The organism is Planococcus sp. TJ-307 (assembly GCF_058268435.1).
On record NZ_JBZDOJ010000010.1, the window covers coordinates 1 to 51,023 of the forward strand.

The window sequence follows — 51,023 nt, forward strand, 5'->3', positions numbered from 1 at the left end:
TGCATGTATTAGGCACGCCGCCAGCGTTCGTCCTGAGCCAGGATCAAACTCTCCATTATAGAGTAGTATTGATTGCTCAAATACTTGCTGGCGTTTCGCGGTCCGAAGACGCGCGATTCGCTCGTTGATCTGCATACGCTGATCAGTAAGTTTTGCGCGGGCCGTTTTGCGCGGCCGTTGCGTTTTGTTGACGTTTTGCTGTTCAGTTTTCAAGGTTCAAGTTGTTTGCCGCGCTCATTTGGCGACTTTTCAATATTACCAGCTTCCTTTTGAGAAGTCAATAATTATTTTACTTTGTTATTCTTCGCATCTTTTATTATGAAAAACGCGACAAGAAATAGTATAGCATCTTCTTAAAACAGATACAAGCTCTTTTATAAAGAAAACCGATTTAAAGAAAAAAATCTCTTTAAATCGGCATTTTCTGAAGATACCTTATTCTTTTGGACGCATTTGCGGGAACAACAGTACATCTCTAATAGAGGAAGAATTTGTTAACAACATAATTAACCGGTCAATTCCGATTCCCAGTCCACCTGTTGGCGGCAATCCATATTCCAAAGCTTCTATGAAGTCCTCGTCCATTTCATGGGCCTCGTCATTTCCTTCGTCCTTCTCTACCAGCTGCGCTTCAAAACGCTCACGCTGATCAATGGGGTCGTTTAACTCCGTAAATGCGTTGGCGTGCTCACGACGAACGATAAACAGTTCAAAGCGATCAGTAAATCGCTCATCTTCAGGGTTCTTTTTCGCTAATGGCGAAATTTCAACTGGATGTCCGAAAACAAACGTCGGTTGAACTAACTGCTCTTCCACTATCTGTTCGAAGAACTCATTTAAAATATGTCCTGCTTCCATAGTAGGTTTTACATCAATATTATGTTCTTTCGCTAAAGCATGGGCTTCTTCTTTGGACATTTGCTTCCAGAAATCCACACCCGTGTATTCTTTTACCGCATCAGCCATATGCAGACGTTTCCAACCTACAGCTAAATCAATTTCATCTTCGCCGTACTGTACGGTAGTCGTCCCAAGAACTTCTTGCGCTACGTGCGCTACTAAGTTTTCAGTAAGTGCCATGATGTCGTTGTAATCTGCGTAAGCTTCATACAGTTCCAACATAGTAAACTCAGGGTTATGGCGCGTTGAGATTCCTTCGTTGCGGAAAACGCGGCCGATTTCATAGACCTTCTCCAAACCGCCGACAATCAGGCGTTTCAAATGAAGTTCAATGGCGATGCGGATATACAGTTCCATATCCAGTGCATTATGGTGCGTGATAAACGGTTTTGCGGCGGCTCCTCCTGCAATTGAATGGAGCATTGGCGTTTCGACTTCTAAAAATCCTGCGTTATCCAAGTAACGGCGCATCGACTGGATGATGCGGCTGCGCAGAATAAATGTCTCTTTGCTGGTGTCGCTTGTCAACAAGTCCAAGTACCGTTGACGGTAGCGCTGTTCTACATCTTTTAAACCATGAAATTTTTCAGGCAAGGGACGCAATGCTTTTGTCAGGAATTCTACTTCTTTCGCCTTAACTGATAGTTCTCCTACATTCGTTTTAAAGACAGTTCCTTTAATTCCGAGAATATCTCCCAAGTCGACTGTGTTATAAAATTCATAGGCTTCTTCGCCAATTGCATCTTTGCGTACATAAATCTGAATCTGTCCTTTAAGGTCCTGAATATGGGCAAAACCTGCTTTCCCTTTTCCACGCTTCGTCATAACCCGCCCTGCAATAACAACTTCATGCGGAGTTTCTTCAAGTTCTTCTTTAGAAAGCTCACCGTATTGCTCAATAATTTCTTGCGAAAGGTGAGTTCGTTCAAAGCGGCCGCCGAACGGGTCCATTCCATTGTCACGGAACGCCTGCATTTTTTCGCGTCTCACCAATAATTGGTCATTTAATTCTTCTGACATGTCCTACACTCCTTTATCTATATAAAGCCAATCTCATTCACGTATTTCTCTATTGTACACAATTTCTTACTACACTACATAAAAAAGCAGCCACAAATTTGTGACGGCTCTGCGTTCTATGCATCGACCAGCCATTTTCAACCAGTCAATCATGTGGGGCACTGGCATTTCACTTACCGTAAATCTTTTATATGTAAGGTTTTACCGCTACTGTACATGTTGCACAAACTCATTTACGCTGCGATACGATCGCCACAAGCGCACGCCATCTGTTTCCAAAGCACCGATGACTTTTAGATTCGGATTTATTTCCAGCAACGGAACCAAGACAAAAGCTCGCTCGTGCATCCTCGGATGTGGAATGATCAGCCTCTCTGTTTCCAACTCCTCTTGATTGTATAATAAAATATCAAGATCAATTGTCCGCGGTCCCCACCTGACGAGACGCTTGCGGTTTAAATTTTGTTCGACTTCCTGACAAACATCAAGCAGCGCCAATGCTTCAAGTTCCGTTTCAAGTTGGACGACCATATTCAAAAAAGGCTCCTGATCTGTAAATCCTACAGGGTCTGTTTCATAGAGAGAAGATATGCCGATAACCGTGATGGCGGGATGGTCTGCCAGCTGTGAGACAGCCTGCCGCAGCATGTCGAAACGGTCTCCCATATTGGAGCCAAGCGATAAATAGCTTTGGTTCATGCGAATGTTCCTCGCGTCAGTTCAATGGCCACGGATTTATAATGACCAGGGATCGGCGGATCTGGTTTGATTAGCTGTACACGGATGCCTTGCACCAATGGGAACTCAGCCAGAATTCGACCGGCCACGCTTTCCGCCACAGCTTCCACCAGTTTTTTCGGTTCTCCCTCGACGATTGACCGGCAGGCTTCGTAAACTTCTCCGTAGTGCACCGTATGCTCTAAGGCATCTGTCTTTCCAGCCTGCTGCAGGTCCACTGCTAATGAAACCGTTAGCCGAAATCGCTGGCCCAATTTTGTTTCTTCAGGAAATACACCGTGGTAGCCATAAAACTCCATATCGTTCACATGAATAAAATCCATTACTTCTCCTCCTTGTATGGGCGCTTGCCTGTCATTGCATCCATCATTCGGACTACGCGCACCGTTTCTTTTACATCATGGACCCGCACAACGTGACAGCCTTGGTTGATGCCGTAGCAAACTGTTGCGAGCGAGCCTTCCAAGCGTTCATCGACAGGAACATCCAAAATCTTTCCGATAAACGATTTTCTTGACGTGCCAAGAAGAACCGGATAGCCCCATTCTGTCATCCGTCCGATCAATTGCATCGCTTCGAGATTTTGAGCCACAGATTTAGCAAATCCGACACCCGGATCCAGCCAAATATTTTCTTTGCATACACCAGCAGCCAAGGAAATCTGGATGCTTTCAGCAAGGTCCTGCAACAGGTCTTCCTGAAAATCCGAGTATGACGCTTCGCTGCGGTTGTGCATCAAGATAATGGGCACACCCCATTTGGCTGCTACGCCCGCAATTGCCGGATCGTATTTAGCTCCCCAAATGTCGTTGATCATATGCGCCCCTGCTGCAAGTGCTGCATCAGCTACACGCGATTTGTACGTATCAATGGAAATCACCACGTCAAACTGCTGCCGCAACGCTTCAATTACCGGAACAACTCGCGCTATTTCTTCATCATCAGAAATCTGTATATAACCTGGGCGTGTGGATTCTCCACCCACGTCGATAATATCCACGCCATCCGCAATCATCCGCCGCGCATGGATCAACGCCTGCTCCACCCCGTTGTATTTGCCCCCATCGGAAAAAGAATCCGGCGTGACGTTCAATATGCCCATAACGAGCGTTTTATCTTTTAGATTAATTTTCATCAAGCTTCACCGTCCACATCTTATATAGGTATCTATCCCTGAGGAATAAAAGCGCGCCTTCATCTTACCGCAATTAACCAGTTTTGTTCCACAAAAAAAGGGCAGCCAGGAGGCATACCCTTTTAATCATTTAGTTAGATTCCTCAAATTGATAAAGCGGTGTACTCAAGTAGCGTTCTCCGTTGGACGGAATAATCGCCAATACTTTTTTGCCTTTGCCCAAGCGTTTGGCAACTTGAAGAGCGGCATAAATCGCAGCCCCTGAAGATACGCCTCCAAGAATGCCTTCTTCACGCGCAGCTTGGCGTGCGGTCGCATAAGATTGCTCATTGCTAACTTGGATAATCTCATTGTAAATCTCTGTGTTCAATACAGCAGGGACGAATCCTGCTCCAATTCCTTGGATTTTATGCGGGCCTGGCTTGCCTCCCGATAGTACAGGAGAATCTGTAGGCTCTACAGCTACGATCTGAATATCCGGATATTTTTCTTTCAACACTTGGCCAGCACCCGTGATGGTTCCGCCTGTACCAATTCCTGAAATAAATGCGTCCAACTGATCGCCCATTGTTTCCACAATTTCCGGACCCGTCGTTAAGCGATGCACTTCCGGGTTCGCTTCGTTGTTGAACTGCTGAGGCATGAACCAGCCTTTTTCAGCCGCTTCTTTTTCCGCAGTTTTGATGGCGCCATTAGGTCCGTTCATCCCATCTGCACCAGGCGTCAAAATCAATTCTGCCCCGTATGCACGCAATAAATTGCGGCGTTCCATGCTCATCGTTTCCGGCATAACCAATACCGATTTATAGCCTTTAGCTGCTGCAATCATCGCTAAACCGATTCCCGTGTTGCCGCTTGTCGGTTCAATGATCGTGTCGCCTTCTTTTAGGTCTCCGGACTTTTCAGCCGCTTCGATCATGGCCAGCGCAATGCGGTCTTTCACACTGCTGCCAGGATTAAAGTATTCTAGTTTCAAATAAACTTCCGCATCTTCAGGACCTGTCAATCGATTTAATTTCACAATTGGGGTTTGCCCAATCAATTCGGTAATTGAATTTCCTACACGTGCCATTTTTCAACACTCCTAATCCCTAGTGATTTTGTCGACTTTAATAAAGCTAATGGTATCAATAATCCGGATCGTTTGTCAAATAGTATGAATTTATAAAAAATAGACGTTTCGCTGCCGAAACGTCCAGTAAAACTTATTCTCCATAAAACCATTCGGCATCGAATTCCTGCCAAAATGCTTCCGGGGTCACCGATTGCGGCAGTTGCTCCAACGCCAGCTCACGGTTGATATGGCCTGCTACATCCTCAAATGAAAACGTCTGGCCTTCCACCTTTTCAGTCACAGAGATGATGGCAGTTCGACCGTCTTCAAGCGCCAGCGGAGTTGACCAGCCGCCAACTTCAACTTCTGCCACAGTCGTGGAGATATTTTCATCTACGCCCGGGTCGCCACTCGAGATATACCCAATGTCCCCACCGAGATTGCCTGTCGCACTGTCGATTGAACGTTCACGGGCAGTCGCTTCGAATGAAGAGCCTTTTTCCAGTTCAGCAATGGTTTCTTCAGCTTCCGCGACCGAGTTCAGCACAATCATGCGTGTCCGGTAGGAGTCTTTCACATCATAAAGTGATTGATTGTCATCATAGTAGGCCTGAATTTCACTGTCTTCGATAACAATATCTTTAGTCAGCACTTTTTCAAGAATCAGTTGGGCTTCTACTTTTTCACGTTGGCGTGTTTCATCTGCCGCATATAAAGCCGTTTCCGTACTATCTTGCGAAGACCGCAACAACGCTAATTCCAAGTCAATTTCATTTTCCGTTACTTCAATTCCATAATCGCTTGCTGCTGTCGCCATCACTTTTTCATTGACCAGTTCGAGCAATGCTTCGCGGCCATGCTGTTCTTCCATAGAAACTAGCCATTCTTCACGCGTGATGTCTTCGCCGCTGACAGAAGCCACTGTTTCCGCATTCCCTGCGTCATTTGGAATCAACCACGCAATAAACCATAGCAAGTTAGCTAATAGCAAAATTCCGATAATCAATAATACCGGTTTGGTTTTTAAATGTCGTTTCGGCTTGCCTGTCCCTGCCGGTGGCACAGGTCGCCGGTTATTATGACTGGAGTTCATTGATAAACGATTCGAGTTCCTCTTTAGAATACTGATACGTTTCCAGGCAGAAATGGCATTGTGCTTCTGCCATGCCGTCTTCGTCGATCATGTCTTGAATTTCTTTTTTTCCAAGCCCCAGAATTGCTGTAGCAAACCGATCTTTGGAACAGTTACAGTCGAAATTTACCGGCATTTTATCAAGAATTTGGACATTTCCTTCTCCAAGTACCGCTTCAAGAATTTCTTCAGGCGACAGTCCCCGCTGAATCATTTTGGAGACAGGTTCGATGTTGGACAGGCGCTCTTCAATTTTTGTAATGGTTTCATCGTCTGTATTTGGCATCAATTGCACGATAAAACCACCAGCTGCCAGCACCGAATTGTCCGTGTCAACTAAGACACCCAATCCGACAGAAGAAGGCACTTGTTCAGATGCAGCAAAATAATAAGTAAAATCTTCAGCAATCTCTCCGGATACGATCGGTGTTTGGCCTGTGAAGTTATCACGCATGCCCAAGTCTTTAACGACCGACATCATACCGTCCGTACCAACCGCACGGCTGACATCCAATTTTCCTTGTTTGTTCAAATCAAAATGGGTTTGAGGGTTCGAGGCATATCCGCGGACGCCGCCTTTTCCATTGCTGTCCACCAGCAAAGCACCAACCGGTCCGCCGCCTTCAAACTTAATCGTCACTTTATCGTCGCCTTTCAGCATCGCGCCAAGCATGACGCCGCCAGTCATGGCACGCCCCAAAGCTGCCGTTGCTGTTGGCCACATCATGTGGCGACGCTGTGCTTCTCCAACTGTTTTCGTACTGTCTACTGCAAATGCACGGACACTCCCGTTAAATCCGAGGCCGCGAACTAAATAATCTGACACAAGTATCGTTCCTTTCTTTACGCTTGGTTGCGTTTATATATTAAATACAAGCCCTTTAAAGTCAAAAAAGGATCTACGTAATCAATAACCGTTGATTCGTCAGCAATGATCGAAGCCATGCCACCGGTCGCAATGACTGTTGGCGTTTTCTTGCTCTGTTTTTTCATGCGCGCTACAATTCCTTCAGCCTGGCCCACATAGCCGTAGACGATGCCTGCCTGCATTGCAGATATGGTATTTTTTCCGACAACCTGATCAGGCGTAGCAATCTCTATTCGCGGCAACTTAGAAGCTCGCGCATAAAGTGCTTCTGTAGAAATGTTGATGCCCGGAGCAATAGCCCCGCCCATATATTGCTGTTTTTCATCAATATAACAGAACGTGTTGGCCGTGCCGAAGTCTACAATGATTAGCGGACTGCCGTATTCATGTATGGCTGCAACTGCATTGACAATACGGTCGGCGCCAACTTCCCTTGGATTGTCGTACTTGATATTGAGCCCAGTTTTAACACCAGGTCCGACAATCATCGGTTTTACCTGAAAATATTTTTGGCACATCCGCTCCAGGGCAGACATGATCGGCGGCACAACCGAAGACATAATAACACCGTTGATAGATGAAAAGCTTAAGTCGGCATCGTTTAAAAATGCCTTAATCTGCATCCCATACTCATCTTCTGTTTTATAGCGAAGAGTCTCCATACGCCAATGATGCAATAACTGGTCCTGATCATAGACACCCAGGACGATATTTGTGTTTCCAGCATCCAATACTAAAATCATGATTTGCCCTCACTTATTGACGAATTTCCACCACATCATACCATAATTTCAAGAAAGCAAAAAGCTGATCGCCTCTTCCCTTCAAAGGGAACGGGCAACCAGCTCATCATTTTGCTTATTTGCGTCTTTCTTGAATCGGATCACTCACTGGAGCCGACTCGCCGCCTTCTTCTGGCAGGTCTCCTGCTGAAGGGTCAGCTGGTGCACCTACTGCGTCTGCAGCGTCACCGTCTTTTTTCAAATCAGGCGTGTTGTCATCTCCAAAGTCGCCGTTCAATGTTTCGTATGAACGTTCAGGGAGCGTTCCATGATCTTTCAAGTGAAGGATCTGGGCAGCATCCAATGTTTCAACTTCAAGCAATGTATTTGCAATTAATTTCAGGAGGTCCTGGTTTTCAGTCAGAATCTCTTTTGTGCGAATATACTGCTCTTTGATGATGCGTTGGACTTCCTGATCAATTTCAAATGCGATTGCATCCGAATAGTTTTGTTCTGAGTTAAAGTCACGTCCTAAGAAAACGTTCCCGCCTTGCGCTGTACCGAATTGAACCGGACCAATCTTATCACTCATGCCATATTCCGTTACCATGCTGCGGGCAATTGCCGTCGCACGTTGGAAATCGTTATGGGCGCCGGTCGATACTTCACCGAATGAAAGGTCTTCAGCTACACGGCCTCCGAGTAATCCCGCAATTTTATCAAGCAATTCCGGTTTCGTCATAAAGTAGCGATCTTCTCTTGGCAGCATGACAGCATAGCCGCCAGCTTGGCCACGAGGAACAATGGTTACTTTATGAACGATATCTGCGTCATCCAATATTAAGCCGATCACAGTATGCCCGGATTCGTGGAATGCCACGATATTGCGTTCTTTTTTCGAGATAACACGGTTTTTCTTAGCAGGACCTGCAATAACACGGTCTGATGCTTCATCAAGATCGGACATATCGATTTTGAGCTTACTGCGACGAGCTGCCACAAGTGCCGCTTCGTTCAATAAATTCTCTAAATCGGCACCTGAGAATCCAGGTGTGCGCTGAGCGATCGCTTTTAAATCAACATTTTCATCAAGCGGTTTGTTGCGTGCATGTACTTTAAGCACTTCTTCACGGCCCTTAACATCTGGACGACCTACAGTAATCTGACGGTCAAAACGTCCTGGACGAAGCAAAGCCGGATCCAAAATATCTGGACGGTTTGTTGCTGCAATAATAATAACGCCTTCGTTTGCACCAAAGCCATCCATCTCAACCAATAGTTGGTTCAATGTCTGCTCACGCTCATCGTGTCCACCGCCAAGACCAGCGCCACGCTGGCGACCGACTGCGTCAATTTCATCGATGAAAATGATACAAGGTGCATTTTTCTTAGCGTTTTCAAACAAATCACGAACTCGAGAAGCCCCGACACCCACAAACATTTCTACGAAATCAGAACCACTGATTGAGAAGAAAGGAACGCCTGCTTCTCCGGCCACGGCACGTGCCAACAAGGTTTTACCGGTACCCGGAGGTCCAACAAGCAAAATCCCTTTTGGAATGCGTGCGCCAATGTCTGCAAATCTACGCGGATCTTTCAGGAAATCAACAACTTCTACAAGTTCCTGTTTCTCTTCATCTGCTCCAGCTACATCATTAAAGCGAACTTTTTGTTTCTGATCATCATACAACTTCGCTTTGCTTTTACCAAAGTTCATCACACGGCCGCCTCCGCCGCCTTGTGACTGATTAAGCAAGAAGAAGAAAAGGATGAAGATGATGATAAACGGAATGATGCCTGTGAAAAATGAAACCCAACCACTTGTTTGTGGGGCTTTCAAGAATTCAACCTGCACATCCTGCGAGCTGGCGACTTCATCAATTTGAGTCGTCAATGCTTCGTTTTCAAGCGGAATATTCGTTACAAATGACTGGCCTTCTTCATAGCCTTCCATTACGCCTGTAACTTCATAAACCATTGCTTCTGGCTGAATGGTTACTTCCGTAATTTCCCCATTTTCCAGTGCTTCTAAAAATTCGTTATATCCTATATTTTCAGTCGGCTGGTTGCTATTGTTAAAAGTGCCCAGAATCCCGATAATAACTAGGAAAATCAGTAAATAAAATATGGTGTATCGAAATATCCGATTCATCCCGCGCCTCCTCATAAAGTTTCCCTAAAACTATACTAAATACTACCATAGGAACATTTAAGCATACAACGAAAAGGCCTTATTCCCGCTGATAAATCCATAGACTGTGAACGATCGTTGTCTATTCTTCTTCTCCGCTGTAAACTGAAGGCTTCAGAATCCCAATGTACGGCAAATTCCGGTATCTTTCTGCGTAATCCAACCCGTAGCCCACCACAAATGCATCCGGTACGATAAAGCCGACATAGTCAGCTTTCAAGTCGACTTTGCGTCCTGTCGGCTTGTCCAGCAATGTAACGATCTTGATCGACTTGGCTTTCCGGTACTTGAACAGGTCCACCAAATAGCTGAGCGTCAATCCGCTGTCGATGATGTCTTCGATAATCAGAAGGTCGCGTCCTTCAACACTAGCGTTTAAATCTTTGATGATTTTAACTTCTCCTGAAGAAACGGTAGCATTGCCATAGCTTGAAACGTCCATGAAATCCATTTCGACAAAGCCGTCAATGCGTTTCATCAAATCTCCCATAAATGGCATTGCGCCTTTTAATACACCGATAGCCAGTGGATACTTGTCTTTGTAATCCTCTGTCAACGTTGCCCCTAATTCACGTGCTTTTTCCTGGAGCAGTTCTTCACTGATCAATACTTCTTTAATATCGTTCTGTAACATGGTGGACCTCCTAATAATCCTGGTTTTACACTCTATAAACATTGTTCAATTAGTACCCAATTGTCTCCGTCGCGTTTGTGTCGACTGACCATAACAGATGGGCGTAAGCCTGGCACCAATAAAAGTTCGTTTTTGCCAGTTGCAATGACAGGCCAACTTGCTCTCTGAGGCACAGGGATTTTTTCATCAATCATTAAACGCGCCAATTTCTTTGGCTGATCCATTCCGGCAAGCTGAATCCGGTCACCTGGTTTTCTGCTTCTCAAAAAAAACTGCGAATCTTCCGGCGCACAAAAATACCAAGTTGCAGCATCTTCGGTTTTTTTCCATTCCTCGGAAGGCATGACTTTGTAACGGCAGCCATGGTAAAGCGTCGTCCATTCAGTTGTAATCGAGACGAATGCAGCAGGGGTGGGTTCGAGCGATTGGCGGGTCAGAAAGACCGTGTCGTATTGGCGGGTCGCTACATAATTTTTCGGCAAATGTAAGAAAACAGTGCCAGAAGAACTTTGCATCATTTCCTGCATTTGTTCAGCCAGCTGTCTTGTTACGGGAACTTGCTTCGGATTATATAGATAGTTTAATAGTAGTAGAACCATTCTTTTTTGTAAAGCGCGCGCCTCGAGTCTGAAACTTTTGGCAGACAAAACAATCGCATCTGCTTTTGTCCGAATCAATTGCTGCAATTTTTCCTCAGCCAATTCCCTCAAAAATTGCTGATCCTGCTGCATATCTTCAGCCAGTTCAACAAAATTTTGGGAAGCTTGGTTATTTTCTTCTTTCAACAGCGGCAAAACTCGCTGCCGCAGCCGATTTCGTGCATAAGCCGATTCCGCGTTGCTGGAGTCTTCCCGGTACGGAATTCCGTGCGCTTTGGCATATGCTGCAATCTGTTCTTTATCCACCGCCAATTGAGGACGGATCAAGCGACCGGTTCCAAACAAACGGCTGGTTGGCATTCCAAAATCACCATCCTGTAGGCTCCCTCTTAACCCTGACATAAGGACAGTCTCAAGCTGATCGTCTGCATGATGGGCCGTTGCCAGTTTGGCGGCACCGGTTTTTTCCATGATTTCCTGGAAGAAAGCGTAACGTTCAGATCGGCACAACTGCTGCTTGTTGCCTCCTCTTTCTTTCCAAATATCCGGGATTGGAATAGCTCGGCTAAAGCAATCCACTCCCCATTCCTTAGCTATTGCTTCCGTAAATTTTCTGTCTTGTTTGGATTCCTCGCCTCTCAGCATATGGTCAACATGGACGGCTGCAATGGAAATGCCAAACTCGTCTTTATTGGCATTCAAGAAATGAAGCAATACCATCGAATCGATTCCTCCCGAACAGCCAACCAGTACAAGGTCTCCGGAATCAAGCAAGCGATGCTTGCGGATATGCTCCGTCATCAGCTCCTGAAAGCTTTTCATTTTTTTCACCTCGCTCGCCTTTATCTTTAAGATAGTCCAGAAGAATAAGATAAAATTATTTTAAAATGGCAATTGACAGCTGGATCTTTCAATAGTATGCTATTAAATGTTCGTTTAAACAAGGCGGCGTAGCTCAGCTGGCTAGAGCGTACGGTTCATACCCGTGAGGTCGGGGGTTCGATCCCCTCTGCCGCCATTATTCTTCAACTGAAAACTTTACCCTTAAGCAGCGTCCGAATCGGACGTTGCTTTTTTTGCGTCAAATTTCCCAGGCAAATCCACTAAATGCGATTAAAAAAAACGCTTCCCATGTGAGAAGCGTTTCTACTATTGATTTCCAACTGTGTTGAAGCATTTCCCTATACTATTAAAACAGCTAGCAAGTTAGCCTCTTTTTGCTCCTCGGCCGCCGCGTTTCGATTCCGTAGCGCGTTTCAAGGTCGTCATGTTTTCTTCGCTGTCCTTCAAGAACTTCGCCATTTTTGTTTCGAAGTTTTCTTTTGGAGCGCGTTCAAACGAACGATTGCTTGGACGTGGGCGTTGTGGTCGTTCTGTGCCGCCGGGTGGCTGTGGCTTCGCTTTACGAATGGACAGACCAATTTTGCCGTCTGCTTCTACATTCATGACTTTAACTTCTACCATTTCGCCAACTTTTAAATGATCGTTAATATCTTTCACATAGTTGTCGGCGACTTCACTTATATGCACGAGGCCTGTTGCACCAGTTGGAAGCTGAACAAATGCTCCAAAGTTTGTAATACCTGTGACTTTACCTTCTAACTTGCTGCCTACTTCAATCGACATAAAAAAAATGCTCCTCCTTAAAAATTAAGATGACTCCAAAATACTGGGCCACACTGTCATTTTGCGGGACTTATCCCACTTTTTATTATAACCATCAAAAAAAGAGTGTCAACTGACTACTCTTCTTCTGTAGGATTTTCTTCATCAGTTGGTGTTGTAAAAATAATCTCTCCTTCATCTGAAAGAAAGTAATCTTTGCGCGCCAATTTAGCCAAATATTCTTCATCATTTAATAATAGAATTTGTTCTTCCAACTGGTTCTGCTCTTTTTCAACTTCTTCAAGCATCAGCAATGTTTCTTCACGAAGCTGTTCTTTTTCAGAAATCGTCTGCGATTGGGCATAAATCGTAGACCCGACCCAAATTGTCGCCACTAAAACCATTAAACCAAATACGCTCAGCCTTCTCAATAATCGTACCCGGTGAGCTTTTTTGCGCTGCCCTTCCATTTCAACCGAACGGACATAGTCATTGCGAATTGAGGTGACTTCGCGCTTTTCCGTCTGGTTGTCTCTCTTCAAACTCATGACCCGCTCCCCTTCCATACTAACTTTGTCATTATTATACATGAAAAGCCTTGATATTATAAGCTTTTTGAATAATTCCCGCTATTTTCACTCTATTTCTTAAAAAATCCAACTCGAACTTTTACTTTTAATTAATAAAAATACTATTGACTTAATTTTTATACAGTTTTATAATACTAATCATTATCTTTTTATGAACGTTTATAGGGTTTCATCGGATTTTAATTTATTCTAAACTTATAAATATACAAAATTATTGAATAAAATTGGAGTGAAGCAAATGACAGGTTTATTGACGTTATCAGATGGAAAAGCATTCAAAGGGCAATGGCATGGCGAGGTTTCTGCTATTCAAGGAGAAATCGTCTTTTTCACGGGAATGACCGGCTATGAAGAAGTTTTGACTGATCCTTCTTATAAAGGTCAGATTATCGTCTTTTCTTACCCTTTGATCGGGCAATACGGAATCCAGTCGCTTTATGCACAATCCGACCAAATCCAGACTGCTGGCATCATTGTTGCCGGATTGTATGAAGGTCCTCTCGGCAAGGATGCCATTTCGCTCGCTGACTTTGCCGCCAGCCACAAGATTCCCATTTTGAGCGGAGTCGACACACGTTCTGTCATTCAAAATGTTCGTGAATCGGGAACAATGCAATCGCAGCTTGTCCATGCATCCTTGCCAGAACTGCCTTGGAAACCGGTGCAAACCGATTTCTTCCCGGTCATCACAACTCTTCAAGAAATCCAAGCTTTCGGTTCCGGCTCGACTCACATTGGATTGATTGATTTCCATTATAAATCTTCTATTTTAAAAGAACTGCTCGAATTGGACTGCAAGGTCAGCATCATTCCTTATGCAACTCCAACAGAAAAGCTCGACTCACTCGGACTGGACGGCCTGCTTTTTTCAAATGGCCCAGGAGATCCGGCAGCCCTTCAGCATTTACTTCCCACATACCGCGACTGGGCTGAACGCTATCCAAGTTTCGGCATTTGCCTCGGCCACCAAGTCCTCGCTTCGGCATTTGGCGCTAAAACGGCCAAGCTTGCATACGGCCATCGCGGCGCCAATCATCCGGTGATGAACCTGCGGACCAAGCGGGTCAGCATGAGTTCTCAAAATCACAGCTATGTGGTGGAAAGCGCCAGTTTGCAAGGCACGCCGTTTTCCGTACTATACGAAAACGTCAACGATGGCAGCATTGAAGGCCTTGTCCACAATACCTTGCCCGTGACCACAGTCCAATTCCATCCGGAAGCGGCGCCCGGCCCAGCCGATCACCTTGAACTGTTCCATCAATTTTTAGGGGCCGCACAACAGAAAGAGAGAGTGAAAATGCATGCCTAAGCAAGAAGCCATAAAAAAAGTACTGGTCATTGGCTCGGGAGCCATTGTCATTGGGCAAGCAGCAGAATTTGATTATTCAGGCACTCAGGCATGTATGGCGCTAAAAGAAGAAGGGATTCATGTTGTGCTGATCAATAATAATCCGGCAACCATCATGACCGATAAATCCGTTTCTGACCGAGTCTATTTTGAACCGCTGACTTTGGACAGTGTTACGGCCATCATAAAAAAAGAACGTCCGGATGGCCTGCTTGCAACAGTCGGCGGACAAACCGGCTTAAATCTGGCGATGGCTTTATTCGATTCGGGCATCCTGACACAATATGGTGTTACGCTGCTTGGCACCGACATGAAAGCCATCAAGCAAGCGGAAGACCGCGAACAATTCCGTTCGCTAATGAACCAATTGAGCGAACCTGTTCCAGACAGTGATATTATTTATTCCGTCGAAGACGCCCTAAACTTTGCTGCTTCAGCCGGCTACCCGCTCATCGTGCGTCCGGCTTACACACTGGGTGGCTTTGGCGGCGGAATTGCCGAAAATGAAGAGACCTACATCAAACTGGTCAGTCAAGGATTAAGCGCCAGCCCGATTAAGCAATGTCTGGTCGAAATCAGCATTGCCGGCTACAAGGAAATCGAATATGAAGTTATGCGCGATGCTGACGGAACCTGCATCACCGTTTGCAACATGGAAAACCTGGACCCGGTCGGCGTGCATACGGGCGACTCGATCGTTGTGGCACCCAGCCAGACATTGAACGATAAAGATTTCCATATGCTGCGCAGCTCTTCTATCCACATCATTGAAGCGCTCGGCATTATTGGTGCCTGCAACGTTCAGTTCGCCCTGCACCCGGAAACGTCCGCTTATTATTTGATTGAAGTCAATCCGCGCGTCAGCCGTTCTTCGGCACTCGCTTCCAAAGCAACAGGCTATCCGATTGCCAAGATCGCTGCAAAGCTGGCGATTGGCTACACATTGGCGGAATTAAAAAATCCAGTGACCGGCACCACGTTTGCCAGCTTTGAACCCGCACTGGATTACGTAGCCGTCAAAATTCCGCGCTGGCCATTCGACCAGTTCCCGCAGGCTGAGCGCAAACTTGGCACACAAATGAAAGCAACTGGCGAAGTCATGGCTATCGAACGCCGCATGGAAGCCGCGCTGCAAAAAGCGATACGTTCACTTGAATTGCCGATTGATGGATTTCGCCTGGCACCACTTTCCCACTTTTCGACAGAAGATTTATGCACGCTGGCAACTGAAGCCGATGACCGCAGACTGTTTGTGCTTTTTGAACTGTTGATTCGCGGCAAAAGCATTGAATTTTTGCACAGCATCACGGCCATTACTCCTTATTTTCTTTCGGTGATGGCCAATATCGTTACCGAATGGAAAGAGCTTCAGCAACTGGACTGGAACAGCATGACCCGCACCCGCCTGCTGCAAGCCAAAACACTTGGCTTCAGCGATCAGCAATTGGCGGACCTTTGGAATGTCACCTGTCCTGAGATTTGGGGACAGCGACGCATCTGGCAAGTAACGCCTGCTTACCGCATGATTGATACATGTGCTGCCGAGTTCCGGTCAGACACCAATTATTTTTATTCCACATGGCAAGGTTTTTCCGATGTCAGCCGTTCTCACCATAAGAAAAAAGTCGCGGTTGTGGGGTCTGGACCGATTCGAATTGGACAGGGCATCGAATTCGATTATTGCTGCGTCCACAGTGTACTGGCCGCCCAAAAGCTGGGCTATGAAGCGATTATGATCAACAACAATCCGGAAACGGTCAGCACCGATTACGAAGTCGCAGATGCTTTGTATTTTGAACCGATGACGCCGGAAGACATTCTCAATGTCCTGGATTTTGAAGGCATTAATCAGGTCATTCTCCAGTTTGGCGGGCAAACTTCGCTGAATGTGGCAGCTGCTTTGCAGGAAGCCGGCATCACGGTGCTCGGTTCGACAGTCGATTTATTGGATCAAATGGAAGACCGCGACCGGTTTTATGCGTTTCTGGAATCGATCGGCTTGCCGACCATTCCTGGCAAAACGGCACTTGATGCGTCAGCTGTCATACCGGCAGCCCGTTCGCTCGGGTTCCCGGTGCTCCTGCGTCCGTCTTATGTTATCGGCGGGCGCGGCATGATCGTGTTGCATAACGAGGTAGAACTTGGCAAATGGCTGCAGCAAACAACCATGGCCTTTCCGGTACTGGTTGATCATTTTGTCACCGGCAAGGAAGTGGAAGCGGATATCCTGACCGATGGCGAAAATGTCTGGATCTCTGCCATTTTCGAGCATGTTGAAGGAACCGGGGTTCATTCCGGAGACAGTATTTCCATAACACCGCCGGTTTCTTTATCAGAACAGGCACTTCAAGAGCTCTCGAAAACGGCGAAGCATATTGCCAGAAACATGGCATACACGGGCTTGTTCAATATTCAATTTGTCTACGAAGGCGACCAATTATACGTCATGGAAATCAACCCGCGTGCATCGCGTACAGCACCGATCAGCTCGAAAGTGACGGATGTGCCGCTCGTGCAGCATGCGACGGCTCTATTGCTGGGAGTGCCTTTCGAAGATCTCCACATAGAAGAAAGCTATAACGGACAGCCGGAGTATACGGTCAAAGCACCGGTCTTCTCCCATATTAAACTGCCGGGCTTGTCCCCTGTCCTGTCTCCTGAAATGATGTCGACCGGCGAAGTAATCGGCTCAAGTCCCGACCTGGACAAAGCCATCGCAAAAGCCTTGAACGGGGCTTCTGTTAAATTGGCCGACCTTGCTTCTGGCGGCACTGTGTTTGTCGCGGAAGGGTCGATTGCCCAAGTGGACAACACATTGTGGGAATCACACGGCTTTGCCATTGTCACCGAATCACTCATGCCTTTTGAGGAGTGGCTGAAAACAGAAGATAAAAAAGCTTATATCGATTTTGTCCCTGACCCGGAAAGCACCAATGCCAAGCAAGCAGCGATTCACCGTCTCCATGTTTGGACACGCCCTGAAACAGCAGCTGCTTTTAACGGAACGTATTCATCCATTACCACATTACCGAAAGGAGTGCTTGCAAAATGACAATGGCGATTCCATTTGCTCCATCGATTGTCCAAGAAGATTTCCTGTCCCTGAAAGATTACAGCACAGATGAAATTATAGACTTGCTTCATTTGGCAATCGAACTAAAAAAACCCGAAAACAAGTACTTGCCGCTGTTAAAAGGAAAAGTACTCGGCATGATTTTCGAAAAGTCCTCTACCCGTACTCGTGTTTCGTTTGAAGCTGGCATGCTACAGCTCGGCGGCAACGCTATGTTCCTGAGCTCTCAGGACACACAAATAGGACGAGGTGAAACCATTGCCGATACCGGACGCGTCCTGTCAGGTTATCTCGATGGACTGATGATCCGCACGTTCCACCAATCTGTTGTCCAGGAATTGGCAGACTTTAGTTCCATTCCGGTCATCAACGGCTTGACCGATGATTATCACCCTTGCCAGGTGCTGGCGGATTTGATGACCATCCTCGAGCATTTCGGTACACTAAAAGGCAAGAAAATGGCGTACATCGGTGATGGCAATAATATGGCCAACTCCTTGATGATTGGTGCCGCCAAAGTCGGCATGGATATCAGCATCGCCTCACCTGCTACTTATGCGCCCACTGCAGAAATGGTGGCTTTGGCGAAAGACATCGCTCAATACACCGGTTCGACCATTGTTATTACTGACAGCCCGGAACAAGCAGTTGCCGGGAGCGATATTATTTATACCGATGTTTGGGCCAGCATGGGGCAGGAACAGGAAACGATTGAACGCCTGCAGCATTTCCAGGGCTTCCAGGTGAACGAAGAACTCGTCAAGCATGCCAATGAAGATTATATTTTCATGCATTGCCTCCCTGCCCATCGTGAAGAAGAAGTAACGACCGGCATTTTGGAAGGACCGCATTCGGTGATTTTCCAGGAATCCGAAAACCGCCTGCATGCCCAAAAAGCTGTACTCGTTGCGTTGATGGCTGATAAATAAGAAACGCCTAAGGAATCGATCGATTCCTTAGGCGTTTTTCTGTCTACTTGCCGCTGAGCATCAAAATCTTGGCGATTTCATCATATAGAAGATGACCTGCTTTATCCATGGTGCATTTTGTTCAGAAAAAAACCTGCACAAGGCAGGTTTTAAAAACATTTACGCTTCATCATCAATAAATTCAGGTTCGACCTTATCCAACTTTTCTTCTTTCAAGATGGTGTACATAGTGGCCGCTTCTTCTTTTTTGGCGACTTCTTTCAACCGATCGATCCGCACCGTCACGACTTTTTGGCCGAAGCGGATTTGCAGCTCATCATTTTCTTTGATGACTGAGCTGGCTTTTGCTTTATTGCCGTTTACCGTGATGCGGCCTTGGTCAGCCACTTGCTTCGCTAACGTACGGCGTTTAATCAAACGTGAAACTTTCAAAAATTTATCGAGGCGCATAATTATTCTTCCTTTCTTGCCAATAGTTTGGCTTGGTTCCAAAATCTATCCAACTGCTCCAGCGTGTAGTCGCTGAAGTTTCCAGTCCCCTGCCTTACTTGCTGTTCCACATAGCCGAAACGCGTGTGGAATTTTCGGTTCGCCTGCATCATTGCTTCTTCGGGTGATAAGTCAAAGAAACGGGCAATGTTCACAAGAGTGAACAACAAATCGCCGAGTTCATCCAATTGGCGGGCTTTGGAACCTTTCGCTACTTCCTGTTGAAACTCCTGCAATTCTTCATGGAATTTATCCCATGCACCGGCAGCATCCGGCCAGCCGAATCCGACTTTCGCCGCTTTTTTCTGATAATTGAACGAGGTGGTCAAAGAAGAACTGAAGCGGTCCTGGCCATCCAACAAAGACTCAGCAGCCGGTTTTTCCTGTGCTTTGATTTCCTGCCAATTGGCGACAACTTGATCGGCATCTTTCACCGTCGCATCCCCAAACACATGCGGATGGCGGCGAATCATTTTCGCACCGATGGATTCCAGCACATCCTCTAACTGGAAGTAGCCGTTATCCTGGCCGATTTGGGCATGCAGGAATACTTGCAGCAAGACATCGCCCAATTCATCAGCGATCGCGTCATCGTCGCCTTCCTGAATCGCCTGAAGCAGCTCGTGTGCTTCTTCAATCAAAAATGGACTCAGCGACTCATGCGTCTGCTCGCGGTCCCACGGGCAACCTTCAGGGCTTCTCAGCTTCGCGATGATGCTGCGGAAAGTTTGCCATTCCTTTAAGCGCTGGTTTTGATCAGCAGCTGGAGGCACATAGACAGTCGTCAAGTTGTTGACTTCCGCCGAGCGGTCCAATTCATGGAGCGGCACGGTACGCAGCACTTCATCTTTGGATCCCGCAGCTGTGACGATGGTCACCGGGTAATCGTCCGGGTATTTTTCCATCAGCGTCAATTTGACTTCCGATGCGCTAAAGCTGTCATAAACTTGGGCAATCAACAAGTGCTGCGTCATGTTGACTTGGTCACTGGTCATTTCTGTGCCGTCCATCAATTGAAAGCCTTCAATCGGATCAATGCGAAGTGCACCGAACAGCGAATCCAGGAAACTGTGTCCGCCTTCGACGGCTAATTGGCAACGTCCTTGCTTTTCAGCTTCGATCAAATTTTGCACTGTCTGTTCCGCCACTAACGGATGGCCCGGCACCGCATAGATTACTGCTGTCTGTTGGGACAAACCGATCAGTGTTTCCGCAATTTCTTCATAGACCGGACTGAAGGTGTCGTGTTTTTCATAAACCCCGTCAAAGCTTGTAAAAGTTACACCTTCCTGTGCCAGTTCTACCAGTACCGGATGATCTTCGGTTCGTACGTATAAATTATCCGCAGCTTTCAGCTTTTTATAGACGCCAAGCGGCAATTGGTCTAAATCTCCGGCACCAAGGCCGATTATGTGAATGGTGTTCATCGCTTTTCACCTTTTTTCTTTGAGTTTATTGCTAATTGCAATCCTGCAAGCTTGCGGCCGAATGGAATGATATACCATTCTTTCTCGGTAATGATGCGGCTTTTGGCGATTAATGCCATGAATATCACAGCACCAAGCGGAATCGCTGTCGCCGTTGTGAGTGCAGCGCCTAAGCGGCTGGACAAGCCATCAAACAGATAACCGGCAGCTACCAACGACCAACCCAGCACCACGGCAGACATGGCCAAAGCGGCTCCAAAAAGCCAGAGGTAATAGGAAAATGGCGCAAACTGCAGCGGCCAGACTTTCTTGAAATAGACCAATAAGCCCGCTACGATCACCGCCAAGCCGATATTTCCGGCAACGGCCGCTCCCGTGACTCCCCAAATCGGCAGCAGCAGCCAATTGCCAATGACTTTTACAACCAAGCCCAACAGCAGCAGCAAAGCTGGAACTCTTACCTTACCGAGTCCGTGAAGCATCGCCGTCATGATCAGCAGCAGTGACATCCAGACGATCTGCCAACTGAAGATGATCAAGGCACCGGACTGTTCGCGTGTTTGAAATAAGGTTTCATTCACGTGGGGCATGACAAAGGTCAGCCCTGCCGCAGCGGCGAATGCAAACAGAAAAGACACGCGAAATGCCAATTGGGCATACATCTCAGGTGGTCTGCCGCTGTGTTTTTTAGAAGTTCGGGCGACCAGCGGCACAATTGCTAAAGTCAGCGAAGTGGCGATTAAAATGCCAAATTGCACAAGCGGCTGGCCGCGGTCGTAAATTCCTTTCTGTTCCATGGCGGCAAGACGTGCGAGTCCGCCCTCTTCCAGCAGCCGGAATACCGTAAACGAGTCGACCAACTGAAATAATAATAGGATTAAAGAACTCATGCTGACACTCAAACTGACAGCAGTCATTTCTTTGATGATTGGCCAAGTTCCGACTTGTGAAGGTTGTGTCAGGAAATCTGACTGCTTGCGGAAGTAGACCAGCAGCAAGACCACTGCCCCAAGCCCGCCGGCAACTGCACCCAGCATCGCCATTTGTCCCGCAGCGTACAATGAAAATCCGCTCGAAACGACGAGCCAGGTGCCGATTAAAATGACTGATACACGCAGTCCCTGTTCCATCACCTGCGCATAGGCAACTGGCGCCATGTCATTGCGCGACTGAAAATATCCTTTTAAAATAGCGAGCGGCGCCATTAACAGCACCGAAAACGCACCTACTTTCAGCAAGCCGTCCAGTTGCCTGTCACCCATCCAACCTGCCAGAAGTTCTGCACCGAAAAACAGCAAAGCAAATACCGATGCGGAAATAGCGGCCACATACAGGAACGCAATGCGCAAAATTGGCCCGTGTGTTTGCCTGTCGGTATCCGCCAGCAATTTGGAAACTGCTACAGCAAAGCCGTAGGATGTCCAGATGCCGAAAATCGCAACAAACGGATACACTTGCTGGTATATATAGAAGCCTTGGTCTCCGACAAGGTTCTGAAAAGGCACCCGGTAGACCGCGCTCAGCAGCTTGACGATAAATCCTGCAATCGTCAGCAAGACCGCACCTTTCATAAATGATTTCATTGTGCCTTCATTGTTCACCGGACCCACTCATCTCTTGCTTATAGTAACTTTATATGTTGGAAAATTTTTTGCTGTTATACAATCGCTCGCGGCACAACTCCCGCAAGAAACCAGGAAAATCCTACGTCTTCTTGCTTCGCTCAGCTCTCAAACGCGCCTTCAGCAAGTAAGGTTGGGCTATTGAATCGTCCAAAACAATCATTCTTTCGTTCGACTCAACTAACCGATTTTTCTTCACGCAGCGATTCCGGCAGCAGTTTGATCATGCCTTCCAACACATCGAACGGATGCAGTTTTTTGGTTTTGTTTTCATCAATGGACATGACCAGCTGCTGGCCGGACATGCTGAAGCCGACGGCGCGTCCGTACGCAGCTGATTCTTCCACCACTTTGCCGCCGTTAATGCTGGATGTGCCTTTTTCGCTCAGCTTGACGGTTACCACTTTGCCGTTTTGCTTGATTGACTCGACGCCTACTTCGCGTGCCCATACTTTCATGCGGGCAATACGCAGCAAGCTATCGGTTTCATTTGGCATGTCGCCGAAACGGTCGATCAACTCATCCTGCAGCTCGGCCATTTCCTCTACTGTATCCACGCCTTTGACACGTTTGTACATTTGGATCTTCTGGTAGCCGTCGCTGACATAGGAATCGGGAATATAGGCATCGACATCGAGTGAAATCTCGATTTCTGGAACCACTTCTTTTTTGACTCCGGACTGGCGTTCGTCAATTGCCTCCTGCAGCATTTGCGAATACAGATCAAAGCCGACCGAGTCAATAAAGCCATGCTGCTGGGAACCAAGCAGATTTCCTGCCCCGCGAATCGTCAAATCGCGCATGGCGATTTTAAAGCCGGATCCGAGCTCGGTAAATTCCTTGATGGCCATCAAGCGTTTTTCTGCCACATCGGTCAGCACTTTGTCGCGCTGATACATAAAGTACGCATAAGCCACACGGCTCGAGCGTCCGACACGTCCACGCAATTGATAAAGCTGAGACAAGCCCATGCGATCGGCGTTGTAAACGATCAAGGTGTTGACGTTTGGAATATCAATCCCGGTTTCGATGATGGTCGTCGTCACCAAAACATCGTAATCACCGTCAAGAAATCCTAAAATGACCGATTCCAGTTCGGTTTCACTCATTTGCCCGTGGGCATAGCCGACGCGCGCTTCCGGTACCAATGCTTGAATTTCTTCCACTTTCCGCGTCATATCGTCCACTCGGTTGTACAAATAAAACACTTGGCCGCCGCGTGCCATTTCGCGCTCGATAGCTTCGCGCACGAGAGCGCCGTTGTGCTCCATAACATAGCTTTGCACCGGGAAACGATTGGCCGGCGGCGTTTCGATGACGGACAAGTCGCGTACACCGATCATCGACATATGAAGCGTCCGCGGAATCGGTGTTGCCGTCAGCGTTAACACATCTACGTTGGTCTTCATTTGCTTGATTTTTTCTTTATGCGTCACTCCAAAGCGCTGTTCTTCGTCGATGATCAACAGTCCAAGATCTTTGTACTGCATATCTTTCGATAAAATGCGGTGTGTGCCGACAACTACGTCAACTGATCCATTTTTTAAGCCTTTGACGGTTTCGCCCTGTTGTTTTTTGGAACGGAACCGGCTCATCAAGCCGACCGTAATCGGGTAATCCTTGAACCGCTCGCTCATCGTTTCAAAATGCTGCTGTGCCAATATGGTCGTGGGTACGAGGAACGCCACTTGCTTGCCGTCCAATACCGCTTTGAATGCCGCGCGGATAGCGACTTCTGTTTTGCCGTAACCAACATCGCCACAGATCAAGCGGTCCATCGGCCGTTCATTTTCCATATCGCGTTTTACTTCATTAATGGAGCGCAATTGATCGACCGTTTCTTCGTAAGGAAACTCTGCTTCAAATTGGCGCTGCATGTCCTGCTCTTCGGAAAATGCAAAGCCTCTTAATGCTTCCCGCTCCGCATAAAGTTTGATCAGGTCATCCGCAATGTCTTGGACTGCTGCCGATACTTTCGTGCGGGTTTTCTTCCATTCTGCGCCGCCCATCTTATGGAGCTTCGGTTCTTTTTCTTCAGACGCGATGTATTTTTGGATCAAGTCGATTTTATCGACCGGTACGAATAATTTATCGTCAGCCTTGTAGACAATATGAAGGTAATCTTTATGAACGCCGCCACTTTCCAAGGTTTCGATGCCGACAAAACGGCCGATGCCGTGATGAATGTGGACAATGTAATCGCCTGGTTTGATTTCCGAGTAGCTCTTGATGCGCTCGGCATTCGTCAGCTTTTGAGCACGCGTTTTCTTTTTCGGCTGCTGCTTGAACAATTCCGAATCGGTAATGACAGTCAAACGCTGCAACGGCATTTCAAACCCGGTCGATAATTCCCCATCAACCAAATAAATCTTACCGCCTTGAATTTCTGTCGAAGACGAGGCAATTTCCGCTTCCATGTCATAATCGGCCAGAACGGCACGCACTTTTTGCATGCGGTCTTCTCCCTGCGCCACGATAAAGATTTGGAACTTCCCTAAAGTCCATCGCTCCATCTCTGCTTTCAGGAGATGCATTTGGCCGTGGAAAGACTGCATCGGCTTGCATGAAAAGGCAATGGATTTTTTGACCGTCACCATCGGGAACGTCCGGACGAATAAAGACAAGAACGTCACTTTCTGCTCAAGCTTCGCCATCATTTCCCGGAACGTGTAAGTCAACGAAACATCATGAAGAAACTTTCCTTCTTCCAGCAGTGAGACAATCCAATCGCCTTCTTCGCGCTCTAGGGTATCGGTCATTTCCTGGATGCGCCCCAGTTCGTCAAAAAACACCAGTCCATTGCCCGGGAAATAATCACCGAGAAACGCCGATTGTGTATCAATCATGGCCGCATACTTCGCCAGTTGCTCCGGCGTTTCACCTTGTTTCAACAAATCAATGTCGTGCTGAATATGCTGAAGCATCAAAGCTTTCGTATCGTCAGCTTTGATTTTCTTCAAACTGGCAGCAAGTTTAGCTTCTAATTTCCCCGCCAATTCGATGCGCTGGTCTTTCGACAGCACCAATTCACTTGCTGGAAGAATGCACAATGATTGAACTTTCTCCAGTGAACGCTGATCTTCGGCTGAAAACAACCGCAGCGAATCCACTTCCGTATCAAACAACTCAATGCGGACCGGATGTTCAAAGTTCAACGGATAAATATCCAGAATTCCCCCTCGAAGCGCGAACTCTCCAGGAGTGGTCACCATTGGTGTACGGGAATAGCCCATCGCCACCAATTTCAGCAGCCATTCTTCTGTATCCAGCTCTTCGCCTTCAGCGATGCGCAGTGTGGCATAATCCCATTGCTCTTGTGTCGGCAATAGTTTGCGCATTCCTGCTACCGGTGTAATGTAAATGCCTTTGCCAACGCTTTTCATATGATCCAGCGTATCGATGCGGTGAGCCCGCAGTTCCGGTCCTGAAAATGACACCTCTGCAGCAATCAACTCTTCCGCAGGGTAAAGGTGGACTTGCTGCTCCCCAACAAGCCGCACCAAGTCATCGTATACACGCTGGGCATGCAATAAATTGGGTGTCACAATCAATAAAGGGGTTTCTGTTTCCGACCAGATTGTCTGGTAGAAAATCGGCCGCGCACTGCCGGATAAACCGGAAATCAATTGATGGTCTTGCCCCTTTTTCAAATCAGCTATAAACTTTTGTGTATGAGTATCCTCCGAAAAGGTTTGTAAAATATGATTCATCCAACTTCCTCCTTTCAAAAACACACAGGAAACAGAAAAAAGCTCTGAACGCCAGATGCGTCAAAGCGATTATGCTCCATTAAATTGATTCATTACTTCGAGATAAGGTTTAGAGAGCCAAGTTTCGCAAGCTGCCGCACTCTTTTTGATCGCATCGGCGACTTCCGGCATCTCTTCTTTTGAAAAGCGCTGCAGCACATAGTCCGGCACTTTCATGCCTGCGGGTGGACGGCTAATGCCGATGCGCAGCCTGTTAAATTCCTGAGTGCCTAAATGCTGGATCAGTGACTTGATGCCATTATGGCCACCGGCACTGCCTTTTTGGCGCAACCGCAATTGGCCAGCCGGCAAATCCAGGTCATCGTATACCACAATAATGTCTTTTAGCTCGATACTGTAGTAATCTATTACCGCACTAACACTTTCACCTGATAAATTCATGTAAGTCAGCGGCTTCAAAAGCATCACCTTGCCTTCAGGACGATGGCTAATGGAATACATCCCTTTAAATTTCGCCTGCGTCAACGGTGCATTCCATTGGCTTGCCAAATAATCGACCACTTTAAAGCCGATGTTGTGGCGTGTGTCTTCATATGTTTTGCCCGGATTTCCCAGGCCAATAATCAATTTCATACCCATCTTCCTTTGCTTTTTCACTGCCTTTTATTTTACCATAAGTAATCGTGAAACAAAAAAATAGGGACTGTCTCTCGACAGCCCCTATTTCCCACTCGTATTTATGCTTCTTTGTTTTCTTCTTCTTCAGAATCTTCGCTGCCAACCACTTCTGGTTCTGCATCTTCGTCAGATACAGTTTCAAGCTCGTCCAATTCTTCTTGTGTACGTGGAGCTGTTGCAGATACAAGGATAAAGTCGTCTTCATCCAAGATTTCGTATGATACAGTTCCGCGGATATCGCCGACTGTGATTGTTTCGCCAATCGCCAATTCAGTTGTGTCCACTTCTAATGCATCCGGGATGTCAGAAGGTTTTACGCGTACAGTTACTTCGCGGTTTGGCTGAGTGATAAAGCCGCCTTCTTTTTCGCCTACTGATTCGCCAGTCAAGTGAACTGTTACAGCCACTTCTAGCTCATCGGACATGTTGATCGCTAAAAAGTCAACGTGCTTGAAGCTGCCTTTTAAAGCGTCCATTTGGTAGTCGCTCAATACAACGTTTGTGCTTTTGCCATCGATTTCAAGGCTGATTACGCCGTTACGTCCAGATTCACGCAAAGTTTTGATCAATTCGATTTCAGATACAGTTACCGGTGTCGTTTCAGTTTTAAAGCCGTAAACTACGCCTGGTACATTTCCTTTTGAACGAAGTTCAGTTAATGCAGAATTCTTGTTGCTGCTTTCTCTTTTTTGTGCGGTCATTTTTACAGTCATTACTTTCAGCCTCCAGTTATATTAAAAAGTACATAATTCTCGATAGGTACATATAACAGTATATACCCTTTTCCTACAATAATGAAACCTATTACACAGAAAGGTGGTTATTCTGATCAATCAAAGAGTGTGCTGACAGATTTTTGTTCATGAACACGAACAATGGTTTCAGCCAATAAACGCGCTACAGACAATTGCTTGATCTTCGGAGATTTCTTTTCTTCAGGCAATGCAATCGAATTGGTGATGATCAATTCCTTGATCACGGAATCGTTGATGCGCTGTACTGCAGGACCCGACAGGACAGGATGTGTACAGCAGGCGTATACTTCTTTTGCGCCACTTTCAATCAAAGCGCTGGCCGCAATTGAAATGGTTCCCGCTGTATCGATGATGTCATCGATAATGATGGCTGTTTTGCCTTCGACATTACCAACAATGTTCATGACTTCCGATACATTCGGGCGAGGGCGGCGCTTGTCAATAATCGCAATCGGCGCTTTCAGGCGGTCCGCCATTTTGCGTGCACGCGTAACCCCGCCATGATCCGGTGAAACAATGATGACATTTTCAAGATCGATGCCACTTTCGTTCAGGAAATAATCGGAAAGCAAAGGTACAGCTACCAGGTGGTCAATCAAAATATCAAAGAACCCTTGGATTTGAGGAGCGTGCAAATCCAGGACGACTACACGGGTTGCCCCTGCAGTTTCCAAAAGGTTCGCTACTAATTTTGCGGTAATCGGTTCACGTGAGCGGGCTTTACGGTCCTGGCGGGCATAACCGTAATAAGGAATCACGACATTGACTGTGCGGGCAGAGGCACGTTTGACAGCATCGATCATGATCAATAACTCCATCAAGTTTTCATTGACTGGCTGAGAAGTCGATTGCACGATGAATACATCATAACCACGAATACTTTCTTCAATATTGATCTGGATTTCACCGTCACTGAAATGTGTAACCGAACTTTTTCCAAGTGGAATGCCTGCGTGTTCTGAAATTTCTTCAGCCAGCGCCTGGTTCGAATTCAATGAAAAGATTTTCAATTTCGAGTTTGCATTTTGATAGCCCATTAGGTGTGAACCCTCCTATTTTTTACCGTTCAATTTGTTTGCGTAGCCTTCTTTATTTTCCTGGCGCGCGCGAGCAATCGCCAATGAATCCGTTGGAACATCTTTCGAAATGGTAGAGCCAGCCGCTACATAAGACCCTTTGCCTACAGTAACCGGTGCAATCAGATTGGAGTTGCAGCCGATAAAGGTGTTATCTTCGATAACGGTCTGGAATTTATTTTTTCCATCATAGTTAACCGTGATTGTGCCGCAGCCGATATTGACGTCTGTTCCCACCTGGGCATCGCCAATATAGCTTAAGTGAGAAACTTTGCTGTCGTTTCCGACGGTTGATTTTTTCACTTCGACAAAGTTGCCGATTTTTACATCATTGCCCAATACCGTTTCTGGACGGATGTGTGCAAACGGCCCCACAGCTGTATCTGTTCCGATGCTGCTGTCGTGGATCTCTGAACTGCGGATGGTCGTACGGTCTCCGATAGTGCTGTTGACAATATGGCTGTTCGAAGAAATGACGCAGTCTTCTCCGATTTTCGTATCCCCATCGATCGTTACGTTCGGGTGGATGATGGTATCCGCCCCAATTTCCGCTTGTGCGCTAATATAAGCTGTTGCCGGATCAATGATGGACACACCGGCTCTCATGTGCTTTTCAGCAATTCGTTTGCGCATTGTGCTTTCCGCTTGGCTCAAAGCCACACGGTCGTTTACCCCAAGAGTTTCATCAAAGCTGTCTGTTGCATAAGCGGCAACAACTTCTCCTTGTTTTTGAAGAATTTCGATGACGTCTGGCAAATAATATTCACCTTGGACATTGTCATTGGAAACCAGTTTCAACGCTTCGAACAATGCTTCATTATCAAAACAGTACGTTCCGGTATTGATTTCTTTCACTTGCTGCTCTTCTGGAGATGCGTCTTTTTGCTCGACGATCTTTTCGACGATGCCAGCGTTGTTGCGAAGAATCCGTCCGTAGCCTGTTGGATTGTCGGCGATTGCCGTTAAGATTGTAGCTTTTGCCTGAGTTTCAGCATGCTGATCAAGAAGAGCCTGCATGGTTTCCGGACGTATTAGCGGTGTGTCCCCGCAAACGACCAACGTTGTGCCAGCAAGCCCTTCGATCATAGAAGCTGTTTGCTGCACGGCATGAGCCGTTCCTAGTTGTTCCGATTGCAACGCGTATTCACTTTTTTCGCCCAGCTGCTGCTGAACTTTTTCTGCCCCATGGCCCACAACGGTAACGATTTTTTCGACGCCGAGTTTCTCGACATTGCGCGTCACGTGCTCAACCATCGGCATACCGCATACTGGATGAAGCACTTTGTACAATTTTGACTTCATGCGCGTGCCTTGGCCGGCAGCTAAAATTACTGCGTATGTATTCGCCATTCCTTGCCCCTCCACTCCTGAGCTGATAAGATGTCCATTTTGACCTTCTTATCGACCATTTATTTATACCGCTTGTGAAATCCAGTTTTTAAACTGGCTATGTCAATTTAAAAAATCGCTTTTCCTTATTGACTATAGCGGAAAAACCCTGTTTTTTCAAGGTTTCAAGGCATGACAATACCATTACAAAAAAAGTCAAATAAAAAAAGAGCCTATTTAATATAGAAGGCCCCTTGATTCCGCTCCGTTAAACACTGGCATTTTCCAATACCGTTTCGCTTTCACTTTGCTCATATGCAGTTAAGACAGCTTCTTGAAGCTTGGTGCGTGCGCTCGAATTGATCGGATGGGCAATATCCCGAAACTCTCCATCCGGTGTTCTTTTGCTCGGCATCGCAACAAACAAGCCTTCATTTCCATCAATCACACGAATGTCATGGATGACAAACTCATTATCCAGTGTGATGGAAGCGATTGCTCTCATTCTGCCATCGGTTTGTACACGACGCAATCTCACATCTGTTACTTCCATTCTTTCATCCTCCCTTCTCTCAGCTGTTATTTAAACCCTAATTATGGGTATTCGCTAAAAAGGACTAATCTCCTTCATAATTTACAAAACTTATTAGAAAATTTGATCAATAAAACAAAAGAACTGCAAGCAGCTCGTTTATACGAGGAAGCTTGCAGTTCTTTTGTTTCAAAATTTGCTTTTAGTTGTTCACTTTTGCAATAACTTCAATTTCTACTTTCACGTCTTTTGGCAGACGGGCCACTTCAACAGTTGAGCGTGCCGGTTTATGATCGCCAAAATATGCTGCGTAAACCTCGTTCAATTCCGCAAAATCGTTCATATCTTTAATAAAAACAGTGGTCTTAATAACTTCCCCCAGAGAGGAACCGGCTTCTGCAAGAACGGCTTTTAAGTTAGAAAAGACTTGATGAGCCTGGTCAGACATCGTGCCTTCCACCAATTCTCCGGTTGCAGTTAATGGAATTTGGCCTGAACTGTAGAGCAGCCCTCCTGAAACCACACCTTGTGAATAGGGTCCAATCGCAGCAGCTGCTTTATCTGTCGCTACATAATTCATATTAAATTCCTCCATTCTCAAAGTAATTTCCTTCTTCTAAAGCAATTGTGCGTTCTTTTTCGCTCACTTCATGCAATTTGACGAGAGACAGGTATTTTTCTACAAGCCGTTCATCCGAATGTTCTGCCTCGACCAATACAGCCACCCCAGCCAACGTGCATTCAAACTCCTCCAGCAAGTTTTTCATGCCGTTCATCGTTCCGCCGACTTTCATAAAGTCGTCGGTGATAAGGACACGCTGGCCGCTTTTCATGCTGCGTTTTGACAACACCATGGTCTGAATGCGGCGGGAAGATCCTGAAACATAATTGATGCTAACTGTAGAGCCTTCCGTAACTTTGCTGTCTCTACGGACGATAACCACCGGCACATTTAAATGGCGGGCAATCGCATGGGCAATGGGGATGCCCTTTGTAGCCACTGTCATAATAACGTCAATTTTTTCTTTTGCGAACGCGGTGGCGAATACTTTGCCGACACGGTTCATCATCTCCGGATTACCCAACACATCGGTCATATACAAATAGCCCCCCGGCAGAAGCCGATCGGAATGACTCAGCTCTTCCATGAGATCTGCCATAATAGACCTGATTTCACGGGCTTGGAGCTTAGGAATAAATTTAACGCCGCCCGCTGCTCCGGGAACGGTCATCAGCAAACCAATTCCTTTTTCTTCGAACGTTTCTTTGACAATCCCCAAATCTTCACTGATAGACGACTTGGCTGATTGATAAAGATCCGAGAAATAAGTCAGCGGAATTAATTTATGCGGGTGTTCCAATAAAAAATGCGTCATATCAACAAGCCGTTCACTGCGCTTCCACTTCAAGACTACCCTCTCCTAAACACGAATGATTTATAGAAAACTTACCATAAATATCCGTATTTAGGCAAGTGGCTCCCGTTCGCCGATCAAACGCACAGCGTAAACTTCTGAACAGAATCCACGCAAGCCATTATAAATGCGCGGAATGCGTGCTTCGTTATGCACCAATCCAAAAACCGTCGGGCCGCTGCCGCTCATCAATACCGCGTCAGCACCAAATTTCTTCATCTGTTCTTTAATTTGTTCAACTTCCGGATACAATTTTAAGGTAACGCTCTCGAGTGCATTTCCTAAGTTGTCACACATGGCTTCATAATCGCCGTCATGGAGTGCTTGGATCATTTCGTCCGTATTTGGATGCTGAGCTGTTTGGACATCGAACGCTCCGTAAACGTCAGCTGTAGAAACCCCAATTGTCGGCTTCGCTAAAATAACCCAACAATTTGGCGGAGTCGGCAACTCCTGGATAATTTCACCACGCCCTTTAGCTAACGCCGTGCCCCCGTAAACACAAAAAGAAACGTCTGAACCAATTTTGGCTCCCAGTTCAGCTAACTCATCAAGTGACAGGTTTAATTGCCACAGTTTGTTGAGCCCTTTTAATGTTGCTGCGGCATCACTGCTGCCTCCAGCAAGGCCGGCAGCGACCGGAATTTTTTTATCCAGCGAAATGATGACGCCGGTTTTGATGTTGAAAGTATCTTTGATCAATTGCGCCGCCTGGTAAGCAAGGTTGCGGGAATCGTTCGGTACAAAGCGATCTGCAGACTGGATATGTATGCCTTTGGCGGTTCCCATCAATCCGATGCGGTCCGACAAATCCACCGTTGTCATGATCATTTCAATTTCGTGGTAATTATCTGGACGTTTATGTAACACGTCTAATGTTAAGTTGATCTTGGCAGGCGCTTTTACGTAGAGCATCCCACTGCCTCCTTTTATATTCTAATGAAGACTATTTTAACATACCGCCGGACAATGGAAAGCAAAGTGCCGACAGAAACAAAAAAACTCGCTTTCTGCTTGTAAGCAGGAGCAAGTTTTGGAGTAACTTATACATATGATTCAATTATTTCACGACAAGTGCGTTTTCAGTTCCTTCGTACACAGTAATTTCTACTGCTTCAGTTAAGATGTCTGCGTAGCTGTAAGACACGCGTTCAAATGCATGCTCTTCTTGATCTAGCTCAATTACGAACACGGAGTGATACGTTTCGCGCAGGATTCCGGCACGTTCGACCGTTTTCTTGCGACCTCCGTTTGCCTTCAAAAGCAAGCGTTTTCCTAAATGTAGGTCTAACGACTTTTTAATATCCGCCAAAGTTTTGGGCATTTTGTCTACACCTCACTATAGACAAAATTTTACCATAATATAATGGAATAGTCAAGCAAATTTATAATTTTATCAACGACTGCCCAGTGCTGTCAATATTTATTTATTCGAAATATCTTTAACCCGAAACAACATGTGCCAAAATTGTAACAGATCCCCGGTTTCACTGGAAATAAGCATACAATTTGTCAGCGAGCAACCCAAATTCTTTGATCGTTAAGGTTTCTCCGCGACGTGCAGGATCGATTTCTGCTTCTTCCAATGCCTTCAAAATCAGTTCTTTTTTCTCTTTTCCTAAAGGCATTGCCACTTGAAGGTTGTTCAAAATAGTTTTTCTTCGTTGAACAAACGACCCTCTTGTCACACTAAAGAAAAAGTCCTCATCAATGACTTCCACTTCTGGAACTTCCCGTTTAGTCATTCGAATAACAGCCGAATCAACATTCGGCTGCGGCAAAAATACGGACTTCGGAACCGTTAATGCCATCTCGGCCTGTGTGTAGTACTGAATCGCGATAGACAGCGATCCGTAAGCCTTAGTCCCAGGTTTAGCTGTAATGCGTTCAGCCACCTCTTTTTGCAGCATAACGACCATACCGCGAATCGGCAATTTTTCCAGCAATAGCTTCAAAATAATAGGTGTCGTTACATAATAGGGCAAATTTGCTACAACGACGATATCATCATAACCTGCCAGCTCACGGTCGATAGCAGCTTGCACATCGGTTTTCAAAATATCGGCATGAACGATGGAAATGTTGTCGTATGGTGAGAGTGTGTCGTCGAGTACAGGAAGCAGCCGCTGATCGATTTCAAAAGCCAGCACTTTGCCTGCTTCTCTTGCCAGATGTTCGGTTAATGCACCAATTCCCGGGCCAATTTCGATGGCTGCAGAGTTCTTGGTCAATTTTGCCTGTCCGACAATTTTTCGTAAAATATTAGGATCGATTAAAAAGTTCTGCCCCAAGCTTTTTTTCACTTTTAAATCATATTTTGCCATGATTTGTTGGGTGCGGATGGGTGTCGCTATATCTTTGGTCATTGGTTTTCCTCCTGAGTTAACGCTTGTACCGCTTTAATAAACTGGTCTTTGGATATACCGAACATATAGAGACGCTTCTGGAGCTGTTTGCCATTGGTATAGCCGATCTGTAGATCATTGCCGATTTGGATGCGGCGCTGTTTGGCTTGTGGATGTGCTACAAGCCCAGCATCGATCAAATCTTCCATGGTAATCTCTACAGCACGTTCTTCCTGCAGCGGCGTATAGACAGCTTGTAAGGCTTCGCGGATGTCTTCATCACGGGCATGCTCGATTCCTAAACCTTTGCCATTTTTAGCAATCGTCTTTTCTTTCGCCAAAAATGCATGCTTAGCCTGAGGCACGTGTTCTTCAATAATAGCACGGATACGCCGTCCCGGATAATCAGGATCTGTAAAAACGATGACACCCCGTTTTTGTTGCGCGTGCGCAATTCGCTGAAGTGTTTCTGGCGTTATGGCGGAACCGTTGGTCTCAATTGTATCTGCGTTGACTGCGCGCTTAATCGCGACTGTATCGTCTTTTCCTTCAACTACGATAATTTCATTTATCTTCATATATATTTCCTCTTTTCAAGCTTCTTGTTTATTCTACACGTTAGCGGGTAGACATGTAAAAAGCTTTCCTGGGAATGAACCCAAGAAAGCCTATGGTGGAGTTTACTGTAGATTAGTTAAGAATTCTAACTTTTACTTGTTTGCGTCCAAATGAGATCGCATCAGATTGGCTGGCCATAAACAAATCAATCTTGTTGCCTTTGATTGCTCCGCCAGTATCACCTGCAATCGCATTTCCATATCCTTCAACCCATACTTTAGAGCCTAACGGAATAACGCTAGGGTCTACAGCAATCACTTTAAGGCCTGGATTTGTATGCAAGTTGATTCCGGTAGCTGTAATTCCTGAACAGCCGGTGCAGCTTGCTGTATAAGCTGTGGCTGACACGTAAAACTCTTTGCCGCCTGTTGGCTCCGCTTCTGCCGGTGCTGCTTTAGCAGGTTCTGCTTTTGCTTGTGCAGGAGCAGGTTTTTTTTCAGCTGAAGCTGTTTTGACTGATGCTTTTTCTGCTGGTGCTGCTTTTTTCTCGGTTGGTGTTGCCTGTTTTGCAGGCTCTGCTTTAGCTGTTGGAGCTGCTGCTTTGGCTTGAGTGCCACGTGAAACGCTGGCCACAACGGTTTTCGTTCCTACTGCAGTTACTTGCTTCGTTGGTTCTTTTACCACTTTTTCGTTTTTAAGGTCACGCTTTACTTCTTTGCCGTTTTCCTTAACCACTTCGTACGTTTTTTCAACTACGCCATTCGCTCCCTTTTGGACAAGCTTTTCGCTGCCTTTGAGAAGTGAACTGTCTTTTTTTGTTTCTACCGCATATTTTACAGAATCCTCGACTACATCGGTGACCTTTTCAACGCGGACCACTTTGACTGTTGAATTCCGAAGGACCAATTCGTCCATTTCGTTCTCCACTCGATCCAGTTTGCCCACTGAAATTTCATGCTGCTTTAAAAGGTCAGCGACCGTAGTCGAAGTAGACCATACTTTCTTATCTTCCGTACCGTCTTGAATGGTAACCTCATAAGCTTTTTCCACTGAGATCGTTGTTTCCTCATCAACTTGCTCTTCTAGTGCCGGTGATACTTTATCGTGTTTCGTAAGCTCAACGTTCGCTTTTGCCAAAATTTCTGACACCGTGTTTTCAGTTGTCCAAGCCGAAGTGGCCTCTCCATCAACTGTCACATTGTATTGTTCTGCTGCATCCCATTCGAGAGATAAATCTTCATTGATTGCTGTTTCTGCAGAATGGCTCAAGAAATCGTGTTCTCCAGGTTTGATGTCCTGCTCTTCTAAAAATGCTCCGACGGTTTCTGCATGGGTTCTTACTTCTTCCTGTTCACCATTTGCTGTTACAGATACTGTATTCTTTGTGCCTTCATATATTGCAAAGGTCAAAACCGCTGCAAACAACAATACAGTTGCGATTGTTACCGCCAATGATTTACCTTTGAATAATTTTGATGATTTGGGTTTATTTGTTTCTATTGACAAAAATAATTCCTCCTTCTTCACTTGAGTGATTATATGGGCTCATGTTTAACGTGTCAAACGATCTGATTTTTTTAATTTCCCTTTTTTTGAGAAAGTTTATAAAATTTTTCAGCATTTTCAGTGGTTGCTTTTGCTACTTCTTCTATCGAAATTCCTTTTAATCGTGCGATTTCTTCGGCTACTAATGGCACATAAGAGGGTTCATTTCGCTTTCCACGATACGGGTGAGGCGCTAAATACGGAGCATCTGTTTCGATCATCAGGTGATCGAGTGAAATCAATTCGGCGACTTCTTTCGGCTTTTTGGCATTTTTGAATGTGACCGGCCCGCCAAGAGAAATCATAAAGTTCATTTCTATACTTTCGCGGGCAGTTTCAACGCTGCCGCTGAAACAATGCATGACACCGCCTACTTCTGCTGCATTTTCTTCTTTTAGAATTTTCAAGACATCTTCCGTGGCTTCCCGATTGTGGATGATAATAGGCAACTCGACTTTTTTAGCCAATCGAATCTGCTTGCGGAAAATTTCCTGCTGCACTTCTTTTGGTGACTTGTCCCAATGGTAATCCAATCCGGTTTCCCCGATTCCAACTACTTTTGGATGGGCTGATAGTTCTTCAATCCATTTCAGGTCTTCTTCAGTACAATCGATGGCATCGACTGGATGCCAACCAATTACTGCGAAGATGAATTCATAGGTTTCGGCCAATTCTATGGCTCGTTCGATCGTTTTTCGGTCGAAGCCGATGACTACCATTTTCTCCACATGGCTTTCTCGTGCACGCTCAATGACTTGTACCAGGTCCTCATCATATTGGTCTGCATTTAAATGTACATGGGTATCGATAAACATCAATCATTCTCCTCACATTAAGCTTTATTCTAATGGTTCCACCTGTATCTTTCTTCACAGCAACATTACAATTGGGTAACAAAACATGTTAGTTCCATGTCAAAACGATTATTTCAGCTGTAATCTTGGGCCGTAAAACCCAGAAAAACCAAAAAAGACCCACTTTTCAAAGTGGGTCAAAACAGGCCTTTTCCAGTAGTGTTATTTTATTTTCGCGCCATTTGGGAGTTTTTCAGCAACTGACGCCAACGTCAGGTAGCCGTCTTTTTCACCAGCTAAGATCATGCCTTGAGACAATTCGCCTCGAAGTTTTACAGGTTTTAGGTTGGCGACTACTACTACTTTCTTGCCAACTAGTTCTGCGGGTTTGTAATGTTCTGCAATCCCAGAAACCACTTGCCGCTGCTCATACCCCATATCCAACTGAAGTTTCAACAGTTTTGATGTCTTTGGAACAGCTTCACAAGCTGTCACTGTCGCTACACGCAAATCTACTTTTGCAAAATCTTCAATCGCGATTTCCGGAACGTCTGGAACTTCGACAATTGTTGGCTCTTCTGCAACTGGTGCCGCAGTGCCGCGCATTTGATCGCGAATGTACGCAACTTCCGGTTCTACTTCAAGACGCGGGAAGATAGGCGTTCCTTTGGACACCACTTGAGTGCCTGAAGGAATTTGGCTAAAGTCTTGCAGCGTATCCCAAGCTAAAAATTCTTCTGTCAGTCCAAGCTGTTCAATAATTTGCTTTGGTGCGTTCGGCAGGAACGGCTGCAACATAACTGCAGTCATACGCAGGCTTTCTGCCAGATGAGCCATTACTGAAGCCAACTGGCTTTTTGCAGCTTCGTCTTTTGCCAGTACCCATGGCTGTGTTTCATCGATGTATTTATTGGTTCTTGAAATCAGTGCCCAAACTTCACTTAAGACAATGCTGAATTGCATTCTCTCCATATGCTGCTCGTAGACTTTTACTGTCTGCGCAGCTACGCGTTGAAGCGGCCCGTCAAATTCCGTCTGCAATCCGTTGATCTGCGGTACAGCCCCGTCGAAATATTTATTGATCATCGATACCGTCCGGTTTAATAAGTTCCCGAGATCGTTTGCTAAATCAAAATTGGTTCGCTCGACAAACGATTCTGGTGAAAAGACGCCGTCTGAACCAAATGGCAGCTCACGCAACAGGAAGTAGCGTGTCGCATCCAAGCCGTAGCGCTCCACGAGCATTTCCGGATAAACAACATTGCCTTTGGATTTTGACATCTTGCCGTCTTTCATCATGATAAAGCCGTGGGCAAACACTTTCTTCGGCAGCGGCAAATCCAATGCCATTAAGAAAATCGGCCAATAGATCGTATGAAAGCGAACAATATCTTTCCCAACTACATGCACATCGGCCGGCCAGTACTTATTGAATAGAGTTTCGTCATCTGAGCCGTAGCCAAGTGACGTGATGTAATTCGACAATGCATCGACCCATACATAAATGACGTGTTTTGGATCTCCTGGAACCGGAATTCCCCAATCAAAAGAAGTCCGTGATACCGATAGGTCTTCTAGTCCAGGTTTGATGAAATTATTGATCATTTCGTTTTTGCGCGATTCCGGCTCAATAAATTCGACATTGTTTTCGTAATACTCGAGCAAGCGTCCTGCATATTTTTTCATATTGAAGAAATATGATTCTTCTTTAACTTTGTGGACTGGGCGCCCGCAATCCGGACAATTCCCGTTGTCCAACTGGTTTTCCGTAAAGAACGATTCGCAAGGCGTACAGTACCAGCCTTCATACTCGCCTTTATAAATATCGCCATTGTCGAGGAAGGTTTTGAAAATCCGTTCCACTCCTTCTTTATGGCGATTTTCTGTAGTGCGGATAAAATCATCGTACGTAATATCCATTGTCGACCAAACTTGTTTAGCGGCTGCAGCCATGTCATCCACAAACTCCTGTGGCGCCATGCCCGCTTCTTGCGCTTTTTCTTCAATTTTTTGGCCATGTTCGTCCATTCCAGTCAAAAACCGGACATCAAATCCACGTAAACGCTTGTAGCGGACCATTGCATCAGAGGCGACCGTTGTATAAGCCGTTCCAATATGGAATTTTCCGCTTGGGTAATAAATCGGGGTAGTTAAATAAAAGGTCTCTTTGTTAGCAGTCACGAAAAATTCCTCCAGTTTTTTGGTATAGTTCTTATTTTAACGAAGTCCCCTATTTTGTACAATCTTTCAATTCGACAAAGAAGTTTTCAGTAAAAATTCGACATTTTTTATTCAAACTTGAGAGTATTTTTTCAGTTTTCCAGCAACCTTGTCAAATTCATGGCGTTCTTAAGCATAAATCAAAGAAAATTAACAAGAGATGTAAAATTTCATTATGATTCTGATAGTTTTTTATTGACCAAATTGCCAGTAGTTGGTATGATTTATGACAGGAAGTGGTAAATGTCGAATTTTGACGAATGCATCCGATAAATTAAAAGGGGGATTATTATTATGAAATCGACAGGTATTGTTCGAAAAGTGGACGAATTAGGACGTGTGGTAATTCCGATTGAATTACGCCGTACTTTGGGAATCGCAGAAAAAGACGCATTGGAAATTTATGTGGATGACGACAAAATTATCTTGAAAAAATATTTACCTAATATGACATGTGCAGTTACAGGCGAAGTATCAGACGACAACATGCAGTTGGTTGGCGGGAAATTGATTTTGAGTGCTGAAGGCGCAGAAATGCTGGTAAAAGAGATTCAAAATAACTTGAAAAAGTAAGATTGCAAAACCCAGGATGCATTGGCATCCTGGGTTTTTTCATGTTCAAGGAACTGGTCTTACAACGGTTGTGGAATCTGCACGGGCGCTTCCGCTTTTCGGTACTAAAAGGCTGCTTCCGCTTTTCTTACTGCCCAGACTTCAGCGCCCAGATCCTTGGATCATAAGCCACGCTGGCTGTGCGGCTGAAAACATGCCGCTTCGCCAGCACGTCTTATGCCCATCGGATCTACACGGGCGCTTCCGCTTTTCTAAGTATGATAAGCCTGGTAAACTTCCCTCTTGGACAGTTGGCGTTCGATTGCTGCTTCTTTGATGGCTTCTTTGGATGTCAGGTCTTTGGTTGCGATCAGCTGGTCTACGTGTTCTTCAATGGACAGGTTCTCCCACCATTTCACATTTTCCAAAGGTTCTGGGTCAGCGTTGCCTTCGAGTACCAGACAAAATTCACCACGGATTTCATTTTCTTCAGCCCATCCCACTGCCTCTTCAATCGTCCCTCTTAAAAACTCTTCGAATTTTTTTGTCACTTCCCGCGCCAACGTGATCTTTCGTTCGTCGCCTACTGCTTTTTGGATGCTTTTCAAGCTTTCCTTCAGCCGATGGGGAGCTTCGTAAAAAATCAGGGTTTCTTCTTTCTGGCTGAGGAGTTCCAGCTCTGCCTGCCGGTCTTTTTTATTGCGCGATAGGAATCCGTAAAACAAAAAGGGCTGCGGCGAGATTCCAGATGCAATCAGTGCACTCAGAGCCGCGTTGGCTCCGGGTATTGGCACAACAGGATAGCCTTCAGCAACCGCTCGTTTGACGATGTCTTCTCCAGGATCGGAAATGCATGGCATTCCCGCATCACTGACCAACGCCACGGACTTGCCTTCTTCCAAGTACGACAAGATCTTAAAACCGCCGCTCTCCTGGTTGTGTTCGTGGTAGCTGACCAACTTGGTCTGAATATCGAAATAGTTGCAGAGATTTTTGGTGTTGCGCGTGTCTTCCGCCGCAATTATATCCACTTCTTTTAGGATGCGCAGGGCGCGGATTGTCATATCTTCCAAATTGCCGATGGGTGTTGCCACCAAATACAAAGTGGCTGTCTTGTGCTGAAAACTTTTTTGGGATTTCATTTGCCGTTCTCCTTTCCTTCAGCAATATACCGGATTTTTTGTGCCTTTGTTAATTGCTTGAAGGCATATTCCGCTTTCATCGCTGCCGGTTTTGTGTCAAAGCATTCCTGATGAATAAGCTTGGATGGCCCTTTAGCTCGTGTGTATTTCGCACCTTTTCCTGCATTGTGCGCAGCGAGCCTCTTTTCAAGGTCGTTGGTGTACCCGGCATAATAAGACCGATCGGCGCATTCCAGAACGTAAAAATAATGGTTACTCGCTGCCATACAACAATTCCCGCACTTCCTCGGTATATTCTCCATTATCACCATAGACTATTAGCGGTGGCAGAATTTTCAAATCCGGTTTGCCGTCTTTGATTCCTTCAATTAATAGCGTATTGGCTTCTTTGCCTGCCTTCGGATATACCAAACGGATTCGTTTCGGTTCCAGCCGGTTGGCGCGCATTGCCGCAATCAGGTCGATCAAGCGGCCGGACCGATGGACAAATGCTGCTTTTCCGCCTTGCTTCAGCAACTGGCTTGCTGCCAAAACCGCTTCATCCAAGGTCAGGTGCAGCTCATGCCGCGCAATCGCCATGTGCTCACTGATGTTTTTGTCGCTCATCTCATGTGCCGGGAAATAGGGCGGGTTGCAGGTCACGACATCGTATTTTTCAAATCCCAGCTGTGCCGGCATGTCTTTTACATCGCCTTTAATAATGTCAATTTGCTGCTCGAGGCCATTATAGGCCACACTGCGCCGCGCCATGTGGGCAAGCCGCTCCTGCAGCTCCACACCGATGATGCGGGATTCCGTACGGGCGCTTAAAAACAATGGAATCGCCCCGTTGCCAGTGCACAGATCCACGATGGTTCCTCTTTTCAGTGGAACATAAGCAAAACGCGCCAACAGAACGGCATCAAGCGAAAACGAAAACACCGACGGACTTTGGATGATCCGAAGGTCTTCTGCCAATAAATAATCCAATCTTTCGTCATCCACTAACATCTGTTCAACTCCCAGCATAACAAAAGGCTGCCGCCACACGGAGTGTCGGAAGCCTTTCTCTTTATCATCTTACAGACAGCTGCTTGGCTGCCTTTATTTTCAGTTCTGTTTATTCAAAAATGACAAACAGAACAGGCAATCGTCGCCTTTTCGGGAACTGCCAAAATGCACATTGCAAACATGGTAGCCTTCGTGATACAAACGGGCTAAGTTATCATAGCCTTCACCAATATCCATGACGGCTTTTTTCAACTTCACTGGATCCACAGCAGCCACTTCCGGCACAGCTTTGTGAAATTCATCCAGGCGTGTGCGCAAATGGTGATTTTCCAATTGCAGCGCGTGATGTTCTTCCATCGTCCGGGCTACGACCGCTTTTAGTTCACTGAATTGTTCTTGCATGGATTGGAGCTGCTGTTCAAACTCCATGACCGTGTCTAAAAAGTTCTTTTCCTTCAATTAAACCACCTCACGCTCTCGTTCCTTGGCCCATTATCTCATCTAATGTGTATTCAAGTGTTTGTTCCTGCTCAGATAACCGAACTTTTAACACTCGTTCTAAAATATTCATGCCCACCACGCGGCCTTCGCCGTCTGGTGTCGTTACTTTTGTTCCAACATCCGGCATTTCTTTTTTTGCTGTTTCGTATTCATCGTTCTCGTATTTTAAGCAGCACATCAAACGGCCGCATAAACCTGAGATTTTCGAAGGATTCAACGACAAGTTTTGATCTTTTGCCATTTTGATCGAAACGGGCTCAAAATCGCCCAAAAATGTCGAGCAACAAAGCATTCGGCCACAAGGACCGATTCCGCCTAGCATTTTGGCTTCATCACGAACACCAATTTGGCGAAGCTCGATGCGTGTCCGGAAAATAGCCGCCAAGTCTTTGACCAAGTTCCGGAAATCCACACGGCCTTCCGCTGTAAAGTAAAAAATAACTTTGTTGCGGTCAAACGTGTATTCAACATCCACCAGCTTCATATCCAATCGATGTTCTTCAATTTTGCCTGTGCCCAGTTCAAAAGCACGGCTTGCTTCCAAGCGGTTTTCTTCCACCTGGTGGCGATCACGATCAGTTGCCACACGAACAACTTGCTTTAATGGCAAGACGACATCGTTTTCTCCAACAGTTTTTGTTGGCACGACCACTTTGCCATATTCTACGCCGCGTGCTGTTTCCACAATGACGTAATCGTCCTTTTCAATCGTCAATTCACCTGGATCGAAATAATATATTTTACCCGCTTTTTTAAAGCGAACCCCTATCACATTATACAATTGCTACCCCTCCTGCAGATTCAGCATTAACTGCTCCATCAACAGCGTCCGGTTCATATTGCGCGGCAATTGTTGTTTGGCTTGTAAAATAGCCTGCAACTGCTTGGACAATACCGTAAAAGAACGCTGGAGAGCCATCTGCTTCCAAGTTTCTTCCATGTCTGGATATGTTCGTGCAGTTTCAAGACCTGCTTTTACCGAAGCGATGTCCCGATATGCAAATAATAACATGTCCAGGCCTCTTTCGGCATCTTCTTTTTCTTTAAATAACGGCAGCCACTCAGCTTGAAGCATTAAAAGAGCCTCGTGGACATTGCTGCCAGCCACTTCCACAAGTTTCAATACGGTTTTTCGGGCTTGTGCAAATTGTTCATCCTGACTTAAAGCAACGGCTTCTTCTTCGCTTTGTGTCAGCATACTGACAGTGGCAGCCATCGATTCAGTCATGCCATCTGCCATCAATTTTTCCATCAGCTTTGGCCGTGACAGCGGCCGGAACGATACCAATTGGCAGCGGGAACGGATCGTGCTCATCAATGCATTCAGCCGCTCTGTCAAAAGAATCGCTGTCACATTAAATTCCGGTTCCTCCAAAAACTTCAGCAAAGCATTGGCGGAAGAATTGTTCATGCGATCTGCCTGTTCAATCACGTATATTTTACGGCCTGTACTCAGCCCGGTCTTATTCAATTTGAAAATCAACTCACGAATTTGGTCAATTTTAATATTTTGGCCATCCGGTTCAATGAAAATAACATTCGTATGGTTGCCGGAATTATAAAGCTGACAGCTCCGACATGTTTCACATGGAACATTTTGCACAGGTGATTCGCATAGCAAAAGCTTGACGAAGAAATGGGTAATTTCTTTTTTTCCTGAGCCAGCAGGACCTTCAAACAAGTAGGCGTGCGCCAATCGATCTTTCGCATAAGCACCTTGAAGCCGTTTCATGACCACCGGCTGCATTTCCAAAAATTCATCTGTTGTTTTTTGCATAACTTCCACCTTCAGACTTTGTAAAAAATCCCGTGTTCCGAATGGAGCACGGGTATTCGTTATGGTGCTTAGGTGACAGGCACTCTGCCATTTATCGAGGGGAACGAGTTATTAAAAATGATGGAACTGTTCGATCGGCAGTACAAAAATAGTCGCCCCGCCCACTTCAACCTCTACTGGGTATGGAATATACGAATCAGCATTGCCGCCCATTGGCGATACAGGTGCTACCATCTGTTCACGAGCACGACAGTTTTCACGAATCAAATCCAGCAATTTCGGTACAAGATCATCTTCTACCCCGATTAAAAAGGTTGTATTCCCTGAGCGCAAAAACCCTCCTGTACTGGCAAGTTTGGTAGCCCGGAAATCGTTTTTTGTCAACGCGTTGGATAAACGGTTACTGTCTTGGTCCTGTACAACTGCTACTACGAGTTTCATCAGCACTCACTCCTTTTTGTCTTTCTTCTATATAAGTATAACATGAACAAAGATATACGCTGCATATCTTTCCAGCTCTTTGCCAAAAAAATAGCCCACATAAAACGACAGTTGATCCTATAGGGGATCAACTGTCGTTTGCCGTTCTTCTATAAACCGTAAAGCCGTTTCCAATGCATCTGCAAAAACGACATCCAATTCATTCTCTGCATTGATCAGACGAATACGCTCCGGATTCTGGCTTAATAATAACAGATAGCCTTCTCTTACTTTGTAGTGGAACTTCATCGATTCAACATCCAGACGGTTGATTTCCCGTCCGAGATCTTTTTCGATTCGTGCCAATCCGACTTTCGGATTCACATCAAAGTAAAGCGTCATGTCCGGCATGTAATCATCAATGGCAAACTTATTAATGGCAAAGATTTCTTCCATTCCAAGCCCGCGCGCATACCCTTGGTAAGCCAGGCTTGAATCGACGTAACGGTCACAAAGGACGATGCTTCCTGCCTCCAATGCCGGAATAATTTTCTCAACCAAATGCTGCCTTCTTGCCGCAGCGTACAACAAAGCTTCTGTTCGTGGATCCATCGCAGTATTTTCCCGGTCTAAAATCACGTTGCGGATTTGTTCAGCAATCTCGATGCCACCGGGTTCACGCGTAGAAACAACAGAAAATCCTTTTTCCTTTAATGCATCTGTCAGCATTTTCAAGACCGTCGACTTGCCCGATCCTTCTCCGCCTTCCAGATTGATCAAATAACTCATTTTGCTGTTCACCTGATTCCATGAAATTAATCATTATGTACTGTTTTAAACTCTTTATACTATACACGAAATGCCTTCTTTTTTACAGTGACCATTAAAAAACCCGTCCATCTCCCTACGGAAATGAACGGTTTCCTCATTATTCCTCGTCTTCTGCCACTTGATAGGCCCTGCGGAACAGCTCCATTTGGCTGTCTATTGCCGGCTCATCATTTTTGCGTGGTACGTAATGGTAGACGCCAGCTGCATCCTGTTCTCTTGCTTTGACATTGTCGGCAAGCCCGAGCTCCAGTATGCTCTTGACCTGCTCTTTGATGTCTTCATCAATAATCGGGAACAGGATTTCGATGCGGTTGTTCAAATTCCGTGTCATCATATCTGCTGAAGACAAAAAGATCTTGCTTTTGCCATTATGATTGAAAAAATAGACACGGCTATGTTCAAGCAAACTGCCGACGATGCTGCGTACCTGGATGTTCTCACTGACTCCAGGAACTCCAGGCCGCAAACAACAGATCCCCCGAACAATCAAATCTACTTTTACTCCAGCATTTGATGCTTCATACAATTTCATTATGATGGTTTTGTCCGTCAAGGAATTCATTTTTGCAATTATTCGTCCATTGCCCTGTTTTTTCTGGAAACCGATTTCAGCATCAATCAAGTCGATGATATCTGTGCGAATCGTGAATGGTGCTACTGATAAATAATGAAATTCCGGTTTTTCGGTATAACCGCTCAAATAATTGAAAAAGTTGGTAGCGTCGATCCCGAACTGCCGTTTAGAAGTGAACAAACTCATATCCGTGTAGATTTTCGCTGTTTGGTCATTGTAATTGCCCGTTCCCAAATGAACAAAACGGTCAATCTTGTCGTCTTTTTTGCGGACAACCAATGTGATTTTGCTGTGCGTCTTCAAATGGGTCATGCCATAAATCACATGGCATCCGGCCTTTTCCAGCTCTTTGGCCCACTGGACATTGTTTTCTTCGTCAAAACGGGCCTTTAGTTCCACGAGCACCGTTACCTGCTTGCCATTTTCTGCTGCTCTTTTCAGCGCCTTGATAACCGGTGAATCGCCGCTGACACGATAAAGTGTCTGTTTGATGGCGAGTACATCGCGGTCATCGGCTGCCTCAGAGATAAATTGGACAACCGGTTCGAACGATTCGTATGGGTGATGGAGAAAAACATCCTGTTCGCTGACCTTTTGGAAAATATCTTTGCCTGTTTCCATTCCAGCCGGCAACTGCGACACTTTCCCTTCAAAGACCAAATGCTCCCAGATCGGCGCCATTTTTTTATAAAAATTGAAAAAGACCGTCAAATCCAAAAATCCTTCAATGGCATAAACATCTTTTTTATGCACTTCCAGTTCATCGGTCAGGTAATCCAAAATAGCGGGGTCAAAGCCAGGTTGCTGGATTTCCAAGCGGACAGCTGCACCCCACTTTCGTTTGCGAAGCTCTTCTTCAATTTCCTTGAGCAAATCACGCGCCCCTTCTTCGTGGATGGTCATGTCAGCATTTCGGGTAATCCGGAACACGGATGCCGAAATTACTTTGAAGCCATTAAAAAGTTTACGGATGAAAAAGGCGATCACATCCTCCAACAAAATCAGCTTGTGGCTTGCTTTTTTGGAGTCCAAACGGACAAAGCGATCCAGTACAGAAGGAACTTGGACGATGGCAATTTTCTGCCCCTCTTCTGTCTGCTCTAGTTCGTCTTCCAGTACTACTGCCAAGTTGATGCTTTTATTCAACAGCATGGGAAAAGGGCGGTATGCATCAATAGCCATCGGCGTCAGCACGGGGAAAATATGATCTTCAAAGTGTTTTTCCATTATCACTAATTGATCTGCACTCAAATCCGCCATTTTTACAAATTCCACATTTTCTTTTTGAAGCTTAGGCAGCAAACTTTTTTGCAAGGTTTCGTATTGCAAGTCCACCAACCGGTGGGTCTTCATCGCAATTTCATTTAGTTGCTGTTTTGGGGTCATACCGGCTTTGTTTTCGGGTTTCGTAAACCCAACTTTCACCTGATCCTGCAGCCCGGCTACACGAACCATAAAAAATTCGTCCAAGTTAGAGCTGAAAATGGACAAAAACTTGAACCGCTCGAGCAAAGGATTTCGTTTATCCATTGCTTCCTCTAACACTCGTTCATTAAAAGCAAGCCAACTCAATTCACGGTTATTGTAATAAGCAGGTTGTCTGAGTTCCACATTTTTCTTTTTTACTGTTTCCAATTTCGACTCCACCTTTTACGTATAATCCATTCTATTATCGTACCATTTTCGAGCTTTTTAAAAAGCAGGATCAGGCATTTGTAATGTTAATTATTTGTAAAATTTAAAATCAACCGTTTTCTTTAGCTGCTTTTCCAAATGTTTTTTCTGCTTCTCGACCTGGTACTGCTCCGGCTTCCAGTCTTCGCTGCAGCGAATAGAAAATACGAGCTTGTCGTCTTTTTCTTCCAGTTCAATGGTCTCCACAATGTCGCGTTTTGTCGCATTCAAGCTATATGCCAGTTTAATAATGGCACCCAGCAAATTGTATTTAACCACTTCTTCCTTGCTAAACCACTCTTCGTAAATCGCGAGGTTGCGTTTAAAGGTTTCTTTGTTTTTAAACGAAGCCATTAATGCCACAATGACCCGTTCTTTGTGCAACAGGCCGTCAATGGTCCGATTGCTTAGCAAGTAGAACGTATGCTGGTGGCTGGACTCAGAATCGATATAACTTCCTAAATTATAAAGGGCACTGCTCAACTTCAACCGTTTGTAATCTTCTTCCTCCAGTGACAGCAAGCCCACTTCTTCCAATTCTTTTGAAATCAGCAATGCACTGTTTGTGACATGAAACGCATGCGTCAAGTTGATGTCGTAGTCGATGGCCAGTTCGTGAAAGCTTTCTTCTACAACATTCGGAAAGACCGATAAATCAAAATCCTTGGTCGTTTCTTCATAGAAAACTCCGTCTCTCAATCCTTTTCTGCTGAGAGCAAATTCTTCCGTATCAATCAATTCCATCAAATAACGAAATACTTCTAATGCGGGAATGATGATATCTGCCCGGTCCTTCGACAAACCTTCGAGCCGCTGCAAATCCGAAAACTCCAAGGACTTCAATAAATCATTCATCTCTTCTACATCGTTCTTGCTCATTCTGTACTGATGAACGCCAGTCAAAGGATACTCAATATGCTCTTGATGAATTTGAGCCATGTTTCGCGCGCTTCCTCCGATGCCAATCAACGGCAGGCGTTTATCAGCCAGCCATTCCAGCTGATCAAACTGCTCTTTCAAAAATGAACGCAATTCACGCAGTTCGCCTTTTGTCGGTGTATCGCCTTGGATAAACTGCTGCTTTAAAGACAATGCTCCAAAAGGGAAGCTGTAAAAATAAATCAGCTGGCGGTCATTGAAATACGTGAGTTCTGTACTCCCCCCACCAATATCCACTGTGATGCCGCTGGTAAAGGGCGTCGAATTGACGACTGCCAAGTACCCATAGTTTGCCTCTTCAAATTCAGATAAGATACGAATGGTGAAGTCGGTCTCACTTTCCACCGCTTTCATAATTTCTTCTTGATTTTCTGCCTGGCGGACAGCCGCTGTGGCCACACATTTGATTGCTTTCAACTGATGGTGGCGGGTAACTTCCTGAAAACTCTTTAAGGTCTTGACCAGTATATCGATGCCTTCGCGTTCCAGTAGATTGTCTTCGTTTAAGTAATTGCGCAGGCGGGCAACCGCCTTAACGTTTTCACTTTCTGTAAAACGCCCGCTTTTGTCCCGTGTATAAATTACCAACCGAATGGTATTTGAACCGATATCAATAATTGCGTATTTTTCTTGCTCCATGAAAATCCCCCACATTCTTTCCCATTTAAATCGCGTTACAGGTATACCCTCTTTATGCCTTATTCATTCTCTTGCATGCCTTGCTGAAGTACAGGCAACTGCTTGGACTCCAACCTGTGGTCACCCTGGATTTGAGCTTCCGACGCCAAGTAATTCATCAGCTCTTCCACTTTAGGCAATGTCCATTTTTCACCAGCTACCATCAGTGGAATGCCGGGAGGATATGGAACGACCATGCCAGCAGCAATTCGTCCGATAATTTGTGTATACGAAATCCATTCCTGGTCCGCCAAATCGATTTCTTCAAAAGACAATTCTGGAACGGTGACATCCAATTGTTGCTGAACCGCAATCTTATTTTCGTGCCTGGCTTCTCCCTCAAGCCTCATTACTGCCTCTTTTAACCGGCTGCGGATTTCCGCAAACGGATAGGCATGCCATTGTTTCAGCAATGGCAAAATGAGCAGCACCTGGAACAGGTCGGCCAGTTCTACCTCAATGCCTGCTTGCTCGAGCTGTTGTTTCAGCTGATAGCCGCTGTGATGTTTGGCCCTCAACATAATCTTTAGCGGATCATCGGATTCTACTACGATCAGCTGTGGAATCATCCGCAAACTGCTGAGAAAACGGTCCCGCTTTTCGCTGAACATCCGAATGTCAGGCTGCGAATAATTTTGCACATAAGACCGCGCATCATCCAGAGAAGCCAGGATTAAATACGATGGGCTGCTTGATTGAAACATCCGCAAGTATTTTTGAATTCTTTTTACATTCACTCGATCACTGCCAACATGCAAAAAAGATCCCATGGTCATGGCCGGTAAGGTTTTATGTGCCGACTGCACCACTACATCCGCCCCGAGAGCCAACGACGAAACCGGAAACGGGGATCCTGTCTGAAAATGGGCACCATGCGCCTCGTCCACTAAAACCGCGATCTTGTTCTCATGGCATAGAGCAATAATTTCCTTCAATTCATCAGAAACCATTCCATAGTAATTGGGGTAGGTCAGTACCACTGCTTTTGCTTCCGGGTACGCCTCTATGGCTGCTGCTATGGCCTTAAGAGGCACTCCAGCCGCTGTCATTGATCTGTCGTCCCATTTCGGCGATACGTAAACAGGGCGCACACGCGCAAGCTCCAGCGCATGGAAAATCGACTTATGTGAATTCCGCTGAACAATCACGGCATCTCCTTCTTTGCAGGCAGCATGGATCATGGCCAAATTCCCCACCGTCGAGCCATTGACCAATAAGAAGCTTTCCCGTGCTCCATAAGCATCCGCCAACAAAAGCTGAGCATCTTTAATCGCTTCTTCCGGATAATGAAGATCGTCAAGTCCTGTCAGTTCAGTCAAATCGTAATGGAGCGCCGACTGAATGTCTTTCGGCAGCCCCGATAAAATGCCGTGTTTATGCCCAGGAACATGAAAAGAAATGGGCTGTCTGTTTTGATGCTGTATCAAAGCATCGACTATTGGACGTCGTTGAGTCATAGTTTCCATCCTCACATTGATTGATTACTCCCATTATAGCAACTTCAGCCGAGAGCGGTGGGTTTGAAATAAAAAGTCCGGGATGATTCCAAAGTGCCTTATTGTAGAGTTTCCTGGAAATAAAAAAACAAGCCGTTACCGGAATCGGTAACGACTTGTTTTCGTGTGCCTAGCGACGTCCTACTCTCACAGGGGGAGACCCCCAACTACCATCGGCGCAAAAGAGCTTAACTGCCGTGTTCGGGATGGGAACGGGTGTGGCCTCTTTGCCATCATCACTAGACTAGTTGGTTGAACATTTGTCCAATCAAGAAAATCACTTATATTTTTAAAAAAACAGACCAGCGACGTCTTACTCTCACAGGGGGAGACCCCCAACTACCATCAGCGCAAAAGAGCTTAACTGCCGTGTTCGGGATGGGAACGGGTGTGGCCTCTTTGCCATCATCACTGGA

The 51,023-nt window shown here is 45.8% G+C and carries 46 protein-coding genes, 1 tRNA gene and 3 rRNA genes; 5 read left to right on the plus strand and 45 right to left on the minus strand.

Annotation, left to right across the window (positions count from 1 at the left end):
• From AC4EHK_RS18540 to tilS, 12 genes are all read right to left on the minus strand, one after another.
• Nucleotides 1-59: ribosomal RNA gene (locus AC4EHK_RS18540) — 16S ribosomal RNA — on the minus strand; the annotation flags it as partial.
• 376 nt (nucleotides 60-435) lie between these two features.
• Nucleotides 436-1,920, minus strand: coding sequence for a lysine--tRNA ligase (lysS, locus tag AC4EHK_RS18545; protein WP_490980215.1), 1,485 nt, complete (start codon nucleotides 1,918-1,920; stop codon nucleotides 436-438).
• Nucleotides 1,921-2,127: 207 nt separating this feature from the next.
• Entirely contained in the window at nucleotides 2,128-2,619 is a 492-nt protein-coding gene (gene folK / locus AC4EHK_RS18550) for a 2-amino-4-hydroxy-6-hydroxymethyldihydropteridine diphosphokinase (protein WP_490980216.1), read from the minus strand.
• A complete protein-coding gene (folB, locus tag AC4EHK_RS18555) occupies nucleotides 2,616-2,981 on the minus strand; it encodes a dihydroneopterin aldolase (protein WP_490980217.1) in 366 nt (121 codons plus the stop codon). Before folB ends, folK begins: the two co-directional genes overlap by 4 nt.
• Nucleotides 2,981-3,793, minus strand: coding sequence for a dihydropteroate synthase (folP, locus tag AC4EHK_RS18560; protein ID WP_490980218.1), 813 nt, complete (start codon nucleotides 3,791-3,793; stop codon nucleotides 2,981-2,983). The genes folB and folP overlap by 1 nt, the downstream gene beginning before the upstream one ends.
• A 130-nt stretch (nucleotides 3,794-3,923) precedes the next feature.
• Nucleotides 3,924-4,865: a cysteine synthase A gene (cysK, locus tag AC4EHK_RS18565; protein ID WP_490980219.1), complete on the minus strand. Its 942-nt coding sequence runs from the start codon at nucleotides 4,863-4,865 to the stop codon at nucleotides 3,924-3,926.
• Between the two features lie 133 nt (nucleotides 4,866-4,998).
• Nucleotides 4,999-5,940 (minus strand): peptidyl-prolyl cis-trans isomerase, encoded by a 942-nt coding sequence (locus tag AC4EHK_RS18570; RefSeq protein ID WP_490980220.1) that lies wholly within the window; start codon nucleotides 5,938-5,940, stop codon nucleotides 4,999-5,001.
• Entirely contained in the window at nucleotides 5,924-6,805 is an 882-nt protein-coding gene (hslO, locus tag AC4EHK_RS18575; protein WP_490980221.1) for an Hsp33 family molecular chaperone HslO, read from the minus strand. Before hslO ends, AC4EHK_RS18570 begins: the two co-directional genes overlap by 17 nt.
• A gap of 17 nt (nucleotides 6,806-6,822) precedes the next feature.
• Nucleotides 6,823-7,590, minus strand: coding sequence for a type III pantothenate kinase (locus AC4EHK_RS18580; protein WP_490980222.1), 768 nt, complete (start codon nucleotides 7,588-7,590; stop codon nucleotides 6,823-6,825).
• A 115-nt stretch (nucleotides 7,591-7,705) separates the two neighbouring features.
• Nucleotides 7,706-9,721, minus strand: coding sequence for an ATP-dependent zinc metalloprotease FtsH (gene ftsH, locus AC4EHK_RS18585; protein ID WP_490980223.1), 2,016 nt, complete (start codon nucleotides 9,719-9,721; stop codon nucleotides 7,706-7,708).
• Nucleotides 9,722-9,842: 121 nt separating this feature from the next.
• Nucleotides 9,843-10,394, minus strand: coding sequence for a hypoxanthine phosphoribosyltransferase (gene hpt / locus AC4EHK_RS18590; protein WP_490980224.1), 552 nt, complete (start codon nucleotides 10,392-10,394; stop codon nucleotides 9,843-9,845).
• 32 nt (nucleotides 10,395-10,426) lie between these two features.
• The gene (tilS, locus tag AC4EHK_RS18595; RefSeq protein WP_490980225.1) at nucleotides 10,427-11,815 is read right to left on the minus strand and encodes a tRNA lysidine(34) synthetase TilS; all 1,389 of its coding nucleotides are present in this window, start codon (nucleotides 11,813-11,815) and stop codon (nucleotides 10,427-10,429) included.
• Nucleotides 11,816-11,937: 122 nt separating this feature from the next.
• On the opposite strand from tilS, the gene AC4EHK_RS18600 reads away from it, so the two are divergent.
• A tRNA-Met gene (locus AC4EHK_RS18600) sits at nucleotides 11,938-12,011 on the plus strand.
• Between the two features lie 188 nt (nucleotides 12,012-12,199).
• On the opposite strand, the gene AC4EHK_RS18605 is transcribed toward AC4EHK_RS18600, so the two are convergent.
• Complete coding sequence (locus AC4EHK_RS18605; RefSeq protein WP_065536328.1) at nucleotides 12,200-12,619, minus strand: S1 domain-containing RNA-binding protein; 420 nt, start codon at nucleotides 12,617-12,619, stop codon at nucleotides 12,200-12,202.
• A gap of 116 nt (nucleotides 12,620-12,735) precedes the next feature.
• On the minus strand, nucleotides 12,736-13,146 hold the full coding sequence (locus AC4EHK_RS18610) for an FtsB family cell division protein (protein WP_490980226.1): 411 nt from the start codon (nucleotides 13,144-13,146) through the stop codon (nucleotides 12,736-12,738).
• A gap of 280 nt (nucleotides 13,147-13,426) precedes the next feature.
• Between AC4EHK_RS18610 and AC4EHK_RS18615 the strand changes: the two genes are divergently transcribed.
• The 3 genes from AC4EHK_RS18615 to argF are packed head-to-tail and all read left to right on the plus strand — an operon-like array spanning nucleotide 13,427 to nucleotide 18,538.
• Nucleotides 13,427-14,497, plus strand: coding sequence for a carbamoyl phosphate synthase small subunit (locus AC4EHK_RS18615; RefSeq protein ID WP_490980227.1), 1,071 nt, complete (start codon nucleotides 13,427-13,429; stop codon nucleotides 14,495-14,497).
• Complete coding sequence (gene carB / locus AC4EHK_RS18620; RefSeq protein ID WP_490980228.1) at nucleotides 14,490-17,588, plus strand: carbamoyl-phosphate synthase (glutamine-hydrolyzing) large subunit; 3,099 nt, start codon at nucleotides 14,490-14,492, stop codon at nucleotides 17,586-17,588. The genes AC4EHK_RS18615 and carB overlap by 8 nt, the downstream gene beginning before the upstream one ends.
• Nucleotides 17,585-18,538 (plus strand): ornithine carbamoyltransferase, encoded by a 954-nt coding sequence (gene argF / locus AC4EHK_RS18625; protein WP_490980229.1) that lies wholly within the window; start codon nucleotides 17,585-17,587, stop codon nucleotides 18,536-18,538. Before carB ends, argF begins: the two co-directional genes overlap by 4 nt.
• Nucleotides 18,539-18,697: 159 nt before the next feature.
• Here argF and AC4EHK_RS18630 read toward each other — a convergent pair whose 3' ends face one another.
• The 18 genes from AC4EHK_RS18630 to metG all read right to left on the minus strand — a co-directional run bounded on the left by AC4EHK_RS18630 (nucleotide 18,698) and on the right by metG (nucleotide 38,994).
• The gene (locus AC4EHK_RS18630; RefSeq protein ID WP_490980230.1) at nucleotides 18,698-18,988 is read right to left on the minus strand and encodes an RNA-binding S4 domain-containing protein; all 291 of its coding nucleotides are present in this window, start codon (nucleotides 18,986-18,988) and stop codon (nucleotides 18,698-18,700) included.
• Nucleotides 18,989-18,990: 2 nt separating this feature from the next.
• Nucleotides 18,991-20,454 (minus strand): bifunctional methyltransferase/pyrophosphohydrolase YabN, encoded by a 1,464-nt coding sequence (yabN, locus tag AC4EHK_RS18635; RefSeq protein WP_490980231.1) that lies wholly within the window; start codon nucleotides 20,452-20,454, stop codon nucleotides 18,991-18,993.
• Nucleotides 20,451-22,055 (minus strand): putative polysaccharide biosynthesis protein, encoded by a 1,605-nt coding sequence (locus AC4EHK_RS18640; RefSeq protein WP_490980232.1) that lies wholly within the window; start codon nucleotides 22,053-22,055, stop codon nucleotides 20,451-20,453. Before AC4EHK_RS18640 ends, yabN begins: the two co-directional genes overlap by 4 nt.
• 197 nt (nucleotides 22,056-22,252) lie before the next feature.
• Entirely contained in the window at nucleotides 22,253-25,786 is a 3,534-nt protein-coding gene (gene mfd, locus AC4EHK_RS18645; RefSeq protein ID WP_490980233.1) for a transcription-repair coupling factor, read from the minus strand.
• Between the two features lie 69 nt (nucleotides 25,787-25,855).
• Nucleotides 25,856-26,419, minus strand: coding sequence for an aminoacyl-tRNA hydrolase (pth, locus tag AC4EHK_RS18650; protein ID WP_490980234.1), 564 nt, complete (start codon nucleotides 26,417-26,419; stop codon nucleotides 25,856-25,858).
• A gap of 104 nt (nucleotides 26,420-26,523) precedes the next feature.
• Complete coding sequence (locus AC4EHK_RS18655) at nucleotides 26,524-27,177, minus strand: 50S ribosomal protein L25/general stress protein Ctc (protein WP_490980235.1); 654 nt, start codon at nucleotides 27,175-27,177, stop codon at nucleotides 26,524-26,526.
• Nucleotides 27,178-27,293: 116 nt separating this feature from the next.
• Nucleotides 27,294-28,256, minus strand: coding sequence for a ribose-phosphate diphosphokinase (locus AC4EHK_RS18660; RefSeq protein WP_142830631.1), 963 nt, complete (start codon nucleotides 28,254-28,256; stop codon nucleotides 27,294-27,296).
• 15 nt (nucleotides 28,257-28,271) lie between these two features.
• Nucleotides 28,272-29,645: a bifunctional UDP-N-acetylglucosamine diphosphorylase/glucosamine-1-phosphate N-acetyltransferase GlmU gene (gene glmU, locus AC4EHK_RS18665; RefSeq protein WP_490980236.1), complete on the minus strand. Its 1,374-nt coding sequence runs from the start codon at nucleotides 29,643-29,645 to the stop codon at nucleotides 28,272-28,274.
• 247 nt (nucleotides 29,646-29,892) lie between these two features.
• Nucleotides 29,893-30,177, minus strand: a complete 285-nt coding sequence (gene spoVG / locus AC4EHK_RS18670; RefSeq protein WP_142830626.1) for a septation regulator SpoVG — start codon at nucleotides 30,175-30,177, stop codon at nucleotides 29,893-29,895.
• A gap of 181 nt (nucleotides 30,178-30,358) precedes the next feature.
• Nucleotides 30,359-30,736: a RidA family protein gene (locus AC4EHK_RS18675; RefSeq protein WP_490980237.1), complete on the minus strand. Its 378-nt coding sequence runs from the start codon at nucleotides 30,734-30,736 to the stop codon at nucleotides 30,359-30,361.
• 1 nt (nucleotide 30,737) lies between these two features.
• Entirely contained in the window at nucleotides 30,738-31,565 is an 828-nt protein-coding gene (purR, locus tag AC4EHK_RS18680) for a pur operon repressor (protein ID WP_490980238.1), read from the minus strand.
• Between the two features lie 57 nt (nucleotides 31,566-31,622).
• Nucleotides 31,623-32,486, minus strand: a complete 864-nt coding sequence (gene ispE, locus AC4EHK_RS18685) for a 4-(cytidine 5'-diphospho)-2-C-methyl-D-erythritol kinase (RefSeq protein WP_490980239.1) — start codon at nucleotides 32,484-32,486, stop codon at nucleotides 31,623-31,625.
• Between the two features lie 145 nt (nucleotides 32,487-32,631).
• On the minus strand, nucleotides 32,632-32,895 hold the full coding sequence (veg, locus tag AC4EHK_RS18690; protein WP_490980240.1) for a biofilm formation stimulator Veg: 264 nt from the start codon (nucleotides 32,893-32,895) through the stop codon (nucleotides 32,632-32,634).
• A gap of 163 nt (nucleotides 32,896-33,058) precedes the next feature.
• On the minus strand, nucleotides 33,059-33,937 hold the full coding sequence (rsmA, locus tag AC4EHK_RS18695) for a 16S rRNA (adenine(1518)-N(6)/adenine(1519)-N(6))-dimethyltransferase RsmA (RefSeq protein WP_490980241.1): 879 nt from the start codon (nucleotides 33,935-33,937) through the stop codon (nucleotides 33,059-33,061).
• The gene (gene rnmV / locus AC4EHK_RS18700) at nucleotides 33,934-34,494 is read right to left on the minus strand and encodes a ribonuclease M5 (RefSeq protein ID WP_215101508.1); all 561 of its coding nucleotides are present in this window, start codon (nucleotides 34,492-34,494) and stop codon (nucleotides 33,934-33,936) included. The genes rsmA and rnmV overlap by 4 nt, the downstream gene beginning before the upstream one ends.
• Before the next feature lie 112 nt (nucleotides 34,495-34,606).
• Entirely contained in the window at nucleotides 34,607-35,980 is a 1,374-nt protein-coding gene (locus AC4EHK_RS18705) for a ubiquitin-like domain-containing protein (protein ID WP_490980242.1), read from the minus strand.
• A 71-nt stretch (nucleotides 35,981-36,051) separates the two neighbouring features.
• Nucleotides 36,052-36,834, minus strand: a complete 783-nt coding sequence (locus AC4EHK_RS18710; RefSeq protein WP_490980243.1) for a TatD family hydrolase — start codon at nucleotides 36,832-36,834, stop codon at nucleotides 36,052-36,054.
• Between the two features lie 201 nt (nucleotides 36,835-37,035).
• Entirely contained in the window at nucleotides 37,036-38,994 is a 1,959-nt protein-coding gene (gene metG / locus AC4EHK_RS18715; RefSeq protein WP_490980244.1) for a methionine--tRNA ligase, read from the minus strand.
• Between the two features lie 333 nt (nucleotides 38,995-39,327).
• Between metG and abrB the strand changes: the two genes are divergently transcribed.
• The gene (abrB, locus tag AC4EHK_RS18720; protein WP_407676721.1) at nucleotides 39,328-39,606 is read left to right on the plus strand and encodes a transition state genes transcriptional regulator AbrB; all 279 of its coding nucleotides are present in this window, start codon (nucleotides 39,328-39,330) and stop codon (nucleotides 39,604-39,606) included.
• A gap of 251 nt (nucleotides 39,607-39,857) precedes the next feature.
• On the opposite strand, the gene rsmI is transcribed toward abrB, so the two are convergent.
• The 13 genes from rsmI to rrf (AC4EHK_RS18785) all read right to left on the minus strand — a co-directional run bounded on the left by rsmI (nucleotide 39,858) and on the right by rrf (AC4EHK_RS18785) (nucleotide 51,023).
• Nucleotides 39,858-40,727 carry a 16S rRNA (cytidine(1402)-2'-O)-methyltransferase gene (gene rsmI / locus AC4EHK_RS18725; RefSeq protein ID WP_490980245.1) on the minus strand — a complete coding sequence of 290 codons (870 nt, stop codon included), beginning with the start codon at nucleotides 40,725-40,727 and terminating at the stop codon, nucleotides 39,858-39,860.
• A complete protein-coding gene (locus tag AC4EHK_RS18730) occupies nucleotides 40,724-40,993 on the minus strand; it encodes a GIY-YIG nuclease family protein (RefSeq protein WP_490980246.1) in 270 nt (89 codons plus the stop codon). The genes rsmI and AC4EHK_RS18730 overlap by 4 nt, the downstream gene beginning before the upstream one ends.
• On the minus strand, nucleotides 40,980-41,717 hold the full coding sequence (locus AC4EHK_RS18735) for a tRNA1(Val) (adenine(37)-N6)-methyltransferase (RefSeq protein WP_490980247.1): 738 nt from the start codon (nucleotides 41,715-41,717) through the stop codon (nucleotides 40,980-40,982). Before AC4EHK_RS18735 ends, AC4EHK_RS18730 begins: the two co-directional genes overlap by 14 nt.
• A gap of 99 nt (nucleotides 41,718-41,816) precedes the next feature.
• Nucleotides 41,817-42,176, minus strand: coding sequence for a DNA replication initiation control protein YabA (yabA, locus tag AC4EHK_RS18740; protein ID WP_142830599.1), 360 nt, complete (start codon nucleotides 42,174-42,176; stop codon nucleotides 41,817-41,819).
• A 10-nt stretch (nucleotides 42,177-42,186) separates the two neighbouring features.
• Complete coding sequence (locus AC4EHK_RS18745; RefSeq protein ID WP_490980248.1) at nucleotides 42,187-42,999, minus strand: PSP1 domain-containing protein; 813 nt, start codon at nucleotides 42,997-42,999, stop codon at nucleotides 42,187-42,189.
• Nucleotides 43,000-43,002: 3 nt separating this feature from the next.
• Nucleotides 43,003-43,995: a DNA polymerase III subunit delta' gene (gene holB / locus AC4EHK_RS18750; protein WP_490980249.1), complete on the minus strand. Its 993-nt coding sequence runs from the start codon at nucleotides 43,993-43,995 to the stop codon at nucleotides 43,003-43,005.
• A gap of 111 nt (nucleotides 43,996-44,106) precedes the next feature.
• Nucleotides 44,107-44,436 (minus strand): cyclic di-AMP receptor DarA, encoded by a 330-nt coding sequence (darA, locus tag AC4EHK_RS18755; protein ID WP_490980250.1) that lies wholly within the window; start codon nucleotides 44,434-44,436, stop codon nucleotides 44,107-44,109.
• A 117-nt stretch (nucleotides 44,437-44,553) separates the two neighbouring features.
• Nucleotides 44,554-45,204 (minus strand): dTMP kinase, encoded by a 651-nt coding sequence (tmk, locus tag AC4EHK_RS18760; RefSeq protein ID WP_490980251.1) that lies wholly within the window; start codon nucleotides 45,202-45,204, stop codon nucleotides 44,554-44,556.
• Between the two features lie 139 nt (nucleotides 45,205-45,343).
• The gene (locus tag AC4EHK_RS18765; RefSeq protein ID WP_490980252.1) at nucleotides 45,344-47,455 is read right to left on the minus strand and encodes an RNA degradosome polyphosphate kinase; all 2,112 of its coding nucleotides are present in this window, start codon (nucleotides 47,453-47,455) and stop codon (nucleotides 45,344-45,346) included.
• Nucleotides 47,456-47,545: 90 nt separating this feature from the next.
• Nucleotides 47,546-49,072, minus strand: coding sequence for an exopolyphosphatase (gene ppx, locus AC4EHK_RS18770; protein ID WP_490980253.1), 1,527 nt, complete (start codon nucleotides 49,070-49,072; stop codon nucleotides 47,546-47,548).
• A gap of 59 nt (nucleotides 49,073-49,131) precedes the next feature.
• Nucleotides 49,132-50,568 carry an aminotransferase class I/II-fold pyridoxal phosphate-dependent enzyme gene (locus tag AC4EHK_RS18775; protein WP_490980254.1) on the minus strand — a complete coding sequence of 479 codons (1,437 nt, stop codon included), beginning with the start codon at nucleotides 50,566-50,568 and terminating at the stop codon, nucleotides 49,132-49,134.
• A 167-nt stretch (nucleotides 50,569-50,735) separates the two neighbouring features.
• Nucleotides 50,736-50,851: ribosomal RNA gene (gene rrf, locus AC4EHK_RS18780) — 5S ribosomal RNA — on the minus strand.
• Nucleotides 50,852-50,907: 56 nt separating this feature from the next.
• Nucleotides 50,908-51,023: ribosomal RNA gene (gene rrf, locus AC4EHK_RS18785) — 5S ribosomal RNA — on the minus strand.

Coding starts and splice junctions, on each gene's coding strand:
- lysS (WP_490980215.1), bottom strand. CDS start 1,920: ATGTCAGAAGAATTAAATGACCAATTATTGGTGAGACGCGAAAAAATG.
- folK (WP_490980216.1), bottom strand. CDS start 2,619: ATGAACCAAAGCTATTTATCGCTTGGCTCCAATATGGGAGACCGTTTC.
- folB (WP_490980217.1), bottom strand. CDS start 2,981: ATGGATTTTATTCATGTGAACGATATGGAGTTTTATGGCTACCACGGT.
- folP (WP_490980218.1), bottom strand. CDS start 3,793: ATGAAAATTAATCTAAAAGATAAAACGCTCGTTATGGGCATATTGAAC.
- cysK (WP_490980219.1), bottom strand. CDS start 4,865: ATGGCACGTGTAGGAAATTCAATTACCGAATTGATTGGGCAAACCCCA.
- AC4EHK_RS18570 (WP_490980220.1), bottom strand. CDS start 5,940: ATGAACTCCAGTCATAATAACCGGCGACCTGTGCCACCGGCAGGGACA.
- AC4EHK_RS18580 (WP_490980222.1), bottom strand. CDS start 7,590: ATGATTTTAGTATTGGATGCTGGAAACACAAATATCGTCCTGGGTGTC.
- ftsH (WP_490980223.1), bottom strand. CDS start 9,721: ATGAATCGGATATTTCGATACACCATATTTTATTTACTGATTTTCCTA.
- hpt (WP_490980224.1), bottom strand. CDS start 10,394: ATGTTACAGAACGATATTAAAGAAGTATTGATCAGTGAAGAACTGCTC.
- tilS (WP_490980225.1), bottom strand. CDS start 11,815: ATGAAAAGCTTTCAGGAGCTGATGACGGAGCATATCCGCAAGCATCGC.
- AC4EHK_RS18605 (WP_065536328.1), bottom strand. CDS start 12,619: ATGTCGATTGAAGTAGGCAGCAAGTTAGAAGGTAAAGTCACAGGTATT.
- AC4EHK_RS18610 (WP_490980226.1), bottom strand. CDS start 13,146: ATGAGTTTGAAGAGAGACAACCAGACGGAAAAGCGCGAAGTCACCTCA.
- AC4EHK_RS18615 (WP_490980227.1), top strand. CDS start 13,427: ATGACAGGTTTATTGACGTTATCAGATGGAAAAGCATTCAAAGGGCAA.
- carB (WP_490980228.1), top strand. CDS start 14,490: ATGCCTAAGCAAGAAGCCATAAAAAAAGTACTGGTCATTGGCTCGGGA.
- argF (WP_490980229.1), top strand. CDS start 17,585: ATGACAATGGCGATTCCATTTGCTCCATCGATTGTCCAAGAAGATTTC.
- AC4EHK_RS18630 (WP_490980230.1), bottom strand. CDS start 18,988: ATGCGCCTCGATAAATTTTTGAAAGTTTCACGTTTGATTAAACGCCGT.
- yabN (WP_490980231.1), bottom strand. CDS start 20,454: ATGAACACCATTCACATAATCGGCCTTGGTGCCGGAGATTTAGACCAA.
- mfd (WP_490980233.1), bottom strand. CDS start 25,786: ATGAATCATATTTTACAAACCTTTTCGGAGGATACTCATACACAAAAG.
- pth (WP_490980234.1), bottom strand. CDS start 26,419: ATGAAATTGATTATTGGCCTGGGAAATCCGGGCAAAACATATGAAGAC.
- AC4EHK_RS18655 (WP_490980235.1), bottom strand. CDS start 27,177: ATGACTGTAAAAATGACCGCACAAAAAAGAGAAAGCAGCAACAAGAAT.
- AC4EHK_RS18660 (WP_142830631.1), bottom strand. CDS start 28,256: ATGGGCTATCAAAATGCAAACTCGAAATTGAAAATCTTTTCATTGAAT.
- glmU (WP_490980236.1), bottom strand. CDS start 29,645: ATGGCGAATACATACGCAGTAATTTTAGCTGCCGGCCAAGGCACGCGC.
- spoVG (WP_142830626.1), bottom strand. CDS start 30,177: ATGGAAGTAACAGATGTGAGATTGCGTCGTGTACAAACCGATGGCAGA.
- AC4EHK_RS18675 (WP_490980237.1), bottom strand. CDS start 30,736: ATGAATTATGTAGCGACAGATAAAGCAGCTGCTGCGATTGGACCCTAT.
- ispE (WP_490980239.1), bottom strand. CDS start 32,486: ATGCTCTACGTAAAAGCGCCTGCCAAGATCAACTTAACATTAGACGTG.
- veg (WP_490980240.1), bottom strand. CDS start 32,895: ATGCCCAAAACTTTGGCGGATATTAAAAAGTCGTTAGACCTACATTTA.
- rsmA (WP_490980241.1), bottom strand. CDS start 33,937: ATGACCAAAGATATAGCGACACCCATCCGCACCCAACAAATCATGGCA.
- rnmV (WP_215101508.1), bottom strand. CDS start 34,494: ATGAAGATAAATGAAATTATCGTAGTTGAAGGAAAAGACGATACAGTC.
- AC4EHK_RS18710 (WP_490980243.1), bottom strand. CDS start 36,834: ATGTTTATCGATACCCATGTACATTTAAATGCAGACCAATATGATGAG.
- abrB (WP_407676721.1), top strand. CDS start 39,328: ATGAAATCGACAGGTATTGTTCGAAAAGTGGACGAATTAGGACGTGTG.
- rsmI (WP_490980245.1), bottom strand. CDS start 40,727: ATGAAATCCCAAAAAAGTTTTCAGCACAAGACAGCCACTTTGTATTTG.
- AC4EHK_RS18730 (WP_490980246.1), bottom strand. CDS start 40,993: ATGGCAGCGAGTAACCATTATTTTTACGTTCTGGAATGCGCCGATCGG.
- AC4EHK_RS18735 (WP_490980247.1), bottom strand. CDS start 41,717: ATGTTAGTGGATGACGAAAGATTGGATTATTTATTGGCAGAAGACCTT.
- holB (WP_490980249.1), bottom strand. CDS start 43,995: ATGCAAAAAACAACAGATGAATTTTTGGAAATGCAGCCGGTGGTCATG.
- darA (WP_490980250.1), bottom strand. CDS start 44,436: ATGAAACTCGTAGTAGCAGTTGTACAGGACCAAGACAGTAACCGTTTA.
- tmk (WP_490980251.1), bottom strand. CDS start 45,204: ATGAGTTATTTGATCAATCTGGAAGGCGGAGAAGGATCGGGCAAGTCG.
- ppx (WP_490980253.1), bottom strand. CDS start 49,072: ATGGAGCAAGAAAAATACGCAATTATTGATATCGGTTCAAATACCATT.
- AC4EHK_RS18775 (WP_490980254.1), bottom strand. CDS start 50,568: ATGACTCAACGACGTCCAATAGTCGATGCTTTGATACAGCATCAAAAC.